Source organism: Chitinophaga nivalis (genome assembly GCF_025989125.1).
GTDB lineage: Bacteria > Bacteroidota > Bacteroidia > Chitinophagales > Chitinophagaceae > Chitinophaga > Chitinophaga nivalis.
Genome location: NZ_JAPDNR010000001.1, coordinates 173,015 through 230,685, shown reverse-complemented (window position 1 = coordinate 230,685; position 57,671 = coordinate 173,015). Strand labels below are relative to the sequence as shown.

Here is a 57,671-nt window from a genome sequence, read left to right as displayed (position 1 = left end):
GAAGCCATGGGACTGGCCGTGATGCTCGAAATTCCGTTACTGATCATTGATATTCAGCGTGGTGGCCCTTCTACGGGATTGCCTACCAAAACCGAACAATCGGATCTGTTACAGGCATATTATGGCCGTAACGGCGAATGCCCGATGCCGGTTATTTCGGCTTCCACCCCGGCAGATTGTTTCGAAGCGATCTTTGAAGCTTTCCGGATTTCAGTACAACATATGACACCGGTTATTTTCCTCAGCGACGGATATATTGCCAATGGTGCAGAACCATGGCGCTTCCCTAAAGCAGCTGATTTACCGGAAATTGCGGTGAAATTCAAAACGCAGCTGGATGAAGGAGAGGAAAACTTCCTGCCTTACCTGCGCGATGAAAACCTGGTACGGCCCTGGGCTATACCTGGCACACCCGGCCTGGAACACCGGATCGGTGGCCTGGAAAAACAGAATATCACCGGTAACGTGAGCTATGATCCGGAAAATCACCAGCTCATGGTGAAAATCCGTCAGGAGAAGGTAGATAAGATTGCGGATCATATTCCGGCACAGAAAATAGAACTCGGACCTGAAAAAGGAAAAGTACTGGTACTGGGATGGGGATCTACCTATGGTGCGATAAAAAGCGCTGTACTGGACCTGCTGAGTGAAGGACATGAGGTAGCACACGCACACCTCCGTCACCTGCGTCCTTTCCCGAAAAATCTCGGTGAAATACTGCATAGCTACGACAAGGTATTGATTCCGGAAATCAATAACGGACAACTGATTAAGATTATCCGCGACCAGTACCTGATTGATGCCCAGGGTTATCACAAGATAATGGGGGTACCTATTACCAAAGGTGAACTGATCACAAAAATCAAAGAAATGCTGGCTTAGGCTGCCTGATAAAATATTATTTTATTATTTGCTACAAAAATCCTGTCCGTCGTGACAGGATTTTTTGTATTTTCCCATAAGGGGACGATTACAGCTAAATCCCCTGCCCAAATCTTGTCAGTTTAAGCCAAATCATTTGTATGTCCAGTTTTTTCCGTGTATGCTCAACGCTCATCATCGCTGCTGTATTGTACCTGCCGTCGCAGGCACAAACGAATACCTTTGAAGTAAGGATTGCCAACCACGCTGTAGGTACCATTGAAGCCAGCCGTAAAATAAACGGCGCCGCCAAAAACATCGTTATCAAAACGCGTATTCAAACCATCCTGGCCAAAATTACCAGCGACATTAACAATGAATATCATAACAATGTACTGTCTGTGTCCAAATCCAGCCGTATTTCCGGCAAAAGCGGAGAAGACAAGCAAACCACTACGCATCGTAACGGTAAAGACTATACGATTGTTTTAAATGGTAATCGATCTGTTATCAGTGATGCTGTGATAGAAGAGTGTGTGGCCGATCTGTATTTTGCAGAACCAAAATCTGTCAGCCGTGTATTCTCGGAAGCGCAAGGCCGCTTTCTAGCATTAAAAGCCGTGGGGAACGGGCAATATGAACTGGTCATGCCGGAAGGAAAGAAGAATATTTATAAGTATGAAAACGGGACCCTCGTACAGGTAGAAGTGAATCATACTTTCGGGAAAGCCCTGTTTGTTAAAAACGACCGGTAGGTGCCGCTATAAAGGCAGAAGCGAAGCTGCCGCAGGAATAACCCGGCGTCATGCCCCGCTTCTATGTATCATCAGATCGTTTGTTCGATGATCCGGCCGGATTGTTTATCCTTCAGAATCAGCTTACGTGCCCCGAAGTGAGTGGTTTCTTCTTTTACAAGATAATATTGGTCGTCATAGTCTACCAGCGTTTGCGCTTTGGCTACGCCTTCCTGTCCGCGCCATATTTCCAGTTGCACCGGCTCCCATTGTTTGCTGGCAGCACTTTTATAGGCGGCATCGAGTATGGCATTCACCACATAGCCGTCATAGAAGGTTTCGCGGGGCGCCTGCCCGTTGTCCAGTGCATTGAACATATCGGTGAACATATGGTTATAACCCAGTTCATTCAATTCGTCGCCTACCGGGAAGAGCCAGCCGGAGTTGCTCTCCGCTTTTTCCGCTACATAGTCTGCGCCTTTGCCGGTGGTAAACATGTCAAAACCGGTACGCAGGAAATTATTGAGCCAGATAGTACCTTCCGTACCCATCACCTCATCCCGCAGATCGAGGCCGCCGCGGAAAGTCCAGCTTACTTCAAACTGTCCGATCGCACCGTTCTCATATTTCACCAGGCCAATGGCATGGTCTTCTGCATCAATGGGTTTTACCTGGGTATCTGCCCAGCACATCACTTCCACGGGTTTGATATCCTTGCCGATAAAGCTACGGCTGATTTCCACGCAGTGGCAGCCTAAATCGAGGATACAACCGCCGCCGGCCTGTTCTTTGTCCCAGAACCATTCACTGTGCGGGCCAGGGTGCGTTTCCCGGGACTTGGCCCACAGAATACGTCCGAGGGCGCCTTCCTGTACGCTTTGCAGCGCTTTGAGAAACTTGGGCGTGTATACCAAGTCTTCGAGGTAGCCGTGGAAAATGCCGGCCTTTTCAACTGCTTCCAGTATCCTTTTGGCCTCTGCGGCGTTGCGCCCCAGCGGTTTGGTACAGATCACCGCTTTTTTGTGCTGGCAGCACAGCAGTACGGCGCTTTCGTGGAGGTTGTTGGGTAGCGAAATACAAACTACTTCTACCTCCGGATGGGCAATGGCCGCTTCCATATCCAATGTCCAGTGAGGAACCTGATAATCTGCCGCAAATTTTTTAGCACTTTCTTCCCGACGGGAATAGATGCTGACAATCTTATCGCGGCTACGCTGCCCCTGCAGCGAATCTGCATAAAACCGCCCGATGAAGCCCGAGCCAAGCATTGCTATTTTTGCCATAGAAATTGTTTTGCTATCAGAAATACAAAGCAGGTAATCATCTTGCTATATACAGCCGGAAGAGATACGGGTAGTATATCTTCCGGCGTTATACTCAACCTTTGCTACCAGCTGGTTTGGAGGAATCTTTGAATAATAGCAGGAATAATACCAGTACTACGGCAGCGATGCCGGCTGGTATCAGCCAGATGCCCTGCCAGTTGTGGCCACCTGGAATTTTGCGGGCTTCCACAATAGGGCCCGAAATGAGAAAACCGAACAACATACCTACACCATAGGTAGCCAGTGTAACAAAGCCCTGAGCGGAACTTTTGAACTCTTCGCCAGCCATTTTATCGGTGTAGATCTGACCGGTTACAAAGAAGAAGTCATAGCAGATGCCATGTAACACAATACCGGCAATCAGCATCCAGTAATTGCTGTCGATGTTGCCATAGGCGAAACAGGCGTAGCGGATGACCCAGGCCAGCATACCCAGTGCCAGCATTTTTTTAACACCCAGTCTGGCGAAAAACAAGGGCATCACCAGCATGAACAGCAGCTCGGATATCTGTCCCATGGATTGTTTGCCGGCGGCGGCTTCCATCCCGATTTCATTCAGGAACGGATTGGTGAAATTGTAGTAAAATGCCAGCGGTACACAGATGGCAATGGAGGCAATGAAAAACAGGCGGTAAGACGAGTCTTTCAACATGCGGATGGCATCCAGTCCGAGGATTTCGCGGACAGATACTTTGGTGCCTTTTTTAGCCGGTGGTGTTTTGGGCAGGCTGAAACTGAACAGGCCTAACAGCAAAGACGCTGCCGCCGCCATTTTGAAGGTGGCGTCCAGGTGGTTTTGTTTCTCCCAGTTGAGCCATCCGATGAGCAGGCCGGCAATGATCCAGCCTACGGTACCGAATACACGAATAGAAGAAAATTCCTTGCTGGGATCTGTCATCTGGCGGAAGGAGATGGAGTTGACCAGCGCGAGGGTAGGCATGTACAGGATCATGTAGAGCAGCAGCAACGGATAAAAACTATCGAAGCTTTGCATGCCGGAGCAGATCCATAACAGGGCGGAGCCTACGATGTGGATAGCACCCAGAATCACCTGGGCCGAAATAAAACGGTCTGCAATGATGCCTACAATAAACGGGGCAATCACGGCGCCGATGGATTGTGTAAGAAAAGCTACGCTTACCTGTGTGGCATTGGTATCCTGCAGATTTTTGAGGACAAAAGTGCCCAGCGTAACAAACCATGCTCCCCATATAAAGAATTCGAGGAACATCATAAATGACAATTGTAACCTGACGGCTGATTTCATAACGTAGATGCTTTATTAATTTGGACCTTAAAAGACCCCTTAAGATAGCAAAAATTAATAATTGCCCGGAGAAATTAATGACAGAACAAAATAAACCACCAGCGTCTGCGAAGGGCGGGTGGTATGCGGTTTCCGGGCGCAGGCATACGACGCTGCCGGAGCAGGAAGCGTACAAAGAAGATACAGCAGGGAGGCGGTATTATTGCGCTTTGATCAGCTGGCCGTAATATTTGCAGGCAGGCCTGATACCACATTCCCCACATTTGGGGGTACGGGCCACACAGGTGTACCGGCCGTGCAGGATGAGCCAGTGATGGGCTACATGGACTTTTTCTTTCGGAATGTATTTCAGTAACTGCAACTCTGTTTGCAGGGGCGTTTTGGCGTTGGTAGTGAGGCCTATTCTGGCAGATACGCGGAATACATGGGTATCCACGGCCATATTGGGTTGCTGGTGTACCACGGAGGTGATTACATTGGCTGTTTTACGGCCTACCCCGGGAAGTTTAACCAGTTCCGCTACGGTGGCTGGTATTTCTCCGTTAAAGTCAGCTACCACCATCTGTGCCATCCCGATCAGGTGTTTGGTTTTATTGTTAGGATAGCTGATGCTGCGGATCAACGGAAACAAGTCATCGAAGGTGGCGTTGCTCAGGGCGTATACGTCCGGATACTGTGCAAATATGGCGGGCGTGGTCAAATTGACCCTTTTGTCGGTGCATTGGGCAGAGAGGATGACGGCTACCAGTAGCTGGTAAGGATTGTCGTAAATGAGTTCGGTCTCGGCATTGGGTGTATGTGTCTCGAAGTAATGGAGCACATATGCAAAACGCTCTTTTTTGGTCATGCCGTAAAGATAGGAAAAATGGAAAAGCAACTGCGTGCAGGAATACACAACAGCAGCGATAAAGGATTGACTATATACTATTTATGTTCCTGTTTGGCGGCAGCGTAGTCGAAGATCTGCTGCAGGGTGGCAGCCCGCGGAAAGTAACGGACCTGATTCAGGGCCGCTCTGGTATCTTCAAAAACGGCCTGTTCTTCTTCCGATAATGCTATTTCATCCATATCCATATGAGTGGTGAGGTCATTATTGGTAACAAGACACAGGTTAGAAAATACAGTTAGTGTAGAATTACTCATGCATTATTATTTTAATACCAAGAATAAGGTTCTATTTTATAACGACAAAAGCGCAGAATCTATTGTTAAATTAAGATAAATTTTTAAGACGGGCAAAGCTGTGCAGTCAACAGTCAGGGTTATGGCTTAGGGGCTGGTGCGATAATAAAGAGGTCTTCATTATCTTTTTTCATATAGTATTTTTCCCGGGCAAATTTTTCCAGTTTTTCCGGGCTGGAGAGCAGTTCCTGTTGTTCTTCCCGTGTGGATTTTATCTCGTTGATAAAGAATTCTTTTTGTCCTTCCAGCTTGTTCTCTTCTGATGTGAGTTGATAATTGTACATCAGGTTGGTCTTATCCAGAAAAGCGATCCATATAAAAAATGCAGCGGCAGCAATAAAGAATTTGTTCTTTAAGTATCGCGGTATTTTTATGGATTTCGGTAATGGCATATGCTGCAAATTACGAATTAGGAATTAAAAATTACGCATTGGCAGGAAGATATTCGCGAGGGTTTCCCCGGGCTGTTATCTGCTTACCAATGCGCAATTATTTAATACCAGTGGTATTATTTCAATCTGCTATTTTTTTACACTGATGGCGTTGGTAGGATAGATCGCTACTTCACCCAGTTCTTCTTCAATACGCAGGAGCTGATTGTATTTGGCCATACGGTCGGTGCGGGAAGCAGAACCGGTTTTAATCTGACCACAGTTCAGTGCTACGGCGAGATCCGCGATGGTAGTATCTTCTGTTTCGCCGGAACGGTGGCTCATGATAGAAGTATACCCTGCTTTATGCGCCATATTTACGGCATTGATGGTTTCAGTAATAGTACCGATCTGGTTTACTTTAACCAGGATGCTGTTACCGATTTGTTGATCAATACCTTGTTTCAGACGCAGTACGTTGGTAACGAACAGGTCATCACCCACCAGCTGTACGCGGCTGCCTACAGATTCGGTCAGTTTTTTCCAACCTGCCCAGTCATCTTCCGCCATACCATCTTCGATGGAAACGATCGGATATTTATTGCACCATTCTGTCCAGAAAGCCACCATTTCATCGCTGCTGATTACTTTCTGAGAGCTTTTGTAGAATTTGTAGGTGTTGTCTGCTTCGTTGTACATTTCGCTGCTGGCTGCATCCAGGGCAATCGCTACCTGTTCGCCCGGGGTGTAACCTGCTGCTTTGATAGCTTCCAGTACTGTTTCGATAGCTTCTTCATTGCTCTGGATTTCAGGAGCAAAACCGCCTTCGTCACCTACGTTGGTGCTGTAACCTTTCTTTTTCAGTACCGCTTTCAGGTGGTGGAAAATTTCCACGCCCCAGCGTAAACCTTCGGAGAAATTAGGCGCACCTACCGGAACGATCATAAATTCCTGGAAATCAATTTTATTATCCGCGTGTGCACCACCGTTGATGATGTTCATCAAAGGAATAGGCAGGGTAAATGCGTTTACACCGCCGAGGTAACGGTACAGTGGCTGGTTGCTTTCGTCTGCTGCTGCTTTTGCTACCGCCATGCTCACCGCCAGGGTAGCGTTAGCGCCCAGTTTGGCTTTATTGGGAGTACCATCAAGAGCAATCAGGTGTTTATCGATACCAGCCTGGTCTGTAACTTCCCAGCCGATCAGTTCTTCTGCAATGATTTCATTTACATTCTGAACGGCAGTCAGTACGCCTTTACCCATGTAAACACTTTTGTCATTATCCCGCAGTTCTACGGCTTCATGCTTACCGGTAGAAGCACCGGAGGGCACTGCAGCACGACCAAAATGACCATCTTCTGTGGTTACATCTACCTCAATCGTAGGATTACCGCGGCTATCGAGAATTTGCCTGGCATGAATTTCTGAAATGAGACTCATAATAAGAAAAGTTAAAATTGTTAGCTATTAGCTTATTAACTACCGGTGTTTAGCGCAAGGCTAACCACCAATGGCTTAGGAGCGTTTCGTCAGTTCCCGGAAAATGGTTTCCAGATTTTGTGAATTGCTTTGCAAAGAAAGTATGTTCCGGTTATTTATCAAAGCGAATTGTAACAGGTTTTTTCGCACATCGTCTACTTCGTTGGTAAACAATTGCCAGGACTGATCTTCCCGGGCTACTGCACGCGTTACACCAGGGATGGTCAACAGCTCGGATGCTGTAACGGTTTCGCCGAAGGTAACGGTTATCGTGCCGTTTTGTGTGTTATTTTTCTGTAAATGGGATAGCTTGTCATCCGCAATGATCTGCCCCTTATTGATGATAATAACCCGGCTACACAGTGCCTCTACTTCCTGCATGATGTGGGTAGAAAGGATCACGGTTTTGTCTCTGCCCAGTTCTTTGATCAGTTGCCGGATATCGGCCAGCTGATTGGGATCGAGCCCGGTAGTGGGCTCATCCAGGATCAGTACTTCCGGATTATGCAGTAATGCCTGCGCCAGCCCAACCCGTTGCCGGTAGCCGTTGGACAGGGCACTTATTTTTTTACCGGCCTCCGGCTGCAGTCCGGTCTGGCTGATAACTTCCGAAATCCTGGCGGAGGTAGATTTTCCCAGCTGATGGATGCCGGCCACAAACTCCAGGAACTCCCGGATATACATATCCTGGTATAAAGGATTGGATTCCGGCAGGTACCCTACACGCTTACGTACTTCCAGGGATTGTTCTACTATATCGAAACCACATACACTGGCCTTACCGCTGCTGGGCGGCAAAAATCCGGTAATCATTTTCATCGTGGTGGATTTTCCAGCCCCGTTGGGACCCAGGAAACCCGTGATTTCTCCTTTTTTCAGTTCAAAGGAAATCGCATCCACGGCCCGTTGTTCGCCATATACTTTACTGAGTTGTGATACCTGGATAGACATGAATGATGGTACATTTTGCGGAAGCTAAAGTAGGAATAAAAAATCAGGAATAATAATCAGGGGCAGCACCCGGGTACGGCAGCAATGGTGGCTGGCTGCCAGTACATGGAGGAACAGGCTATAGATATACAAACGTAAACGGATATACGAAAAATGAACCGGCCGCCGTTGACCGCAAAATCGTACCGGTGCTCATATATTTATTCAGTATATATTTATCGGAATGGCCGCGACATTTTATGGAACAATAGCTGTAGATTGGCTATCACGCTATGTTTATCATCCGGCGAAGCCGGGTAAAACGGATCTGCAGTATTGTTTACATCCGGAAAATACAGGGGAATGTCTGATAGGCGGTTTTCCCTACATTTGCATATTATGAAGAGAGTTATTGGTTTATTTTGCTTACTACCGCATTTGTTGCAGGCACAATCCATTCCTGAAAAAAATTATCCGCAAGGTTATTTCAGAAACCCGCTGGCTGTTCCTATTGAACTGGCAGGCAATTTTGGTGAACTAAGACCGAATCATTTTCATTCCGGCATGGATATTAAAACCCAGCAACGGGAGAACCTGGCCGTGCATGCAGCAGCAGAGGGTTATGTGAGCAGGATAGGGGTGTCGCATACCGGTTTCGGTAATGTGTTATATGTGACTCACCCTAATGGCTACACGACTGTATACGCCCACCTGAACAGCTTTTTCCCGGCATTGCAGCAATATGTGAAACAGCAGCAATATAAGGCGGAAAGCTGGGCCAGCGATCTGACGATTCCTGCTGGCATGTTTCCCGTGAAGAAAGGTGACTTCATTGCCTGGAGCGGTAACACGGGTGGTTCTGCGGGTCCTCACCTGCACTTCGAAATCAGAAATACCGCTACCGAAAAGCCGTTAAATCCGTTGCTTTTCGGCTTTAATATTGAGGATACCCGCGCTCCGGAAATCTTTCGCATTGCGATATATGACCGGGAGAAAAGTATCTATGAGCAACAGCCTTTAATGGTGCCGGTAAAAAAAATAGGGGAAAGCTATGTGACCACACAGCCGGTTATAAAGGTGAAAGCTGCTAAAGCCGGGCTGGGCCTGAATGCGATAGACCGCATGAACAATGTACCCAACACCTACGGCATATACGAAGTTACCCTGCTGAACAATGGTGTGCCGGATATTGACTTCCAGCTGGATAACATCGGGTATGAAGAAACCCGTTACCTGAACGCACATATTGACTATAAAGTAAAGAAAGGCGGTGGCCCTTACTTACAGCTGTTGTTTTCCGTACCCGGCAATGAACTGGACATCTACCGGGAGCTGAAAGGTGATGGTACCATTTATCTGGGCGATGGCGCCGTGCATGATGTAAAGCTGCTGGTAAAAGATGCCTACGGCAATACCTCAACGGTAAAACTGGCGCTGCAGCAGTCCGGTGAAGAACAGGGAGAGAAGGTATGTGCCAATACCATGTATCCGGCTTCCCGCAATATTTTTGAAAACAATCAGGTCGAATTTTTCCTGGATGAACAGGCCCTGTATGATAAGATCTGTTTTAATTACCAGGAGATTCCGGCTACCAGTGCTAAAGATTACTCTAATACGTATCGCCTGCATACCGCATTGATACCCGTGCATGATTATTTCTCCGTACGGCTGCGCGCCCTGCGTAATGTACCGGAATACCTGCAGTCTAAAATGGTGATGGTACGGGAAGGACAGGGGAGCAGTGTTTCCGGCACCACCCTGGAAAATGGCTGGTATAAAGGCACCTTCCGGGATTTCGGTAACTTCCACCTGGAAATTGATACCGTTGCGCCCAAAATAACACCAGTAGGCGTAAAGCCCGGTGCGAATCTGGCCAAGGCTACCAAATTATCTTTTGCCATCAATGATGCCAGTGGTATAAAAAGCTACCGCGCAGAGCTGGATGGTAAATGGTTGCTTTTCTCCCGCAGGGGTAACGTGCTGACCTATACGTTTGACGAAAATTGTCCGGCAGGTACACATTCCCTGGTGCTGAAAGCAAAAGATGCAGCGGGTAATGAAGGTGTATACCGGTTCTCTTTCAAGCGATAGAAATTATTCTCTTCACAAATTGACAATATCCATTATTCATATCTAAAAGTTATTATATGGCAGCATTAAAAGAAGGCGATAAAGCGCCGGTGTTCAAAGGGAAAGACCAGCATGGTAAAACCCTGTCATTAACCGATCTGAAAGGAAAACGGGTGATCCTGTATTTTTATCCTAAGGATATGACACCGGGATGTACTACCCAGGCCTGCAATCTGCGGGATAACTACACGGCATTGCTGAAAAAAGGATATGCAGTCGTAGGCGTGAGTACCGACAGCGAACAAAGTCACCAGAAGTTTATAGAGAAATACGAATTACCTTTTACCCTGCTGGCAGATGAAGATAAAACCATCGTGAACCAGTATGGTGTATTCGGAGAGAAACAAATGATGGGTAAGACGTATGATGGTATATTCCGTACTACTTTTCTGATTGATGAAAACGGCGTAATTGCCCACATCATTAAGAAACCGGATACCAAAAATCATACAGAAGAGATACTGGAGCGCTGGAAATAATGATGGTATTATCCATAAAAAAAATACCCCCTCACCATATGGCGAGGGGGTATTTTTTTATGGATAACTGATTATCGTTTTTGTCTTTGTTTCTTGAACAGGTTACCTGTTTTGAACTTGTTACCTTCAGGGCTACCTACACGGTCCATGGCGCAACGGAAACCTACGGTGTTGGTGGCCATGTCTTCCTGCATGTAACGGCGTGTACCCGGAGAAAGCCAGTAAGCACGGTCGTTCCAGCTACCACCTTTGATCACGTGTGATTTGTCGTTAATCAGGGTAGTGATGGCATAACCATATTCTACCTGCGACATCGAGTCACCATCCAGGTAGTTGATTACATCCCCTTTCTGGTAGTTCAGGCGGTTAGCACTTTCTTCGTCGGTCACATCACGCATTTTCAGACCACCCAGGCTGTCTTTTTCAAACTCCTTGTTTTCGTTCTGATAAACAGTCTGGAATTTGTTACCACGGAAGTAGTTGAAGTCTTCCCCGTCGATTGGGTTCAATGGTCTGTACACGTCGAGTACCCACTCAGAAACGTTACCGGACATATTATAGATACCGAATGTGTTCGGGAAGAAGGAGCGGATCGGACCCGGGATAGACGCACGGTCATTCAGACCACCGGCCACACCCATGTTATCACCGGAACCGCGTTTGAAGTTGGCGAGGAATTGTCCCTGCCAGTTACCTCTGCGGATATCACGTAAACCACTGGTGTTGGTACCCCAGGAGTATACCTGTTTGTTCATGATCAGCTCTTCCCCGTGTTTGCCTTCTTTTTTGGAAGGGCCCGGGTTCTGGCCTACATAGCCCAGTGCGGCATATTCCCACTCAGCTTCTGTTGGCAGGCGGTAAGCCGGTAACATGATACCATCTTCAAAGATGGCGTTACGAGGCGTTCCGTCGGCATTCTTAAACTGGTCTTTGGTGCCTTTGGACATTTTGCCAGGCGTACCTTCGTACAGGCCGGCAGAATAAGATTTGGTATCGAAAGTGTTGTCGTCTGACTGGTTGGTAACATCCGCTTTGGAAAGCAGACCTTTGTCCATCAGCAGTTTTTCGTTCACACGGTTAGAACGCCATTTACAATAGTCAGCAGCCTGTTTCCAGGTCACACCTACTACCGGATAGTCGTTATAGGCCGGGTGGCGGAAGTAATATTCTACCAGCGGTTCGTTGTACGCCAGTTCACTACGCCATACCAGGGTATCCGGTAAAGCATTGCGGTAAACATCAGGGAAGGACTCGTTGTAAACACGGGCCAGCCAGTAAAGATATTCCCGGTAATGTACGTTGGCAACTTCGGACTCGTCAATGTAGAAAGAGGATACTGTAATACGACGCGGAATGTTGTTCCAGTCGCCCATTACATCCTGCTCAGTGGCGCCCATGGCAAATGTACCACCTTGTACAAACACCAGGCCCGGACCGGTTTGTTGGTCTTTATTCTTGGCTACGCTGAAACCGCCCATCTTCGGGTCGTTATAGCTCCAGCCGGTAGCAGAAGATGCTTCTTTCTTTTTTCCGAAAAGTCCCCCGCCGCCCTTGTTACAGGCACTCATGGATAGCATTACGCTGGTACCTACGAGCAATGATAAAGAGGTTAATCTACGCATGCGATACAGCTTTAGTCGATTATATTTACAGTAAACGCAAATGTACTCTTTTTTATTTTATGGCGAAAAAAATTAATTTGTAATTTGCTGCCATTCGTGCGCGCAGCAGCCGTCGCTGCTACATTTGCGTTCGTGATAATCCGGGGGATTAAGATAATGAAACTCAATGGTATTTTCCTATTACCGCTATCCGTTTTTTTGCTGGTATACCATCTTACCTGCGCACAGACAGGCCAACGGTCCTATAAAGCACACTCCGTACTGGCAACCGGCAGCTGGCATAAGCTGGCGGTAAGTGCCGCCGGGATCTATAAAATAGATGTACCGCTGCTGCAGCAACTGGGTATCAATACCCGGGAGGTACCCGCTGCGCATATCCGGTTATTTGGAAGCGGTGGCCGGATGTTGCCGGAAGCAAATAGGTCTGACCGTTATGACGACCTGCCGGAAACGGCCTTGTATATTGCCGATGGCGGCGATGGCTACCTCGATGGCAACGACTATCTCTTATTTTACGCGCCTGGCGTAGACCACTGGGATTTCGACAACAGCTTCAAAACCTTCCATCACCAAAAACACCTGTATAGCGATACGGCCTGGTACTTTCTGAATACCGATGCCCCTGGCCTGCGGATAAAACAAGATACTGCCCGGATCGTACCCGGTACCCCGGTGCATACATTTGATTACCTCACCTTTTATGAGCGCGACAGCCTCAACTTCCTCAACAGCGGTAAACAATGGTGGGGGCCGGAGTTCGGCAAAGTGGCCGGGCTGCAGCAATCGTATGCTTTTACACTACCGGCGCCTCCGGCAGGCCCGGTAACCGTGCAATTCCGCGCCGCTGCCCGCGGTGGCTCCGGCAGCAATTTTAATATCTCTGTTAATGGTACGGCTGCCGGCGGCATTTATCTGTTACCGGTAACCGGTAATATATTTGAAGGCGTGGCCACAGCAGCTACGGGCGCAGGCTCCGTAGCCGTTGCCGGGCAGGCATTGCAGGTAACTGCTGCCTTTGAACCGGGAGATGTGAATGCCCGTGGATGGCTGGACTACCTGGAAATACAGGCCCGCTGCCGGCTTACCTTACCCGCTGCGGGGATGCTGCTGTTCCGGGACAGCCATTATACAACCGGTGCTTTGCCTGCTACCTATACACTGCATAACGTACAGGCACACACGCAGGTGTGGGAGGTAACCGATCCTTTACACCCGGTGGCGGTTCATTTTAAACAACAGGGCGACTCCCTGGTGTTCAATGGAAAACAGGATCAGCTGCGCGAATATGTGGCCTTTAACAGCAGCGCCGCACAATTGCCGGTAGTAGCCGGGCCGGTAGCTAACCAGGACCTGCATGGTACAGGCCCGGCTGATATGCTGATTGTTACAACCACCGCCTTGCAGGGACAGGCAGAAAGGCTGGCGGCCTGGCACCGCTCCCGCGAGCAACTGACAGTATTGGTGACCACAGTAGATAAGATCTATCAGGAGTTTGCCGCCGGTGCTCCGGATCCTGCAGCCATCCGCGATTATGTAAAAATGTTTTACGACCGGGGACCTGCTCCCCGTTACCTGCTGTTGTTGGGGGCCGCCTCCTACGATTATCGTCAGCGCACCCGGCAGCATAGCAATATGGTGCCTTCCTGGCAAAGTGAAGCCTCCCTGGATGCGATACGCTCCTATGTATCAGATGACTTTTTCGGGCTGCTGGACGACCAGGATGATATTACCCGTGTGGATATCCCTAATTTGCTGGACATCGGTATGGGCCGTATTCCGGCAAGGGATGTGGCAGAAGCTGCCCTGGCAGTGGATAAAATTATCCGGTACGGACAACCGGCAACTTTAGGCCCATGGCGGAATCAGGTAACCCTGGTGGCAGATGATGAAGATGATAATATACATTTTGATGCGGCAGAAGCCATGAGCCGGATTATTACGAAAAGCCGCTACCCCGCAGATATAGATAAGATTTACCTCGACGCCTATCCGCAAACAGCTACCAATGCAGGCAGCCGGGCGCCGGAAGTGAATAAGGCCATCGATACCCGGATCAATAAAGGTTCGCTGATATTCAACTATACCGGACATGGAAGTAATGCCCGGCTGGCGGAAGAAACCGTGCTGGATGCCGGCAATCTGCCGTACTGGCAAAATGAAAACAAATTACCGCTGTTTATTACGGCCACCTGCGATTTTGAACCGTTTGATGATCCAGGCATTACCTCCATCGGCCACAAGGTATTGCTGCAACATCGCGGCGGAGCTATTGCCCTGATGACCACCACCCGGGCGGTATTTTCCTATGCCAACCAGGTGATGAACAGCAACTATATGAAGGCCGCCTTTACACCACAGGCAGATGGTACTTTACCGGCGCTGGGCACTGCTGCGATGCTGGCGAAGAATATGACCTATAGCAGCTCCGGTGATATTATCAATAACCGGAAATTCCAGTTGCTCGGCGATCCGGCTTTAACGCTGGCTTTTCCGGCATACCGGGTAATTACAGATTCCATCAATGGTAAAGCTATAGCAGTGAGTCCGGATACCTTGCAGGGCCTGATGCATTATACCCTGAAAGGGCATCTGGCAGACGTACAGGGTAACCCCCTGCCGCGTTATGAAGGTACCCTGTATACCACGATCTTTGATAAACCGGCCACCTTACACACGCGGGGCAACGATCCCCGGAGTAAAGCTGCCGCCTATACGTTGCAGCAGCAGGTGCTGTTCCGGGGAACACAAACGATTACCGGCGGACAGTTTACCCTTGATTTTATAGCGCCGGCAGATCTGGCAGCTGGCAGCGGAAAAGGGAAAATCAGTTATTATGCTTCCGATGGACAGCGGGATGGCAATGGTTTTTTTGATCACTTTACAACCGGTGGTATGGCCGGGTATCCGCCGGCAGATATAACCGGGCCGGGCATCAGCGTATGGCTGGATAAATACAGTTTTCAAAATGGTGATATTGTTGGTAATGATCCGTTGCTGATAGTGGAACTGGCAGACAGCAGCGGCCTTAATATTTCCGGCAACAACCGGGAACATCTGATGGTGGCTATACTGGACGGGACAGAATATTTTGTGTTAAATGATTATTTTGAAGCATCTTTGAACAGCTATAGAAGAGGGGTGGTACGTTTTCCGTTACAGGGAATAGCTGCAGGAACACATAGTATTACTATTAAGGCATGGGACACCTACAATAATGCCGCCACGGTCACCGTTTACTTTAAGGTGGCAACACCCGGAGAGCTGGCAGTAGAGGAAGTAGGAAACTATCCTAATCCGTTTCATGATGGAACACGTTTTACTTTCCTGCACAACCAACAGGAAGCATCCTTGCAATTAACGTTGCAGATATTTACCTTAGAAGGACGCCAGGTAAAAATAATTCGTCACACAATAATATCAGCTTCCGGCCGTTTTGATGGCATGCCTTGGGATGGACGTGGTGACTCGGGAGCTAAAATGTCACCAGGATTATATATTTACAGACTAACGATAACGAATATTAGTAGTGGCAAAACGAGGGTAAAGGGCGGTAAATTGGTATTGTTTTGACCTATGCATGAAAGAAGTAGTGTGCCGTAATTTCCTATTAACCCCTTTCTGTTTTATATTGATAAATAAAATTATTTTTACATCCTTATCAAATCCGAATTCTGCATGATCCGAAAGTTAACAATGGGCCTTGTGTTCATTTACGGCACTTTCACCAGTTTTGAAACCTCAGCTCAGATAGACTCTCCTGGTCAGCTTGATGGCCGTACGAATACTATTAACACTGCAGTCCCTTTCCTGAGAATTACCCCGGATGCCCGCAGCGGCGCTATGGGAGATGTAGGGGTGGCCACCGCTCCGGATGCAAACTCCATCTACTGGAACCTGGCCAAACTACCTTTCGCAGATACAAAAACCAGGATTTCGGCTACCTATACGCCCTGGTTAAAAGAACTGGTGAATGATGTATTCCTGGCTACTGTAAGTGGTTACACACAGCTGGATGAATTCCAGGCAGTATCCGCATCATTGCGTTACTTCTCCCTGGGTACCATCAATTTTACGAATGTTACAGGTCAATCCATCGGAGATTTCCATCCGCGGGAGTTTGCCCTGGATGCAGGTTATTCCCGCAGACTGTCTGATCATTTTGCAGTAGGACTGACCGGCCGTTATATTTACTCCAACCTGGCCGGCGGACAATCTGTGAATAACGTAACAATAAAACCCGGTAAAGCTTTTGCCGCAGACATTTCTGCCTTCTATACCAAAGATTTTGAGAAAGATGATGGGCTGGCCAATAAACTGAACCTGGGCGTAGCCATCACCAATATTGGTACTAAAATTTCCTATACCAGTTCTGCACAGAACAAAGATTTTTTACCAACGAACCTTGGTCTGGGAGCAGCTTATACCATGGCGCTGGACGAGAATAATCAGCTCACCTTTGCCCTGGATGTCAATAAATTACTGGTACCTACGCCGGATAGTAACGGCACCTACAAAAACAAAAGTTCCCTGGAAGGTATGTTCTCTTCTTTCGGAGATGCCCCCGGTGGATTTAAAGAAGAATTACAGGAGCTGATGTATTCTGTAGGGATGGAATATTGGTATAGTCAGCTCTTCGCAGTGAGAGCCGGTTACTTCAATGAAAATAAAAATAAAGGCAATCGTAAATACTTTACAGCCGGTATCGGTGTAAAGTATGATATATACGGTCTGAACGTGTCTTACCTGGTGCCTTCGGGTTCAGGTATCCAACGGAATCCGTTGTCCAACACCCTTAGGTTTACCCTGACCTTCGACCTGGGTAGCAGAGACGAGAGCCGGACAGGCTGGTAAAAGATAATGCTGCCGGTTTGATATGGGCCTGGCGCTACCGTTGTAGTGATCAGGCAGCCCCTGGCCGGCTTACAAATAATACAACACCCCATCCCCCCCGCCATATAGCGGGGGGGATTTTTATATTTATTGGCTTACCTTGCGCATTGGCGAAATGATTAAACTTTTTTTATATGAGTAGGATACGTATTGGACAGGGGATAGATTTTCATCAGCTGGTAGAAGGACGTGATTTCTGGCTGGGAGGCGTACTGGTGCCTCATCATAAAGGAGCATTAGGACACAGTGATGCGGATGTATTACTGCATGCCGTTTGCGATGCCATGTTGGGCGCTTTGGCCCTGGGAGACATAGGCGTACACTTTCCGGATACCGACAATACCTATAAAAATATAGACAGTAAAATACTGCTGGCCCGCTGTGCCCAACTGATTGGCGAAAAAGGGTACCAGGTTGTGAATATCGATAGTACGCTTTGTTTACAGGCGCCGAAGATCAAGCCATATGTGCCGCAGATGCAGGCCATCATTGCCGGAATATTGCGGGTGACAGTGGAGGATGTATCCATCAAAGCTACCACTACAGAGCAAATGGGCTTTGTCGGACGGGAAGAAGGCGTGATGGCTTATGCCACTGTTTTACTGGAAAAAATGGCGCAGTAAAATAACGCGGTTACAGCGCAGGATTAAAAAGCTATACCCATGCCTTTCCGCAAGAGGTATAATTTTTAAATCTTAATTCGTAATTCATTATTTAAAATATCTTTGTCCAATGGCGGATATAATTGTGAAAATCATTAATAAGTCGGATAATGAATTGCCGGCTTATGCAACAGCAGATGCGGCAGGGATGGATTTGCGGGCACACCTGGAAACAGCGGTAACCCTGCAGCCACTGGAAAGGACATTGATACCCACCGGTTTGTTTATTGAGCTGCCGGCAGGTTACGAGGCGCAGATACGCCCACGTAGCGGATTAGCCATCAAACAGGGTATCACATTGCTGAATACGCCTGGCACGATAGATGCAGATTACAGAGGAGAAATTAAATTGATCGTGATTAACTTGTCCAACGAACCGCAAACCATACACCCGGCAGACCGGGTTGCACAAATGGTCATTGCTCCTTTTGTACAGGTAGTAATGGAGCCGGTAGCTGTATTGTCTGAGACAGTACGGGGCACCGGTGGTTTCGGACACACCGGTAAATCCTGATAAATGCGGATATACTTCACCGTTATAGGGCTGGCGGGATTTTTTTTGATGGGAGCATGCAGCGGTGCCAAACAAATTGCTTCGCAGAAAGGTACTACCATTAAAGATCCTGCTGTATTGGAACAGCGGGCAGACAGTCTTTTTTTCGCTGCGCAGCGTTCCAAAATGCTGGGCGATTATCGTACTGCTATCACCCAGTATTCCGACTATTTACGGCTGAACAGAAAAAATGCGACGGTTTATTATGAACTGGCGCGCCTGTTTATGGAGGTGCAAAGCCCTGGCAATGCCCTCATTTTTGCCCGTCGGGCAGTAGCTATAGATGCTGACAACCACTGGTTTCAGGTAACCCTCGCCGACGCTTATGCTGTAAATGAAAGATACGACAGCGCAGCGATGATATTTGAGGGATTAACCAACCGCTACCCCGATAACGAAGATTACCTGTACAACAAGGCCATATTATTGGGGAAGGCCAACAAACCTGCGTCTTCACTGGCGGCATTTGATCAGCTGGAAAGCAAAGCAGGTGTGGTGGAAGAACTCATCTACCAAAAACAGAAATTACTCCTGAAAATGAGTATGGTAGATGAAGCGGCTGCAGAAATACAGAAACTCATTGACCAGTCTCCCCGGGAAATACGCTATTATTATCTGCTGGCCGAAATATATGATGCCAACGACCGCATCAAAGACGCCGCAGCGGTGTATAATACCATCCTGCAGAAAGATCCGGATAATGCCCGGGCATTGATTGCACTGGCCTCTTATGCCCGGCAGCAAAAGGATATGGTTACCTATCGGAACTACCTGACCAGAGCTTTCGCCAATCCCTTGTACAGCATCGATGAAAAAGTAGCGTATGTATATCCATACCTGCAAATGATGGATGTGGATAAAACCAAGCTGGATGAAGGGCTGGAGCTGACAGATCTGATTATCAGGGCGCATCCGAAAGATGCCAAAGCATATGCCCTGCGGGGAGATATGTTTTCTCAGGCAGACATGCTGGATAGTGCGCGGCAAAGCTATACCCAGGCGCTCAGCCTCGATAGCAGCCGTTTTTCCGTATGGTATCAGCTGATGTGGATTTATTCTCGTAAGGAAGATCCCAACGCTTTACTCGCACTGAGCAATACCGTGACAGAAAAATTCCCGAAAGAATTTATGGGCTACTACTTTAAGGGAGTAGCTGCATTTCTGTTACAACAATATCCGGCCGCTATCGGTGCATTGAACAAAGCGATGGAAACGGGTAGCCCGGAGAAAAAATTTATGGGTGATATTTTTTCTCTTTTGGGAGATGCCTATCATGCCACCGGTCAGCATCAACAGTCGGACAGCAGTTATGAAAGGGCTTTGCTGCTGCGTCCGAAAGATGCGCTGGTACTGAATAATTACAGCTATTACCTGTCTTTGCGAGGCGAGAATCTTGATAGGGCAGCGGAAATGTCCAGGCGATCACTCGAGATTGAACCGGAAAGTCCAACCTACATGGATACCTATGCCTGGATTCTTTTCCGGCAGGATAAGTTCGAAGAAGCGCGGCAATGGATCGAGAAAGCCCTGCAATATCCGGCAGCCCAGCAAGACCCGAATGTGCTGGAACACTACGGAGATATACTGTTTAATCTGAAAGAAGTAGCAAAAGCGGTGGAGTACTGGCAACAGGCGAAAGATAAAGGAGCTTCCTCTGTTGACCTGGTTCGTAAGATCGCTGAAAAAAGATACATTCAATAGGCGTTTGGCTTTTTAGCCGCTGGTATCCTGAACATACCGGCTGCTGATGGTCTGAGCTGAATGCCCAACGCTAAAAGCTAACATGAAAAGAGTAATTGTAGTCACACTTTTAATATTTACCGTCAGTATGGCAATGGTGGCCTGCAGACACCCGAAGAAACTGGCACGTAACACCTTTCCTGCTGCAGATACAAGCAGAGGCGGCGTAATACGGGATACTTCCTCTGCGGAAGAACTGGCAAAGTTTACATCCGCCATGTTACAGGGAATAAAAAGTAACCATATTGCATTTAATACCTTCTCCGGCAGAGTGAGGCTGGGGTTTGAAGATGAAAAAAGAAGTCATAATAACCTGACGGCTACCATCCGGATGAAAAAAGACAGTATTATCTGGATATCTGTCAGCGCCCCTATTGTAGATGAAGTGATACGTGCCGTGATAACACCGGATAGCCTGAAACTATATAACCGCCTGGAAAAACAACTGATCCTGCGGAAGACGTCCGATGCAGAAGCCTTGCTGAATATTCCGTTTGACTTCAACACCTTACAGGAAATGTTGATTGGGAATCCGATATATCTGACGGATTCGATATACCAGGTCGTAAAAACGCCCAGCATTATCTCCTTTAGCTGTGATCATACCAAATTCGTTAGCTTATTCAATGTATTTGCAGATGACTTTGGCTTACAGCAAAGTAAAGTAATGGATAAAGATAATACGGGAAACCAACGCTCCTGCGAACTCACCTATGGCGACTATGCGAAGGCAGCCGGCCGTAAATTTCCGACCACCCGCCGTATTTTCATTGAAGAAAAAGGGGTGACCAAAGTAGCCCTGGACTTCACCAGATACGACTTTGATGTACCGCTTACTTTTCCGTTTAATACGCCTTCCAGCTATAAACGTATGTAACCCGGCATTTACACAAATGTCATCTTCATTAAACTAATAAACGTTGTATATTTAGCGTTTATAAACCGGAACCTGATATTTAACTTGCAGTTACTAAATATAGTCATGTTGTATTTGAAGAAGATTATCCCGTTCATGTTGATTGTATGGTTGATACCAACAATATTGGTGGCACAAAGTAGCCAGCAGCAACAGTCACGGGAAGAACTGGAGCGCAGGAAAAAGGAACTGCAAAAAGAAATAGAGGAGGCCAACGAACAGCTGAATCTTACCAAAAAATCGACCCGGGAGAGCCTGGGGCAATTACGCGCCCTGCGTGATAAGATCACGCTGCGTACCCGGCTTATCAACAACATCAATGAAGAAATTAACTTTATCAACGGAGATATCAATACCGCCTACCGCGATGTAAAAACCCTGCAGAAAGACCTGGATACCTTAAAGGCGCAATATGCACAACTGATTATCTACGCCTACAAGAACCGTTCTTCCTACGACATGCTGAATTTTGTTTTTTCTGCACAGAATTTTAATGATGCCGTAAAACGTTTTCAGTATCTAAAGCAATATCGGGAATACCGCCGCCGTCAGGCCGATAATATTATCAGCACACAGGATCAGCTGAACCAGAAAATCCAAAGCCTGGAATCACAGCGGGTAAGACGTTCCGACGCCCTGAAAACAGAGCAGGAGCAACGTGCCACACTGGAAGTAGATAAAAAGGAAAAGGACGAAGTGCTCTACAAACTAAAAGGAAGAGAGAAGGAACTGGTGACCGATATCAATCAGCGTAAGAAAGACGCCTTGAAAGTACAGGCGGCCATCCGTGCAGTAATCCGTCGGGAGATTGAAGAAGCCAGACGTAAGGCAATAGAGGAAGAAGCGGCACGTCGTAAAGCAGCAGAAGAAAAACGCAAGAGAGAAGAAGAGGCCCGGAAAGCTGCTGCCGCCGCTGCTGAAAAAGCAAGAGCCGCTGCTGCCGCTGCCAACAATGCCAATAATAACAATACACCTGCTCCACCACCGGAAAAACCAGCACCTGCTCCGGTAAAACCAACGCCTGCACCGGAACCGGAGAAACCCGTTACCCGCAGTGAAAACGTACTGGAAGCTACACCGGAAGCCCTGGCTTTATCTGAAAGCTTTGAGGCTAACCGTGGTAAACTGCCATGGCCTGTGGATGCCGGTAATATCATTGAACATTTTGGTATTCACCAGCATGCGGTAATGGAACATATCCAGGTACCTTCCGATGGTATTGTCATTGCCACCAACAAAGGCGGCGCGGTTAAATCCATTTTCGACGGAGAAGTGAAATCCGTTGTGGTAATGCCTGGCTCAGGATATGTGATCATTATACGCCATGGACAATACTTTACTACCTATGTACGTTTGCAGACTACCCGCGTGAAGAAAGGGGATAATGTGAAAACGGGCCAGGTAATTGGTACCGCCAGCGTCAACGATATTGAAAATACCGGAGAGGTGGAACTGCAGATCTGGAAAGGGGTTACCAAACAGAATCCTGAGCAGTGGATACGCAGAAGATAATTTTTATAAGGCCGTCATGATATACCGGCAGCTATTATGCCTGAACAACCGCCATTGTTAACATACCTGTTGTTCAGGCATAACAGCCATTACCCGGTAGCACCGTACCGGCCTTACGCTTACTAACCAAATGCATTTTTTTTGAGAAAGTTGATCCCTCTTTTGATGGCTCTCTGGCTATTGCCTGCGTTGTTATATGCACAACGAGGTAATAAACCATCGCGCGCGACACTGGAAAACCGCAAACAGCAGCTGTTGAAAGAGATTGAAGAAGCCAATAAATCCCTCCGCCAGGTACAACAATCTGCCCGTGTAAACATTGGTCTGCAACGGGAACTACAACAAAAAATCAGCACCCGCACGGCCCTGATCAGTAATATTAATCAGGAGATCAGCCAGATAGACGGAGATATTCACCATACTAACGATAACGTACAAACGCTGGAGCGGGAAGTGGATTCATTACGCGCCCGTTATGCCCAGCTGATTGTATACGCCTATAAAACGAAGGACGCCTATAGTGTACTGCACTTCTTTTTTTCAGCCACCAGCTTTAATGATGCCATCCGCCGGTACCAGTACTTACGTCAGTATCGGGAGAACCGCCGCCGTCAGGCAGAAAATCTGCTGTCTACCAAAGCGCTGCTGGGCGAGAAACTGGTAGTACTGCAGGAACAACGGGCACAGAAAGCAGGCGTACTGCAAACAGAAAAAAAGGAACAGGTATCTCTGCTGGCAGATAAAAAAGAAACCGATCAGACGATTGCCCAGCTGAAAGACCAGGAACAGGAATTACAGCAAAGCATCAATAAAAGCAAGGCAGAAGCCCGGCAGGTAGATAAGGCTATTCAGGATGCCATCCGGCGGGAAATCGCAGCTGCACAAAGAAAAGCAGCCGCTGAAGCGCTTGCCCGGAAAAAAGCCGCTGAACTGAAACGCCGCCAACTGGCCGAGGCGCGTAGAAGAGCGGCATTGGCTGCCGCTAAAAAAGCCAATAAACCTGTTCCCAAACCGAAGAAGGAAGTACCGGAAAAAGAAGAAGAGGAGCCGGAACCGGCAAAAACATCCAATGAAGATGTGCTGGTTGCTACGCCGGAAGCATTGTCGCTGTCGCGTGATTTTGAAGCCAATCGTGGCCGTTTACCATGGCCGGTAGATGCAGGGCGCATCACAGGGCACTTCGGCGCCGGAAGGGTAGGGAAAATTGAAGTAGATCACAACGGGGTAATCATTGCTACCGGTGAAGGCGCTGCTGTAAAAGCTATCTTCGAGGGAGAAGTAATTATGGTATTTATGGTACCAGGCGCAGGATATATGGTTACCCTGCGCCATGGAAAATATTTTACCAATTATGTGCGGCTCGTGGATGTTCGCGTAAGTAAAGGAATGTCTGTAAAACGTGGTCAGGTACTGGGTGCCGCGGCTTCCGGCGCGGGTAGTAATACCGGCGAGATAGAATTACAGATATACCGGAACATGACCAAACAGAATCCGGAAAGATGGATACGTGGTCGTTAAAGAATCGCGGCCTGTGCCTGTTTTTGTAATACTTCTTCGTACAACGCTTCGTATTGCGGAATGATATTATCAATATGGAAACGCAAGGCCTGAGCCAGCGCACCTTTACGTACTTTGGCCAGCAGGGCTTCATCTTCCAGCAGGGCAATGGCGTGTGCGGCCATACCATCTACATCTCCTACATCGCTCATATAACCGGTTTGCCCCTGGATATTGATTTCAGGTAAACCGCCGGCATTGGAGGAAATAACCGGTACCTGCGCAGCCATCGCTTCGAGTGCTGCCAGACCAAAGCTTTCATAATCTGATGGCAGCAGGAACAAATCGCTGATAGACATCACGTCTTCCAGCTGCTCCTGTTTACCCACAAAACGTACATCTTCACATAAATTCAGTTCCCGGCACAGGCACTCAATCATCGGACGATCTGGTCCATCGCCTACCAGCAACAGTTTTGCCGGCATTTTCTCCCGTACACGGGCAAATACTTTCACCACATCCGGCACCCGTTTTACTTTACGGAAGTTGGATACGTGCAGCAGTATTTTTTCTCCGTTGGGAGCAATGGCTTTTCTGAAATGAGGCAGTTCCTGGCGGCTGAAACGCTGGGTATCCACAAAGTTGTAGATAACAGAGATATCTTTTTCTATCTGAAAAGATTTATAGGTTTCGTCCCGCAGGTTTTCTGAAACCGCTGTAATCGCATCCGACTCATTGATAGAGAAGGTTACTACCGGTGCATAGGTTTTATCCTTGCCTACCAGGGTAATATCTGTACCGTGAAGGGTGGTAATAAAAGGTACGGTTCTGCCTTGTTTCTTAACGATCTGTTTGGCCATATAGGCTGTAGATGCGTGTGGGATGGCATAATGTACATGCAGGAGATCCAGTTTCTGATTAATGATCACATCTACCATCGTGCTGCTGAGGGCCGACTCATAAGGTGGAAAATCAAAAAGCGGGTAGGTCGGTACCTGTACCTCGTGATAATATATATTAGCGTGAAAAGCGTTCAGCCTTACCGGCTGTTGATAGGTGATGAAGTGTACCATGTGGCCTTTGTCTGCCAGGGCTTTCCCCAGCTCTGTTGCCAGTACGCCGCTACCACCGTAAGTAGGATAACATACTATTCCTATGCGCATGTGTTATTATTTAAACTTAAAAGCAACAGCAATCGGCAGAAGTGTCCGTAAGCGGGTATTACACCCTGCTTTTCAGGGTTGCTTTCGGTAAGCGCGTGGTGCCATCCGGCTGTTTTGCATCAACAAAGGTAACTTTTTCAGGCATATGGCAACCAACCCCCGAACCAGTTGCGCCGGGGTGTGACGGTACCGGTTTTCGCAGGCTGGGGTGGCCGGGACTTTTACTTTCCGATTATTTTTTTGTTATTTGTAACGCGACTGCCAATTAATTAGTTTTATTCAACATAAACCTGCTGCATGAAAAAACATTTGTTGCCAATTTTATTTGCCTGTTCGCTGCCGGCGGCAGTTACAGCGCAACAACAGGATTCGCTGGTACTCCGGCGGATTGCTGATGAAGTATTGACCCACAGTACCGCCTACGAAAACCTTAGAATACTGACGAAAACAATCGGAGGCCGCCTGGCCGGCTCCCCGCAGATGGTAAAAGCAGAACAATGGGGTGTAAAAGCATTGCAGGCAGCGGGTGCAGACACCGTATACCTGCAGGAATGTAAAGTACCTCACTGGGTACGGGGAGAACGGGAAGAAGCCCGTATTATCTCCAACCGCCGGGATGCTGTACCGCCTTTGAATGTACTGGCGCTGGGCAACTCGGTAGGTACCGGCAAAGCGGGTATTACCGCCCCCGTACTGGAAGTGGCCTCCTTTGAAGACCTGGAAGCTAAAAAAGACCAGGTAAAAGGAAAGATCGTTTTCTATAACTATCATTTCAAACCTACTTTCATAAAAACCTTTTACTCTTATGGCGATGCCGTGAAATACCGGGGCCAGGGAGCGAGCAAAGCGGCCAGATATGGAGCAGTGGCGGTTATCGTACGCTCTATGTCGCATGCGGCAGATAATCACCCGCATACCGGGGCTATGGGCTACGACCCGGCTTATCCGAAAATTCCGGCAGTAGCCATCGGACTGGAAGATGCGGACCGGCTGAGTCATCGCGTAAAAGACGATGCCAGCGCCAAAGTATTTCTGCGCACCAATTGCCAGATGCTGGCAGATACCATCGGGCATAACGTGATTGCGGAGCTGCGCGGCAGCAAATATCCTGATCAGTACCTGACCGTAGGCGGCCACCTGGACTCCTGGGATATCAATGAAGGGGCACATGACGACGGCGCCGGCTGCGTGCAGTCTATTGAGGTGCTGCGGGCTTTTAAAGCGGCAGGTATTAAACCAACGCGTACCTTGCGGGTAGTGTTGTTTGCGAATGAAGAAAATGGTACCCGTGGTGGCCGCAAGTATGCGGAAGAAGCAAAGGCACGCAAAGAGAAACACATCATGGCACTGGAAAGCGATGCAGGTGGTTTTACACCCCGTGGGTTTACCACTACCATGGATGATGCGAAGAAAGCTCTCCTGTACAGTTGGAAACCACTGTTTGCCCCTTATGGCATCTATGATTTTGAAGAAGAAGGTGGTGGGGTAGATGTAGGACAGCTGGCGGCACTGTTAGGTACGCCGATTGCTGAACTTTCTCCTGACTCTCAACGTTATTTTGATATTCATCACGCGGCAAGTGATGTATTCGAATCTGTTAACAAGCGGGAACTGGAACTGGGTGCTTTTGGCATGGCCGGCTTTATTTACCTGACAGATCTGTACTTTTGATCTTCAATCATTAAATATTATTTATGGGCCGGTTTCTTTTTATCGTGATCACCATTATCCTGTTGGCATTAGGCGGGTTTTTCTTTTATAAGTATTACTTCGTTTTCGGACAGGGTGTAAAGGCTGGAGAGCTGAATTACTTTGTGGAGAAGGGATATGTGTTTAAAACCTATGAAGGAAAATTGATTCAGTCGGGCTATAAAGGCCGGGTGACGGGCACGATACAATCCAATGAGTTTCAGTTTTCTGTTGCCAATGAAAAGGTGGCGCAGCAGCTGATGACTGCCAGCGGTAAATTTGTGGAACTGCATTACAAAGAATACCTCGGGGCTATTCCCTGGAGAGGCTATAGTCCTTTTATTGTAGATAGTATTATCACCATTACGGACCTGAATAAGCGGGATCAGTAAACAAGATAACCCGGAAAAAGAAGGGCCGCCTGTAAATGAATCGCAGTATTCATTGGATAGGCGGCCTTTCTTTTTTTATTGTCTTGATCTGCTGTAATACTTATGTGATAAGGGTTTTGTGTAAATGCGGTTATTCGCAATTATTGTGTAATTTGCCCCGCAGTAGCCCTTTATTTATGCGTCACCTGTATCTATTTATCCTGCTCAGTCACTGTACACTTTTTGCTGTTGCGCAGCAAACCCAGGACAGCACCATTACATCCCCAGGGCACCATGCCTTAGCGCGTAAAGACAGCCTTGTGAAGCAGGTAGAGAAACTGCCGGCCAAATACCTGTCTGAAGTCAACAGCAAAACCCGGCAATTGAATAAACAGCTGGACAAGCGTTCGCAAAAAGCCCTGGCGCGTTTTGTGGCACAGGAAAAACGGATGCAGCAAAAAATGTTGAAAATTGATTCCCTGGCGGCTAAGAATATCTTTACCCGATCTATCGACTCGCTGGGCAATATGAAAGCCCGGATGAAAGGCAAGCTGGCTAAAGTACCGTTAGTAGGTGGCGGTGGCTACAACGGCTACATCGATTCTTTACAGCAATCCCTCTCTTTTCTGAAAGGTTCCAACGACCTGCTGGGGCAGGCAAAGGGGATGAAAGATAAACTGGGAGGAGCTACCAAACAGGTGCAGGCGCTGCAGGATAAGTTGAAGGAGGCAGAGATGATTAAAGCGTATATCCGTGAACGTAAGCAACAGCTGAAAGAACAACTGAGTCAGTTTTCCGGATTCGGCAAAGATCTGCAGAAGATGAACAAAGAGGCCTACTATTATGCCCAGCAGGTAAAAGAATACAAAGAGGTATTCAAAGACCGGAAGAAGGCCGAAAAGAAGGCGATGGAGATATTGAAAAAAGTGCCGGCCTATAATGATTTTATCCAAAAGAACTCACAGATAGCCAGCCTGTTTAACCTGCAGGGAGGTGGCTCCGCATCGCCGGAAAGCCTGGAAGGACTACAGACCCGTTCTCAGGTAGAACAGCTGATTCAGCAACGGCTGGGCGGTGGTGGTCCCAATGCCGGATCGGGTGTCAGTCAGCAGATGGCAGCTGCCCGCAGTAAGTTTGAAGAGTTGAAAAGTAAATTCCCGGACCTGGATAATGCAGCAGATATGCCCAATTTCAAACCCAACGACATGAAAACCAAAAGTTTTCTGCAACGGCTGGAGTTTGGCAGCAATATACAGTTTCAGCGCAGCAATAAATTTTTCCCCAGCACCAGCGATCTGGCTGGTCAGGTGGCCTATAAGTTCCATAAAAACGGGAGTGTGGGTGTAGGCATGAGTTACAAGCTGGGCATGGGTACCGGGTTTGATAATATCCGGTTTACCAGTCAGGGCATGGGTATCCGGTCTTTTGTAGACTGGAAGCTGAAAGGCACCTTCTTCCTCAGTGGCGGATACGAACAGAACTACCAGCCCAACTATGCGACTTTAGCCGACGGCGCCGGGCAGCCCTGGACACAGAGCGCCTTACTGGGAATCAGCAAGAAATACAAGATTAGCAGCAAGATGAAAGGCAACATGATGGTGCTGTTCGACTTCCTGTACAATCAGCATGTACCGAGAACAGATCCGGTAAAGGTGCGGATGGGATATAATTTCTAACCGGCGTACAGCAGGAAGATCGCTGGTCGCTTATGCAGTTCCGGCAATGCTTTCCGCCATTCCTTGACACTTCTGGTTTTGATATATTCAGTCGGTGCGGTAATGTCGGCGGCAATGCAAAGCTGCGTATGGTCTTTACAGTTATCCAGGATATCTTTCAGCAATTGGTTATTGCGGTAAGGTGTTTCGATGAACAACTGGGTTTGTTGCTTTTGCTGCGATTGCTGTTCCAACTCTTTGATGAACCGGATTCTTTCCGGTGGTTTGATGGGCAGGTAGCCGACAAACTGAAAGTTTTGTCCGTTCATGCCGGAAGCCATCAGGGCCAGCAACATGGAATTGGGGCCTATCATGGGAATAACAGGGGCATCGATGCTGTGTGCCGCCTGTACTATCAGGTGACCCGGATCTGCGATGGCAGGGCATCCTGCTTCACTCAGGATACCGATATCCTTTCCTTCTTTTAATAGCTTTTTTGCCAGGGTTACATCCGGTGGCTGATTCTCATTCATCAGCAACAACTGGAGGGCATCTATATTAATATTTCTGTCCAGTGCTTTCAGATAGCGCCGGGCAGTACGTTCATTTTCTACATAAAAAACCGTAAGCTGCTGTACAATGGCAGTCACATATGCCGGGATGCTAAACAGGGCATCGGGGCTTAACACAGTAGGAACAAGGTACACTTTGCCGATAGCACTCATTACATCAGTCTTTTGTTTTGTAAATCAATTGTAGCCGCAATCACCGCATAAGACGGTGCCAGCATCCAGCCCAGTATGGGGATCAGCATAAATAAGTAAAACACCATGCCATTGCCGATGGCCATACCCCGGTGCTGCCGGATAAACTGGATACTCTCTTTCATACTTAACCTGTGGCGTTCGCAGCTATAATCCATCATAGAGCAGCCATAGAAGTAAGATTCAATAAAGAAGCCGATCATGGGGGTAATCCACCCTACGATAGGTATAAAGGATACCACCAGTAATACCAGGATTGCGCCTGTCTGATAAATAATATTGCGGAAAGACATCTTAATGCCGCGTATAATATCCTGTGCCAGTTGTGACCAGCTGAAAGGAAACTCCCTTCTTTCCAGAATAGCTTCGGTTTTTTCAGACAGATAAGAGAATACCGGAGAGGCTAATATGAGAAACAGGTATTTGAAATAGGAAAAGTACCAGAATACAAAAATGATCCGGACGGAAAAGGCGACCAGCAGGAATAAAAAGCTTACCCAGCTGCTTTCCAGTTCCTGTACCCATTCAGTGATATGCAGTAACCGGGTGAAATATTCCACAAAGTCACCGGAGTATCCCCATACGAAATAGAAGCCTGCAAAAAACAACAGGCAGTAGATAATACCGGGTATCAGTATCCATTTCCACAACTGGTGTTGCATAATGAACTGGTGTGCTTTCCGGTACGACTGAATGGCCGACAGTACCTCTCTGAATGAAAACAATGCCTGAATAGTTTTAGTGTAACAGAATTAGTTTTAGCTCCTGGTTATAGTAGGAAGAACGAAACTAAGGCAAAAATATTTTAAAATGAATCCTGATGAGCGGATTATCCGTTTTTCCCCGTTCCGGCTTAAAAATATCCCTGACAAATGGATATAAAAAAAACGTTCAGTTTAATACATGAACGTTTTTTGAAGCTTTTTCTTTTGTGCGTGCAGTAAATTTTGTGCCGGCGTTTAGAAACGCGGACAAAGTGTTTTATACTTATTGTTGACGTTGCGTGTGTGAATGTAGATCAGTGATAATTCAAGACCTCCGCGGTAATTGGAAGCCGGCTTCAGGGTAGATACGTTGGTATCGTAGGTGAGGCCTACCTGAAACCCTTTTATTTCCAGGCCTACATAAGGAATGAAGGCATCTTTCAGCCGGTACCAGCTACCCAGGTAAAAGGTAGTCGGGTTGTCGTCCATATCGCTGAGGGCAAAGCCATAGGCGCCGCCGAAAGTAAATTCGGATGCCGTACTTTGTTTCATGTAAAGAATACTGGTGTGGAAACGATCTTTACCATTTACCGGAACAGATCCGCCACCGTGTATGGTCCAGCGGGAACTGAGCCTGTTCTGGGTTTCGTTCATGAAAGATTCCACCGGCTGGGTGATATGATAATAGGAAGCTCCCAGGTAAATATTCGCAGATTCACCGATTAATCCGTTATACAGCAGCCCGATATTGGGATCAAAATAAGAGATCTTCGGATTAATCAGCGTTTCGTTGCTGGGAATCAGTGGATTATATCCGTTGTTGTCAATCTGGTTTTCAAATCGCAGTTTACTGTTATCTATCCGTTTCTGTACCAGGGTTCCCTGTAAACCAATGGCCAGGGTATGATTCCCTTCGGGATCCAGCCCTTTGTGGTAGGCGGTACTGAAAGAGAGATAGGTAGACGTTAATGCGCCTCCGCCACTACGGTCATACATCGCCATAAATCCTACGCCCCAGATATCCGTGTACGAAATTGTATTCTTCAGGATACCGAAGTCCATAGCGGCTGTACCGGTAACAAAGGGCGTAGAAATGCTGCGCCATTGGGAACGGTAGTTGCCGGATAAACGGAAGTCGCCGGAGAATAAACCTGTAAAAGCCGGATTGAGCGTAAGCGGTGAGGCAAAGAATTGCGAAAAGTGCGGATCCTGTGCCCGAAGCGGATTAAAATAAAGGAGTATGGTCAAGAATAGTAAAGCTCTTTTCATATACATAAAGCTTAAAGCATAGGGTTTATGCATTAGTGGTGAAGGTACACCAATTTAATCATATCACAAATTAAAACTATGTATAATAAAAATATGGTACAAAAAAAACGAACGACAACGGCCTGATTCATTCAAAAAAAGCCCGTTGCCGTTCGTTAAACGATAAAAAGGTGTCTATTGTTGTAATTTATTTCCAAAGGCCAGGTCACCGGCATCTCCGAGTCCCGGAACGATGTACCCTTTTGCGGTGAGTTCATCATCAATGTCTCCTGCCCAAATGGTGAGATTGGCTTTGGTATTACGCAACACATATTCGATACCTACTGTGCAGGCAATAGCCACCACGAGGTGAATATGACTTGGTTTACCGATTTCCTCCAGGTGTTCGATGGTTTTTACCAGGGAAGAACCGGTGGCCAGCATGGGATCTGAAAGGATCAGTACCTGTCCTTCAATGGAAGGGCTGCTCACATACTCCAGGCTGATATCGAAAGAACCGTCGTGGTTGTGCTTACGGTAGGCTGAGATAAAAGCGTGATCTGCTTTATCAAAATAGTGGAGCAGACCCTGGTGCAATGCCAGGCCGGCGCGTAAAATAGTAGCCAGTACCGGCTGTGCCTTTAAAACGCGGCAGGTAGCAATGCCCATCGGCGTTGTTATTTCCTTGTCTTCGTACTCCAGCGTTTTACTGATTTCATATGCTGCTATTTCGCCCAACCGTTCCATATTACGCCGGAAGCGCATACGGTCCTGCTGAACATCCACATTCCTTATCTCGCTTAGCCATTCTCCTACCAGCGAATTAGTTTCACTTAAATTGATAATCATGAGCTTTCCTCTTTGAGCCGGCAAATTACCAAAATTAGTTGAACTACTCCTTATCCAGCAGGGCTGCTTTTTTCACCAACTGCAGGAATTCTGCCCGATAACCTTCCGGATCGTCGCCCCGGGCCGTGCCAGCCCAGTTCAATACATCGCTGTAGGTGGCGGTGCCTTTGAAGGGAGACTGGCGCAATAACTGTCCGAAAGCAGCAGCTGCAGCGGCCATCCGGAAATCGGCCGGCATTTGTGTAATCACCTGATGGCGATAGGGCAATACCTGTTGCAGCAACCGGCTGCTGGTTTCGCCTGGCAATTTGTAACGCATTTTTACTGTGAGTACTTCGGTTGTATTCCCAATAGGCTTACCCTGCTGGTATTTCAACGGATCTACCCAGCTGACCGCCGGTGTTCCCTTACCGGTAGGAATAATCTCATACAAGGCTGTTACCGTATGGCCAACGCCCATATCTCCGGCATCTTTCTGATCGTTATTGAAATCTTCATTTTGTAATACCCGGTTTTCATAACCTACTAACCGGTAAGCCTGTACGAAAGTGGGGTTAAATTCTACCTGTAATTTCACATCTCCGGCCACGGTAAAGAGTGTACCGCCAAATGCGGTCACAAAGGTTCTGCGGGCTTCTTCGAAGTTATCGATATAGGCATAATTACCATTGCCTTTATCTGCCAGCAGTTCCAGTTTATTATCCTTGTAGTTGCCCATGCCAAATCCCAGTACAGAGAGTTGAATGCCTTGCTGTCTTTCACGGGTAATGAGTTTTTCCAGTTCACCATCGCTGGAGGCGCCTACATTGAAGTCGCCATCTGTTGCCAGTATTACCCGGTTGTTACTGTTTTTCTGTTTGTTTTCGCCGGCAATACGATAGGCCAGCCGGATACCTTCACCACCGGCTGTAGAGCCGCCGGCCTGCAGGTTATCCAATGCTTCCAGGATCTTACTTTTTTCCGCACCGCTGGTAGCTGGTAACACGGTGCCGGCTGCACCGGCATAGACTACAATGGCCACCTTGTCCTGCGGGCGCAATTGATCTGCCAGTACCTTGAATGCCCGTTTTACCAATGGCAGCTTATTGGGAGCGTCCATAGAGCCGGATACATCAATCAGAAAAACCAGGTTGGCAGGTGGGAGGTCTTTCGTATCCACCTCTTTGCTTTTCAGGGCAATGCGTACCAGCTGATGTTTGGTATCCCAGGGGCATACCGCCATGTCGGTATAAAAAGCCACCGGATCTTTGCCGGTAGGTGGCTGGTAGCGATAATCAAAATAGTTGATCAGCTCTTCCACCCTGACAGCATCGGCTGGTGGCAGCTCTCCGTTATTGAGAAAGCGGCGCATATTGCTGTAGGAGGCCCGGTCCACATCAATACTGAAGGTGCTCAAGGGTTGGTCTGTAGCGGTATGGAAAATATTTTCATTGATAGGACTATAGTCTTCGGTGTTATAAACCGGCGTATGCGGATAGGGCGACGGGCTCATTTTTTTGGTCATCATCAGCGCACCGTTGGAGATGGCCCGGCTCCCATATACTTGCGAATCCTGGCTGGCTTCCATCACTATCCGGTTTTGTTCCCGTTCTTTTAACAGGGGTTGCAGCATCCTTAATTGAAAATGTACTGTTGTTTGCTGGCTGCTGATACCGATGGTCTGGCCGGTATAACCGGCCCGGTTGGCCTCCAGCAGCTGTTTGCCGCCAGGCACCTGCAACCGGAAGTGGCCCTGTGCATTGGTGGCCGTGAGTATATCGCTGCCTTTTACCCGTACTACCGCATTGGGAATGCCGTTATGGGTAAGGGAGTCCTGCACGGTACCGGTAATATACCGTAGCTGCCCGGCCGCATGCAGCACCATCAGGCAGGAGAGCAGTAGTAAAGAAATATATTTTTGCATAATCTTGTAGTTTTCTGCGGGTATGATGAATCCTGACCGGTGATTTCCATAAGTCGGAAAAAAAATATTTTACAACTACCTTTGTTAAAATTTTTTGTAGATGGTATACAATGTGATAGGCACTATGTCCGGCAGTTCTTTAGATGGACTGGATATCGTTTTTGCAGAACTGACTGAGGTCCGCGGAAAATGGACCTATGCTATCAAAGCGGCGGAGAGCCTGCCATATGAACCGGAATGGGTAGATAAACTGGCTACAGCTACTACACTGCCAGCCAGGGAATACCTGTTGCTGCACACTGCTTACGGACACTATACTGGTGAACGGATTTTGGCTTTTATTGCAAATAATCAATTAGAACATAAAGTACATTTTATTGCTTCTCACGGACACACCACTTTTCATCTGCCGGCTGGTAAGATGACTGCTCAGCTGGGCGATGGCGCTGCTATTACGGCCGTAACCGGATTGCCGGTGATCACCGATCTGCGTGCCGTAGATGTGGCATTGGGAGGTCAGGGAGCACCGATTGTACCAATTGGCGAAAAATACCTGCTGCCGGATTATCAATATTGGCTGAATCTGGGCGGTATTGCCAATATTTCTGCACAGTTACCGGAGCAGTTTGCCGCATTTGATATTTGTCCGGCTAACCGGGTACTCAACACGCTGGCAAACGCTTTGCAAAAGCCTTATGACGAAGGTGGGGCGCTGGCTGCCGGCGGTGTGGCGGATGAAGCTTTGCTGCAACAGTTAAACGCATTGCCTTATTATACGCAGGCCTGGCCCAAATCACTGGCCAATGATTTTGGTACAGATACGATATTACCGATGATTGCGCCTTTACGTATATCCGTACAGGGTAAGCTGCGTACCTATACAGAACACATTGCAATCCAAATCGCTCAGGCAGTAGCAGCCCTGAAAGCCCGTATGCCGGAAGGCCCCGTGAGTATGCTGATTACGGGTGGTGGTGCCTTTAATACCTTCCTGGTCAACAGGATTCAGGAGCAGCTGGCGCCGCTTGATATAACAGTCACTGTGCCGGATGAACAAACGGTTAACTTTAAAGAAGCCCTGGTCATGGCGCTGATAGGTGCTTTACGCTGGAGACAGGAAGAAAATATCATGTCGTCTGTTACTGGTGCCAGCCGCGATTCCATTAATGGCGCGCTCTGGATCAGCCACTGATCATCATCATATGAATAGATAAAAAAATAAGGAGCAGCTACCCGCTGCTCCTTATTTTTTTATTCTCGTGAGTTTTTTAATGACTGGTTGTCAGTTCAAACTTATCGCCATCAAATAATCCCAGGTCACTGAGCTTCAGGTGAGGAATCACCAGCAGCGCCATAAATGACAGGGTCATGAAAGGAGAGTTTAACTGTGAACCCAATGCTTTTGCTGCCTGATCCAGCGCACTGTATTGCGTTGCAATCGTATATCCGTCGAGGTTACTCATTAAACCGGCTACCGGTAACGGTAATACCTGTACTTCTTTTCCATTGGCCACACTGATACCTCCCTGTGCAGTGATGATGGCATTAATAGCTGCACATAAACTTTCATCATCCGTACCAACAGCTATAATGTTATGACTATCGTGTGCTACAGAAGAGGCAATAGCGCCGTGCTGCAGGTGGAAGCCACGAATAAATGCCAGTGCCGGCGGCGCTTCCCGGTAACGGTTAACGACTACCAGTTTCAGGGTATCCTGTGATACATCACTGTGCAGGGTACCGTTGACAACAGGTAGGGTAGCAGTAGTGCTACCGGTGATCAGTTGACCATCGGTGGCAGTAATCACTTTTACAGTAGCAGTAGTAGCGGTACTATCTGTAACGGTTATACGAAGATCGGTGACTGTTTTCGCATGGCAAACGAAGTTGTTTACCGGAACGGCAGGCACCGGTGCTATCAGTGTTTGCCCGTTTTCTGCTACTTTGGTACCGTTGATATAGGTGGCTTGTATGTTGAAGTGCTGTAAGTCATCGATCACAATAAAATCAGCGGCATCACCAGCGCGGAGCAATCCATTACTGAGTTTATAATGCAATACCGGGTTAACGCAGGCGGCGCGCAATACTTTAAAAAGCTCCACACCATGTGCCAGTGCACGTTTTACCAGCAGATTAATATGTCCCTCTACCAGGTTGTCGGGGTGTTTATCGTCGCTGCAGAACATGATTTTTTCCGGATAGTCGTGCAGCAATGGAATGAGTGCTTCAAAGTTTTTGGCGGCACTGCCTTCCCGGATGAGGATGTGCATACCGTATTGCAGTTTATCCAGTGCTTCTTCCAGGGTGAAACATTCATGATCGGTACTGATACCGGCTGCAATATAATTGCGGGCATCTTCTCCGCGGAGGCCTGGTGCATGGCCATCGACAGGTTTGTTTACTTTCTGTGCCGCTGCAATTTTAGCCAGTACTTCCGGATCTTTATGCAATACGCCGGGGAAGTTCATCATCTCCGTCAGGTAAAGAATGTCATCCCGTTGCAGCAACGCTTCAATATCGGCTACACTCACAGTGGCGCCTGCTGTTTCAAAAACAGTAGCGGGTACACAGGAGGGCGCACCGAAGTTAAATTTAAAGGGTACCTGTTTCCCGTTTTCCAGCATAAACTCCACGCCTTTTACGCCCATTACATTGGCTATTTCATGCGGATCGCTGATGGTGGCAATGGTACCGTGTACAACGGCCAGCCGCGCAAACTCCGAAGGGATGAGCATGGAACTTTCCACATGTACATGGGCATCAGTAAATCCTGGTAGTATGTAATGCGTATACACCTCGTTATTACGCGCAATGTGGCGGATAACACCGTTCTCTATATGCAGGGTAGCCGGATATATTTCCTGTTGGAGGATATCTACCAGGTTACCGGAAATCTGGAATGTATTCATACCGCAAAACTAAGGAATAGCAGGCAGTTTGAATACCGGCAGTTTTTTTGAAAGAAAGAGTGGAGCGATGTTTTTTGGTTATCTTTATTCGATCACTAAAATTCATACAAAACATCTTTTATGAAAGGCATGAAGGTTTTAACATGGGCTGTTGCTTTTTTAATGGCCGGTATCAGTACATACGCACAATCACTCGAGGAGATAGTCGATAAAAATATTGCCGCAATGGGTGGTGCCAATAAATTCAAAACAGTGCAAACGCAGTATGTGGAAGGGAAAATGGAAGTGCAAGGCATGGAAGTACCCTTGAAAAGGTGGGTAAAGCAGGATGAAGGAATGCGGCTGGAATTCAATGTACAGGGCACTACCAATATACAGGTGGTCACCAGTACCGCAGGCTGGAGCCTGATGCCGGTGATGATGCAAACCACTCCGCAGGATATGGATGCAGCTACATTTAAACTGATGAAAACACAGCTGGATCTGAAAGGTGATTTTTATGATTACAAAGCAAGAGGTAAACAACTCTCTTTGCTGGGGAAAGAGGACGTGAATGGTGCGCCGGCATATAAGTTGAAAATAGTATCAGCAGATGGTACAGAAGGCCTGGCATTTGTAGATGCCGCCAATTTTTACCTGGTAAAAGCTGTGAATAAAGTAGAGATACAAGGCCAATCCGTGGAACTGGTTACGTTGATGTCTGATTACCGGAAAACTCCGGAGGGATTTGCTTATCCGGCGGTAACAGAACAGCAGCCTTCCGGCGTGAAAATCAACATCGAAAAAGTAGTCACTAATCAGCCAGTGGAGAGTAGTTTATTTGAAAAGCCTGCGAAATAAGCTGATCACAGTATTATAAATCGTTATTCCGGGAAGATATCCGTGCGCTGTTGGCCGGTATATCTTCCCGGAACTGTTTACCGCCTTATTTTCCTTTGTATAGTGCTGTCATGGCGCTGGCTTCTGTGGCCAGTTTTTCTGCGAGGTGAGCGGGTTGCAATACTTTCACGTTGGCGCCGTAACTGAGCAGGGTCATGATGAGTTCGGGATTAATGACCACCTGGAGGGATATACGGCATTCCTTGCTGTTATCTTCCAGTATTTCCTGTGAAGCGTGAATCGGCTGCGATTTCACATATTTTCCCTGCCGTGGGGTAAAGCGCAGGATGACCTGTTCCGGCTCTCCGTCGTGTACGGTAATACCTACTGCATGCTGGAAGTAACTGGCTTCGTCGAAGTTTTTTTCATCGAAATGTTTATTGGTCGGCCATATGTTAACAACCCTGTCGAGGGCAAAAGTAATGACGGCGCCGCCCCGTGTTTTCTGACTTTTGCCGATCAGGTAAAAGCGGTGCTGGTATTCGCGCAGGTGAAAAGGTTCTACCCAGTGTTCCTTGGGTTCATCGCGGTCGAAACTCTGGTAGGAAATACGGATTACTTCCAGGTTTTTGATGGCATCCACGATTTCAGGAATATGCTCGGCGCCTTTGTACTGGGAGGTACGGGTAAATTTAATCAACCCCTTGTGTTGCAGGGCTTCCCGGTTCATTTTCAGGCTGGCAGCAATTTTCAGAATCGCGTCTTCAAACTGTTGTACTACCGGCAGGCTTCTGAATTGTTCCAGTATGCCAATGGCTATTTCCAGGCCTTGCAGGTCTGCTTCTTCAATGGGAATATTGCTGATGGAAAAATTATCGTCTGCATAGCGGTAAGTACCGCTGCTGCGATCATATACAATAGGCGCCATATAGTTCAGCTCCGGGTCCTGGCGCATATCCTGTATGTCCTTCTGAATAGTACGTGTAGAGATGTCTGTATCCATTTTTTCGGATACGTATTCAATAAGGTGTTCCAGTGTAGGTTTGGGCAGGCGTTTGTTACGCAGCCTTTCATCAATCCAGCGGTAACGTGATACCGCATCCTTATTCTTTGGCACAAGATAAAGTTTAGAAAATAAAAATAAGGAATTCTCCTTTTTGCGACCTCTATTTAAAATTTTATAACAGGATGTTCACTACGCAAATTCTATGCGCGCAGGAAGGGTAGCTTTGTATTGTTATTAAAACCTGATAGTTATGAACAAGGTACATACAACTACAGCCATTACCAACATACAGGCCATTTCAATCGGACAGATTATCATGGATGACTCCAACTACCTGACATTATGGGGGCATGTGCAACTGGAAGAGGTGTGGCATCTGTGCGACTTTGTAACAACCTATGAGGTGATGAACACCATGTTGCGTTACGGTCATGATAAGCATGATGCGGTGCAGATGACAATTGTGAAGAAATTGGAAAACATGCGGCGTATACCGGAAATCATCGACCTGGAAACCGAACTGGGGGCAGCCGTGGTATTTGATAATATGACCTTCTGCCTGCAGAAACCCTCGTTGCAGCCGGAAAATAACTGGGAGCCTTACTCTGATGAAGAGTGTTATTATATAGAGAAAGTAGTAGCATTGCCGCCTATGCCTGCTTTACCCGATCTGCCGCCGGCCGCCCTTGCTGGCAGCAGGAATAGTCTGACCGAGTGCATCAGCACTTTTCAGCATTATTATGCCCTATACCTTGGATTTATTGAACTGGAGCTGGAAGAGGAAGCAGCCCGGATGGAAGCCGGCCTGGCAGATGATCATCTGTTCAGTATGGCCTATCACGCCTGGCAGCTTCCTGCTTCAGGTCAATAAGCAACTTTTGTAAATTTTGTAAAGCCATATTTTGTCCGTTTGATTAACCCCCTTTTTATCCATTTAACCCTTTTTATCCAGTTGATTTAACCCTGATTTGACCCAGTTTGTTACCCTGTTTGTTAGCCCCAATTACCCCATTTTAAAAAAAATAAAATAAAAAAATGAAAAAACTCCCTTAAAGTCTATAAATTTTGTAGGAAAATCCTATTTTTGAACAAGTAAATCGTAGAACTATGAGTTTAAGACTGGGGGACATCGCACCCAATTTCAAAGCCAATACCACATTAGGGGAAATAGACTTTTACGATTATCTCGGCGATAGCTGGGGCGTAATATTCTCCCATCCCGCAGATTTTACACCAGTATGTACAACTGAATTAGGTAGAACCGCTTTATTAAAAGATGAGTTTGCCAAAAGAGATGTTAAAGTACTGGCTATCAGTGTAGACCCATTAGATAAACACCTTAGCTGGATAGGAGATATTAACGAAACACAACAATGTGACGTAACTTTCCCTATTATTGCAGACCAGGATAAAACAGTGGCCAACTTGTATGATATGATTCATCCAAACGCTTCTGAAACGTTTACCGTTAGATCCTTGTTTATCATCGGTCCTGATAAGAAAATAAAACTGACGATCACCTATCCGGCTTCTACCGGCAGGAATTTTCACGAAGTTTTACGCGTTATCGACTCCCTGCAGCTGACTGCTAAATACAGTGTAGCTACGCCAGCAAACTGGCAGGATGGCGAAGACGTAATCGTTACAGCGGCTGTTCCGACTGCAGATATTCCGGAACGTTTTCCGAAAGGCCACAAAATTATCAAGCCTTATCTGAGAACAACACCGCAGCCGAACAAGTAATTGATAGCTATAGTGCTGTTTATTAATAACCAGATAACAGTACTTCCTAATAAGAATTTTTAATGGTTGGTTTTTGATTTTTACGAAACGGGGATTTTTCCCCGTTTTTTTATTTTATCCCCTTACCAACGCGGCTTGCCACGAAAGTTACCTGCATAAAAAAAGCCCACCGGCGATAAATTGCCAATGGGCCAGTGTTAAACCAAAACTATGTTAACTGCGATGTTTTCTCAGTTGATTCAGCAAGGCACTCATATCTTTCGGTAACGGCGCCTCTACTACGTAAGGCTGGCCATTCGGTCCTTTAAACTCCAGCATGGCGGCATGTAAGGCCAGGCGGCTCAGTATCGGACGTTCTTCTTCTGTATGTTTACCCAGTTTAAACTTCTTTTTAATGGCAGATAACAACACGGGTTCCGGGCTGCCATACAATTCATCCACGGCAATCGGATGCCCCAGGAATTTCATGTGTACCCTGATCTGGTGTGTACGACCGGTATGAATACGCATTCTCACCAGGCTATACAAGCCAAATTCTTCCAGCACTTCATAATCCGTTAAGGAAGCTTTTCCCTTGCGGTTGGTTACCATCTTTCCTTTTTGCACCGGGTGCTCCATAATGCCTTCATTCACACTGCCTTGTTTGACAGCCGGCTGACCGCTGACGAGGCCCAGGTAATATTTTTTTACATCCCGGCCTTCAAAAAGCTGAGAGAAGTATTTATGGGCAGCTTCGTTGCGGGCAAACAGGATAATGCCACTGGTGTCGCGATCGAGCCGGTGTACCACGAATATTTCCCCATATGCCTTTTTCATAATGGCATTCAGGGAAATCAGTTCGTTGTCATGCCGGTCGGGCAGCGTCAGCACGCCGGAAGGTTTATTAACGATAACAAAATCCGGCGTCTCTAATAAAATATGATCTTCTAATCGCATCAGCTATCGCCGGTTATTTTTTAAAATGTTTCAGCAGGATCACTTCTTTTTCCGTGAGGAAACGCCATTGTCCGCGGTTCAGTGTTTTTTTGGTAAGGCCGGCATACATCACACGATCCAGTTTTTCCACTGAATAGCCCAGGTGTTCGAAGATACGGCGTACAATACGGTTTTTACCGCTATGGATTTCAATACCGATCTGTTTTTTATCCTTGGGATCTACGTAACCCAGGGCATCCACCAGCGCTACACCATCTTCCAGGGTAACACCATCGATGATTTTTTCGAAATCACCTTTAGTCAGTGGTTTCTCCAGTTCTACCTGGTATATTTTTTTGATGTTGTGTTTCGGATGTGCCAGGCGCTGAGCGAGTTCTCCATCGTTGGTCAGTAACAACAGGCCGGAAGTATTCCGGTCAAGTCTTCCCACCGGGTAAACCCTTTCATTTTCAGCAGCTTCCTGTACCAGGTCCATCACGGTTTTCCGTCCTTCCGGATCGTCGGTAGTGGTAATATATCCTTTAGGTTTGTTGAGGAGGATGTACACCAGGTTTTTAGTCAGATGCACTTTCTTATCCTGCATGGTAACGGTATCGCTGGCGGTAACTTTGGTAGCTGGTTCGGTGATGACTTTACCATTTACCGTTACTTTCCCTTCCTTGATGAAGTCTACCGCTTTGCGGCGGGAGCAAAGCCCGCAGTGTGCGATATATTTATTCAGGGGCATTTCACCAGGGCCAAAGGAACTTTCTTTGGATGCTTTGGTGGGATTTTTCGTGTGCTCGTTATCGTTAGTGGTCCTTTTTTTAGATCCTTTGCTTCTTTCCTGTTTGTCAGCAAAACGATCATTGGTCCGGTCAAAGAATTTTTTACGGTTAAAGCCGCTGGGGGTTTCTTTCCGGTCGCCTTTTTTGCCTTTGCCACTGTCGCCATGGAAGTGGAAAACGCTGTCGTCGCTGGATTTCTTAGGCTCGTAGGTTTTTCTGCCAGTTGCCTTTTTATCGCTGCCGAAGCTGCGTTTCCGGGCGGGTTTATCTGATCCGCCGGCCGCCTCTCCGAAGCCTGATTTTTGATCTGTGTTTATATCATCCTTTTTGAAGGAAGTGTAGATGCGTTTCCGCGCTGGTTTGTCGTCGCTTTTTTTGTCGGTATCAAAGCTGCGTTTCCGTTCTGGTTTAGGGCCATCAAAACTGCGTTTACGGAAAGAAGGTTTGTCACCATCGGTTTTATCGCCGTCAAAGCTGCGTTTACGGAAAGAAGGTTTGTCATCACCGGTTTTATCGCCGTCAAAGCTGCGTTTGCGGAAAGCGGGTTTATCGTCACCGGTTTTATCGCCGTCAAAACTGCGTTTACGGAAAGCAGGTTTATCGTCACCGGTTTTATCGCCGTCAAAACTGCGTTTACGGAAAGCGGGTTTATCACCACTGGTTTTATCTCCGTCGAAACTACGTTTACGGAAAGAAGGTTTGTCAGCACTGGTTTTATCTCCGTCAAAGCTGCGTTTGCGGAAAGGTTTATCATCACTGCTGCTGTTATCTTTTGCAGATGCTCTTCCTGGCCTTTCACCATCAGCGGAGGAGCGGTTGCGGTTGCCTGCTGGTTTATCGTATTTATCGGATCGCTTGTCTTTAAAAGTTCCCGACCCTTTTTTAGCAGGTTGTTGTTTCTTCATAAACTATTATTGATTGGTGATCCTTCCTATGCAGGAAGGACCAATGGAAATTTTGTTTTAGTGATATCAGCCTTTGTTGGCCAGTTGTCCGCAGGCAGCGTCAATATCTTTACCACGGCTGCGGCGTAGTCTCGCATTCACCCGGTTCTTGCCAAGATATGCCATGAATTCCTCTGCGGTCTGGGCTTCCGGTTTCTGGAAGCGGGCATTATCAATTGGGTTATATTCGATGATGTTTACCAGGTCGGCAGGTACCTGCCGGTAAATTTTAATCAGTTCATCTGCATCTGCTTTTGAATCATTAAAGTCCTTGAAGAGGATATATTCAAAAGAGATTTCATTCTCGGTGGCTTTATAAAAATAGTTCAATGCCTCTATCAGTTCCTTCAGGCTGTTGGAATCGTTGATAGGCATGATTTCGCTACGTTTTTTATCATTGGCGGCATGTAAAGACAAGGCCAGGTTAAAACGTACTTTATCGTCGCCCAGCTGCCGGATCATTTTGGCCACACCGGCGGTAGATACGGTAATACGTTTGGGCGACATGCCGAGACCGTCCGGAGCGGTGATCCGTTCGATGGCCTGTAACACGTTTTTGTAGTTGAGCAGGGGTTCTCCCATACCCATAAATACAATATTGCTTAGCTTTTTACCATAGTGCTCCAGGGCCTGTTGGTTAATCAGCGCTACTTCATCATAAATTTCATCGTAATCCAGGTTACGTTTACGGTCCATATAGCCTGTAGCACAGAACTTACAGCTCAGGCTACAACCAACCTGTGATGATACACAGGCCGTCTGGCGCGTATCTGTAGGAATAAGCACGCCTTCCACCAGGTGGTTGTCGTGCAGGCGGAACCGGCTTTTAATGGTACCATCTGTACTCTTCTGTACAGTATCTACTGTTACTGCCGGAAGGGTAAAATGTGTTTCCAGTTTGTGACGTAAATCTTTGGAGAGATTGGTCATGGCGTCAAAGCTATTGGCGTGACGCAACCATACCCATTCGTATACTTGTTTAGCACGGAAAGGCTTTTCGCCTATAGATCCGAAATATTCCTGTAATGCCGGTAAACTTAAATGCCGGATGTTTTTGTTGTCAGACTTCATTATTGACCATTAATTGAGCAAATGCCTGCCTTACGGCAGTCGGAAAGCATCTGCAAAGATACTGAATATTGGCGTACTGCCGGAATGTCTTGCTAAATACAATACCACGGCCATTCCCCTGTTCCCGGGCCCGGTTTGGAGAGCTATATTGCAGCCGTAAAAGGCCCTGAAAAGCGGTATTTTGCCGAAAAGGAGAGGGTTTGATGTAAGTGGCTGAATGTCAGTTTGTAAGGCGCTTTTTGATGCCAGAGATGCACAATACCAGCCAACAGCACACCGGAGGTTTTATTGGCTGAGTTAGTGGGATGTCTTTTATTTGCATATCACCTAAAATCTATACACCAAAATGCAAGTTGCTTATATAGTAGATGCAGTACGTACCCCAATAGGCCGCTATGGCGGAGCTTTAAGTACCATCCGCCCGGACGATATGCTGGCACATGTAATAAAAGGGTTGTTAAAAAGAAATCCCACAATAGATCCTGCTGTCATTGAAGATGTGATTGCCGGCGCTGCCAACCAGGCCGGAGAAGATAACCGCGATGTAGCCCGTATGGCGGCTTTGCTGGCAGGACTGCCGGTAACGGTAGCCGGCAACACCGTTAATCGTTTATGCGCTTCCGGTATGCAGGCTATCATGGATGCTGCCCGGGCAGTAATGTGCGGAGAAGGAGATGTATATGTAGCCGGCGGCGTGGAAAGCATGACCCGGGCCCCTTTTGTCATGGCCAAAGCAGACGGACCTTTCAGCCGTAAGGCCGAAATATATGATACCACCATTGGCTGGCGCTTTACCAATAAAGCCCTGGCAGATATGTATCATCCCTATTCGATGGGAGAAACGGCAGAAAATGTTGCCCGCCAATGGAATATAGGCCGGGAAGAACAGGATATTTTTGCCCTGCGCAGCCAGCAGCAATATAAACAAGCCCTGGAAGCAGGTAAGTGGAACGATGAAATTATTCCGGTAACGATTACTCCCAATAAAGGAGAAGCCATTATTTTTTCAACAGATGAACAACCCCGCGACACCTCGCTGGAAAAACTGGCGGGCCTACGTCCTGCTTTTGCGAAAGATGGTTCTGTTACGGCAGGTAATTCTTCCGGGATCAATGATGGGGCAGCAGCGGTATTGATCGTATCTGAAAAAGCATTGAAACAATTCAACCTGCAGCCATTAGCGCAGATCAAATCTATGGCAGTGGCAGGGGTAGACCCGTCGGTGATGGGGATTGGTCCGGTACCGGCTACTCAGAAAGCCTTGCAGCGGGCAGGTTTGCAAATACATCAACTGGATCTGGCAGAACTGAATGAAGCTTTTGCCGCTCAGTCACTGGCCTGTATGAAGGATCTGGGCATCAACCCGGATATTGTGAATGTCAACGGAGGGGCTATCGCCATCGGACATCCGCTGGGATGCAGCGGTTCCAGAATTACAGCTACTTTATTACACGAAATGAAACGGCGCGACGGCGCCAGATATGGCCTTGCTACGATGTGTGTCGGAGTAGGGCAGGGCGTTGCCATCATATACGAACGGCTTTGATCAATAGAATAAACTATGCCAACTAAACCGAAGAAGTCCTTTTACTGGGGCTTTACCATGGTGCTATTAAGCGCCGTGTGTTTTTCCATGAAAGCTATTTTCATTAAGCTGATTTACAGGGCAGCGCCGGTAGATGCCATTACGGTGCTGGCGCTGCGGATGTTGTTTGCCTTGCCTTTTTATGTGCTGACAGCGTTGGTGCTGTGGCGGCAGGAAGGTAATCAGCAACTCAGTGGCCGTCAATGGCTGACCATTGGCATACTGGGTGTCTTGGGGTATTACCTGAGTGGTATCCTGGACTTTATGGGTTTACAGTATATCACGGCCGGTATGGAGCGGCTGATCCTTTTCCTGTATCCTACTTTTGCGTTGCTGATGTCGGCCATGTTTTTCGGGAAACGTATTACCACGATTCAATGGCAGGCATTGCTGCTGGCATACATTGGTATCGTGATCGCTTTTGTGGGAGATATTGGTCACCTGAATACAGGCGCACATCTGGTGCTGGGATGTTTGCTGGTGGCCGGATGTGCCGTGGCGTATGCATTTTACATGGTGGGAGGCGCGGAAATCATTTTGCAGGTGGGTGCCATGAAATTTACGGCCTATGCGCTCATTTTTTCTACATTGGGTGTATTCACACATTATCTGTTGCAATATGGTTTTCAGCCCCGGCATTTTTCTTCCTACACGATCAGTATGAGTGTATGCCTGGCCGTTATTTCTACGGTGCTGCCTACGTTTTTGTTATCGGCAGGTATGAAGTATGTAGGGGCGGGAAATGCCGCCATTATTGGCATTGTAGGGCCGGTAGCTACGATTTTGCTGGCGATGTTTTTTTTACAGGAGTCTGTCAGCTGGCCGCAGTTGCTGGGAACGGTGCTGGTATTGGCGGGTGTGTGGCTGATCGGAAAGAAGAAAACGGCCACGGAAAGGTCCTAAAATAGCGAGCGGTCGGACATTACATCCGGCCGCTCGTTGCTGGCAAGCAAAAAAAGGGTCGTTCACAGACAAATTTGCTTCTCCGTCATCATTTTACGGAGATTGATCAGACCATACCGCATCCGACCCAGTGCAGTATTGATACTCACTTGCGTGAGATCCGCAATTTCTTTGAAGCTCAGTTCTGCATAGTGCCGCAGAATAATCACTTCCCGTTGTTCTTCCGGCAGCATATCCAGCATACGCCGGACACGGTCGTGGCTTTGACGGGTCATGATTTTATCTTCAGCACAGCTGTCGCTGAATCCCAGTACATCAAAAATATCTTTGTCGTCGCCGGTTTTAATCATCGGCGTACGCTTGATCTTTCTGAAATGATCCACACACAGGTTATGTGCAATACGCATCGCCCAAGGTAAAAACTTACCCTTTTCGGTATAGCGTTCTGCACGTATCGTGTCTATGATTTTGATGAAAGTGTCCTGGAATATATCTTCTGCTAAAAAGTAGTCCTTTACCAATAGCAGTATGGAAGTAAATACTTTTTCCCGGTGGCGGTGCACCAGTTCCTCCAATGCGGAAGAATGTCCCTTTTTGAAGAGGGTAATTAACTGCTCATCGCACAATTTGTACATTATTTGCATAAACTTCTACAACTAGGCGGGTTAGTAAATAATTACAGCCTTTACAGCCAGTTTGGTTGTTTAAATTAGGTAGAGTTTAAGCGATAATGAGTAGTTTTAGTGTTAAGAGATAATGAAATCCTGTTACAGGTTTATAAAACAGGGCTATTGCAAATATAAAAGATTACTTCAATAAAACAAATAATAATTAGCTGTAAAAATCCCCCTTTAGCCTTTGTCCATTAGCTTTTCACGTGTAATGTGGTGGCACTTTTCAAGCTAACACATTCAAAGCTAATCGCTAAAACGAGACACCTTACCTAACATCTTTTCCCTTAAATTTGTTCTGTCATGGCAACAAAAGTTAAAAAACAGGAGACCGCAATCGTTCCTCAGGAAGTTAGCCCGCAGGATCAGATTTTCATAAAAGGTGCACGGGTACACAATCTCAAGAATGTCAGTGTAGCTATTCCGCGTAATAAACTGGTCGTAGTAACGGGCGTGTCCGGATCAGGTAAGTCCTCCCTTACCATGGATACCTTGTACGCAGAAGGACAACGTCGTTATGCAGAGAGCCTGAGTGCCTACGCCCGGCAGTTCCTCATGCGTATGAACAAGCCGGATGTGGATTATATCAAAGGGATTTGTCCTGCAATCGCAATAGAACAAAAGGTCATCACCCGTACACCCAGGTCTACCGTGGGTTCAATGACGGAGATCTACGATTACCTGCGGTTATTGTTTGGCCGGGTAGGGAAAACCTATTCGCCTGTATCCGGGCAGCTGGTAAAGAAACATGAAGTCAGTGATGTGGTAGATTACATCATAAAGCTGAAACACGGGAGCAAAGTATTGTTGCTCGCGCCTTTCCGCCGCCACGCCAAAAGAGACGTGAAAGAGGAACTGAACATCCTGATGCAGAAAGGTTTTTCCCGGTTGTATTCACCTGCCGGAGAAGGTAATGGTCTGCTACGGCTGGAGGAACTGCTGGAGCAGAAAAAACCGGCAGTACCGGAAGATGCCTGGGTATTGATAGACAGGCTGGTAGTGAAGGATTTTGAGGAAGATGATAAACATCGTATAGCCGACAGCGTTCAAACCGCTTTTTATGAGAGCGAAGGAGACTGTTATGTAGAAGTCGACGGCAGCAAAATGGAACATTTTGCCAACCGTTTTGAACTGGATGGTTTACAATTTGAAGAACCGGTACCTAACCTGTTCTCGTTTAATAATCCCTATGGTGCGTGTCCTACCTGCGAAGGATTCGGACAGGTGCTGGGTATTGATACCGATCTGGTGATTCCGGATAAACGCCTGAGTGTTTTTGAAGGAGCGGTAGCACCGTGGAGAGGTGAAAAAATGGGAGAATACAAAGAAGCATTGATCAAAGCTTCCCGTAAATTCGGATTTCCGATACACAAGCCCATTGCAGATCTTACAGATGAACAGGTAAAACTGTTGTGGACCGGAAATGAACATTTCTATGGGCTGAACGAATTCTTTAAGATGGTAGAGCAGAATCTCTACAAGGTACAGTATCGCGTATTACAGGCCCGTTATCGTGGCCGTACGGTTTGTCCGGATTGTGGAGGCGGCCGTTTACGTAAAGAAGCGCTGTATATCAAAGTGGGAGGCTGCAACATTGCCGCACTGGTAGAAATGCCGGTGGAAAACCTGAAAGTCTGGTTTGATGAACTGGAGTTGAATGAGTATGATCAACAGGTTGCCAAAAGAATTCTCATCGAAATTAATCATCGCCTGAAAACATTACTGGATGTAGGTTTGGGATATCTTACCCTGAATCGTGTGGCCAATACCCTGAGTGGTGGGGAAAGTCAGCGTATACAGCTCACCCGCACCCTGGGAAGTAACCTCACCAATTCCATGTATATACTGGATGAGCCGAGTATCGGGCTGCATGCAAGAGATACCCATCGCCTGATCCGGGTACTGAAAGAACTGCGCGACCTGGGTAACACCGTAGTAGTTGTAGAGCATGATGAACAGATGATGGAAGAAGCAGACTATATCATCGATATGGGACCGCTGGCCAGCCACCTGGGAGGAGAAGTAATTTTTGCCGGCACTTACGAACAGATACTGAAAGACGGCAAAAGCCTGACGGGTAAATATCTCAGCGGTAATTATACCATTGATCCACCGGAAAAATTACGTAAATGGAAAAAAGCCATTACGCTGGAAGGCTGCCGGCAGCACAACCTGAAAGATATCAGTGTTGATTTTCCATTACAGGTCCTGACAGTGGTGACAGGAGTGAGTGGTTCCGGAAAAACCACGCTGGTAAAACAGATCCTGTATCCGGCATTAATGAAACTGAAGGGTGAATTTGCGGAAAGGGTAGGATTCCATAAAGCCCTGAAAGGTGCGGTGGATGATATCACGCAGATAGAAATGATTGATCAGAATCCTATTGGTAAATCATCCCGTTCCAACCCGGTTACCTATATCAAAGCATATGATGAAATCCGCGATCTGTATTCCAAACAACCTTTGAGTAAGATGCGTGGTTTCCAGCCCAAACATTTTTCTTTCAATGTGGATGGCGGCCGTTGTGATTCCTGTAAGGGAGAAGGAGAAGTGGTAGTGGAAATGCAGTTCCTGGCAGATGTGCATCTGACTTGCGAAAGCTGTGGTGGTAAAAGGTTTAAGGATGAAGTGCTGGAGGTAACCTACAAGGGTAAAAATATTTACGAAATACTGGAACTGGGCGTGGATGAAGCACTGGAGTTCTTCCAGGATGAAAAAGACGTTTGCAACAAAATACGTCCGCTCAGCAGCGTAGGACTGGGTTACGTAAAGCTGGGACAAAGCAGCGATACATTGAGTGGCGGGGAGGCGCAACGGGTGAAGCTGGCGTCTTTCCTGGGTAAGGGCAAAGCACAGGGCCACATCCTGTTTATCTTTGATGAACCTACCACGGGTCTTCATTTTCATGATATTAAAAAGCTATTGGACTCTTTTAATGCCCTGATTGACCAGGGACATACCGTATTGGTGATAGAACACAACCTGGATGTGATCCGGAGTGCAGACTGGGTGATAGACCTGGGACCTGAAGGAGGTGCTGGTGGTGGTAATCTGCTGTATACCGGCGTGCCGGAAGGGTTGAAAAAGGTGAAGAATAGCTATACAGGGAAATTCCTGTAGATGATAAACCTAAAATGGACAAATGCCCATTATGTTTTCGCTTGTAAACGAAAATATAATGGGCATTTTTATGAAGAAATAATTTACTGCTGTACTTCATAAACGGTAAAATCGTAATTTAGCAAAAGGCATAGGTTGGCTTTCTTATTTAAAAATTACCTGTAATTCACTAAGCTGATACATAGGTGGTAGCGTACCAATGATGTACTGACTGGCTGTTCAATCCCCCATACTTTTATCTCTCATTTTAAACTACTAATTGTTATGTATTCCTTATCCTGACTGCATGGTCAGTAAAATCGTAATTTAGCAAAAGACATAGATTGGCTTTCTTTTTTAAAATTCACCTGTAATTCCCTAACCTGATGAAAAGGTCGTAGGGTGCGAATGATTTATTGGCTGGCTGTTCAATACCCCAAATTTTATCTCTCAATTTTAAACCATTAATGTTATGGATTCCTTATCCTGCATGCACGCGCAGTGGGATGCTCTATCCCGGAACAGAAATGAGTGGAACAACATTGTCGGGGCCTTACTAAGTCCCATTGGCACCCGGATGATAGCGCTACTGCAACTTAAAGATCAGTCGTTTGTTTTGGATGTAGGAACGGGTACAGGAGAACCCGGCTTAACCATCGCAGAAAAATTTCCCGGCAGTCATGTGACGGGCATTGATCTTTCCGAAAAAATGCTGGAAATAGCCCGGCAAAATGCTGCCAGACGGGATATTACCAATTTTGTTACCCATTGCTGCAATGCCATGGAGCTGCCTTTTGAAACAGATAGCTTCGATGCCGTATTATGCCGGAATGGCGTCATGTTTTTTACTGATACAGCAGCCGGTTTACAGGAAATGCAACGGGTACTCCGCCCGGGATGCAGGATGGCTGTTTCTGCCTGGGGACTATTGGATAAAAATCTGTGGATTGCCATGGTGCTGGATGCCGTGCGGGAGGTAACCAAACGCTATCGGTATAATAAGCATGTTCCCGGCATGTTTTATTGTATGGAACCTGGTTTTATGACAGACTGGTTTGAAGAAATCAATATGCAGGAAATTCAGGAAGAAGAACTGACGGGGATTATTGAATTCAGCTCAGCAGATGAACACTGGAATTATGTTACGAATGTAAGTGCTGCGGTCGTAAATGCTTTGTCCGGAATGGATGAAATGCAGCAGGAGCAGGTGCGGGAGCTGGTTCGTAAAAAAATCGATACCCATATTATCCGGGAAAAACTGTATTTCCAGTGGACCGCCAGAATAACGAGCGGGGTTAAATAATCAATATTTTTTTACCGGACCGGAGGCAGTTCCCGGTCCGGTAAAATATAAAACGTTACGGTAATCAGCGAAGTCTGTCCAGTGACTTGATCAGCTTCTCATCTTTATAGATACCTCTCGCCGCCAGAAACAGGAAGATGATGATCAGTATCGGTAAAAAAGAAGCAGGCAGATACGAGGCACTGGCAATGGTAGTGCCACCCGTACTTAATTTATTGGCAGTTTCCTGTACAATGTAATACTGGTAAGCGATAGCGCCGGTAGTGAACAGGATGTTGAAGATCGTTAAGCGGAACTGTAACTTCCTCTTTTTGAAGAGAAAAATACAGATCAGGGCTACCAGAATAATAATCGTGTAAAGCACAAACAGGAGGTAGTTGCTGGAGGCATTTACATATGTTTCCGTGCCATTGCTGAGTTTGGCTTTCCACAAATTGTAAAATAAAGCAGCGGTGCCACCACCGGCAGCCAATAGCAGGTAAAGACTCTGTATGCGTTGTATCATGATATTTGTGAATGTTTAACACCGTAAAAGTAAGTAAATTTAACGGTTGAAATACGCATTATCTCCCGGAGGTAAAACGAATTTGCTGATATGGCTTACCGCAATACTTTGTATATTGCACGCCCATTAACAATCTTTATATTTATATGGCAAGAAAACTGAATAAGCAGGATGCATTGGATTACCATGCAATGGGCAGGCCGGGTAAAATTGAAGTAATACCTACGAAGAACACGAAAACGCAGTGGGACCTCTCTTTAGCCTACTCTCCAGGCGTAGCAGAACCTTGTAAAGAAATTTTCAACGACGAAGAAAACGTTTACAAATACACCGCCAAGGGCAACCTGGTGGGGGTCATCAGTAACGGTTCCGCCGTACTGGGCCTGGGTAATATTGGCCCCGCAGCCAGCAAACCGGTAATGGAAGGTAAAGCTGTATTATTCAAAATATTTGCGGATATAGATGTATTTGACATCGAACTGAATGCCAGCGATCCTGATAGTTTTGTGGCGGCAGTAAAGGCTTTGGAACCTACCTTCGGCGGCATCAACCTCGAAGATATCAAAAGCCCGGAGTGTTTTGAAATTGAAGAAAGACTCCGTAAAGAGCTGAAAATACCTATCATGCACGATGACCAGCACGGTACCGCCATTATTTCCGGCGCCGCCCTGCTGAACGCATTGGAGCTGGTGAAAAAGAAAATAGAGAAAGTAAAACTGGTGGTAAATGGTGCTGGTGCCGCTGCTATGGCCTGCGTAAAGCTGTACGTAGCATTGGGTGCCAAACCGGAAAACTTCATCCTGTTTGATAAAGATGGCGTGGTAAACAAAGACCGTAAAGATCTTTCCGCCATGCACATGCAATTTGCCACCACTTCCAAGGTAAAACTGCTGGAAGAAGCCATGAAAGGTGCAGACGTATTCCTGGGCCTCTCCGTAGGAAACGTGGTTACCCAGGCGATGATAAAAAGCATGGCAAAAAATCCGATCGTATTCGCCATGGCGAACCCTGATCCGGAAATTGCCTACGATACCGCCATTGCCGCCCGTCCGGACATCATTATGGCTACCGGCCGTTCTGATTATCCTAACCAGGTGAATAACGTACTGGGTTTCCCTTATATCTTCCGGGGCGCCCTGGACGTAAGAGCTACCCAGATCAACGAAGCCATGAAACTGGCCGCCGTTAGAGCCCTGGCAGAACTGGCAAAGTCACCGGTGCCAGACATCGTGAACCTGGCTTACAATGAAAGAAATATCTTCTTCGGACCTAAATATATCATTCCTAAACCACTGGATCCGCGGCTGTTAAGTACAGTGGCGCCGGCGGTAGCCAAAGCGGCCATGGAAAGTGGCGTAGCCCAGCATCCTATTACCGATTGGGAAGCTTATAAACAGGAACTGAACGGCCGTTTAGGACTGGACAACCAGCTCTTCAGAGTCATTGGTACCAAAGCCCGTCGTGATCCAAGGAAAGTGGTATTTGCAGAAGCAGATAATATCAAGATCCTGAAAGCGGCCCAGGTGGTGAACGATGAAGGTATTGCCTTCCCGATCCTGCTGGGTAACGAAGCACGTATTCGCTCCCTCATGCTGGAAAACGCCATCGAAATCGATGACGCCGTGATCATTGATCCGAAGAGCGATGAAATGCAGGATAAACGTCATGAATTCGGAGACCTGTTCTTTGAAAAACGTAAACGTAAAGGATTTAACCTGTATGAAGCCAGGAAAATCATGCGTGAACGTAACTACTTCGGTTGTATGATGGTGGAAACAGGAGAAGCTGATGCGCTGATCTCCGGTCTTACCCGTAAGTATCCGGATACGATCCGTCCTGCCCTGCAGGTGATTGGTATGGAAGAAGGGGTACAGCGTGTAGCCGGTATGTATATCATCCAAACCAAACGTGGACCGCTGTTCCTGGCTGATACCACGGTGAACTTTAATCCTACTGCAGAAGAACTGGCGGATATTACCCTGATGGTGGCAAAAGAAGTGAAACACTTCAACATTACCCCACGCATTGCCATGGTATCCTATTCCAACTTCGGCTCCAGTCAGACACCGGAAGCACAGCTGGTAAGCAAAGCCCGTGAAATTGTAAAACAACGGGAACCTTCGCTCATCGTAGATGGTGAAATCCAGGCAGCGATGGCCTTTAACAAGGAAATCCTGAAAGATAACTATCCGTTTACAGAGCTGATCGGAGAAGAAGTGAATACCCTCATTTTCCCGAACCTCACAGCTGGTAACGTGGCTTATAACCTCCTGCAGGAAGTAGCTGGTTTTGATGCCATCGGTCCGGTATTGCTGGGTATGAAAAAGCCGGTACACATCCTGCAGTTGGGTAGTACGGTAAGACAGATCGTAAACATGGTGAACATCGCCGTAGTAGACGCGCAGGAAAAATGCTGCAGAGAGAAGGAGTTGGCAGCAGGCAAGAAAAAGAAGAAATAGTTTTATAAAGCAGCCGGACTAAACCGGGAGGCGTTGTAACAAAGGAAAAACGGGGATAGATTAATCCTGTTTCTCCTTCGTTATAACGCCTTTCTGCTTTATATTTATAGTATGCAAATTATTTCCCGGAAAAAGATTTTCTTCCCGATTAATACCGCTTTCCGCAATTACCTGAAAATGTATGAACGGGAGGTGAAACTACCGATAACGTACGAAGAGCTGCGTTATTATGATCATGCTATATCTGTGTATGATAAGGAAGGAAAGGATACACTGTGGGAAACAGTCTTTTATCCGCAAAGTATGATGGCGCCTATTCATGCGGGGCTGAAACGGATCTACTCTATCCTGAAAGCCGGTGGTAACCAGGCGGCGGAAGAACACCTGCATATTGAAAGGATCGATTATTGCACATTTGGTAACTCTTATCCTTTCCGTATCAAAATTGTAAATAACTACAACGAAGTATATGATTACTTCTATATCAAAATAGCGGATGCTTCCCGCATTTATGGCCTCGAGCTGGAACACATCCTGTCGCCCTACTGGATGAACTTCCTGGTAGATGGGAATACCCTGGTGGAAGAACATATTGCCGGTGTGCCGGGCGATCAGTTTATACTGCATTATCTCAACAGGCTTGATTTTAACCCGAAACGTATTGCCAAGGAATTTGTAAAATTCAATGAACGCTGCTTTGTACGCCTGCTGGGAGATATGCGTTCCTATAACTTTATCTTTGATATTACCCCCGACTTCGATGATGTGCAGTTTCGCATCCGGGCAATAGATTTTGATCAGCAGTTTTATGAAGGCCGCCGGACGCTATACATGCCCCAGTTTTTTAAAGAGAACCGGGTGTTTGTGGAACTCGCCATGAAACACCTGAATGCAGAAGTAGTGAAACAGTATCAGCAAGAGGAGCGTGCATTGATTGCGCGTCGTATCAAAGCGCAGCGGCACCGCATCAAAGATCTGCGCGATGTAATCATGACAGACCGGGTATCTTTTCCTGAAAAAATACAGCAGTTGGGAAATGAACTGGCGGAATATTATCATGATACCGTTTTTTCCCGTTGTAAAACAATGGGAGAAATAATTGAGCGGAGTTTGAAGCGGGTACTGGTAAGTGGTTTAAAGTAAATGGGGTATTAAATCTTAAATTAGGATTTGATTGCCAAAATCCTTCCTATCTTTGATCAGTTATGGAGTTCAAATTCTTCTATCATTTCGGAAACTTCCTGATTATGTTGAAAGGCATGTTTTCCCGCCCGGAAAACATGAAGATGTACTGGAAGGAATTTATGAAACAATGCGTGGACATTGGCGTAGGGTCGTTTGGGATAGTATTCATTATCTCACTGTTTATGGGAGGGGTAACTACCCTGCAAACAGCCTATCAGCTGGTGAGTCCTATTATTCCCAAAAGCACCATCGCACAGGTGGTGCGGGATACGATCATACTGGAGTTTGCGCCCACACTGACCTGTATTGTACTGGCAGGGGTAGTCGGCTCCAAAATCGCTTCTGAATTGGGCAACATGCGGATCTCCGAGCAGATTGACGCCCTCGAAATTATGGGGATCAATACCAAAGGATATCTGATTTTACCTAAAATAGCGGCGGGGGTATTAATGATTCCTGTGTTGGTAGCCATTGCCGGTTTCCTGGGTATCTGGGGCGGCAAGGAAGCAGGGGTGTTATCAGGTATTATCTCTCATGAGCAGTTCCTGCAGGGGCTCCGACAGGAGTTTAAGGCCTATAACGTATTTTTTGCGATGGCCAAATCATACACGTTCGGATTTATCATTGCCAGCGTATCTGCGTATTACGGTTATAATGTAAGCGGCGGCGCACTGGAAATCGGTAAAGCCAGTACTACATCCGTAGTGGTGAGCTGTGTATTGATATTATTCATGGACTACGCATTAACGGCAATATTACTGTAAATCATGATTGAACTGCAAAACATAAAAAAAGGCTTTGGTGATAAGGAGATTCTGAAAGGCGTATCAGCAGTAATGGAGTCCGGTAAGGTAAACCTGATCATCGGTGCCAGCGGCAGCGGAAAAACCGTGATGATGAAATGTATTGTGGGCCTGATTAAAGTGGATAGCGGCGCTATCCGCTATGATAACCAGGATTTCACAGCAATGGATGACCGGGAGAAAAAAGAAATCCGGCAGCAGATAGGCATGCTGTTTCAGGGCTCTGCCCTGTTCGACAGTATGACCGTAGAACAGAATGTGATGTTTCCACTGGAGATGTTTGGAACCGGTACACTAAAGGAAAAAAAGAAACGTGTGGAAGAGTGCCTGGAAAGAGTGCAGCTGAAAGATGCCGCTAAAAAATTTCCGGCTGAAATCAGTGGTGGGATGAAAAAACGGGTAGGTATCGCGCGGGCTATTGTGCTGAATCCAAGATACCTGTTTTGTGATGAACCTAACTCTGGTCT

The 57,671-nt window shown here is 47.0% G+C and carries 48 protein-coding genes (2 of these 48 running past the window's edge); 27 read left to right on the top strand and 21 right to left on the bottom strand.

What is annotated here, in order from left to right; all coding sequences use genetic code 11:
• Positions 1-882 carry the 3' portion of a 2-oxoacid:acceptor oxidoreductase subunit alpha gene (locus OL444_RS00910; RefSeq protein WP_264735130.1) on the top strand. Its footprint begins 969 nt before the window's first position, so the window shows 882 of its 1,851 coding nt (coding positions 970-1,851); its start codon lies beyond the left edge, outside the window; the stop codon is at positions 880-882.
• A 140-nt stretch (positions 883-1,022) separates the two neighbouring features.
• Positions 1,023-1,616 (top strand): DUF6134 family protein, encoded by a 594-nt coding sequence (locus tag OL444_RS00905; RefSeq protein ID WP_264735131.1) that lies wholly within the window; start codon positions 1,023-1,025, stop codon positions 1,614-1,616.
• A gap of 71 nt (positions 1,617-1,687) precedes the next feature.
• Here OL444_RS00905 and OL444_RS00900 read toward each other — a convergent pair whose 3' ends face one another.
• The 7 genes from OL444_RS00900 to gldA all read right to left on the bottom strand — a co-directional run bounded on the left by OL444_RS00900 (position 1,688) and on the right by gldA (position 8,170).
• Positions 1,688-2,878, bottom strand: coding sequence for a Gfo/Idh/MocA family protein (locus OL444_RS00900; protein ID WP_264735132.1), 1,191 nt, complete (start codon positions 2,876-2,878; stop codon positions 1,688-1,690).
• Between the two features lie 94 nt (positions 2,879-2,972).
• On the bottom strand, positions 2,973-4,187 hold the full coding sequence (locus tag OL444_RS00895; RefSeq protein WP_264735133.1) for an MFS transporter: 1,215 nt from the start codon (positions 4,185-4,187) through the stop codon (positions 2,973-2,975).
• Positions 4,188-4,386: 199 nt separating this feature from the next.
• A complete protein-coding gene (gene nth, locus OL444_RS00890) occupies positions 4,387-5,034 on the bottom strand; it encodes an endonuclease III (protein WP_264735134.1) in 648 nt (215 codons plus the stop codon).
• Positions 5,035-5,111: 77 nt separating this feature from the next.
• A complete protein-coding gene (locus tag OL444_RS00885) occupies positions 5,112-5,330 on the bottom strand; it encodes a hypothetical protein (RefSeq protein WP_264735135.1) in 219 nt (72 codons plus the stop codon).
• A gap of 119 nt (positions 5,331-5,449) precedes the next feature.
• Complete coding sequence (locus tag OL444_RS00880) at positions 5,450-5,761, bottom strand: FtsB family cell division protein (protein ID WP_264735136.1); 312 nt, start codon at positions 5,759-5,761, stop codon at positions 5,450-5,452.
• Positions 5,762-5,890: 129 nt separating this feature from the next.
• The gene (gene eno, locus OL444_RS00875) at positions 5,891-7,180 is read right to left on the bottom strand and encodes a phosphopyruvate hydratase (RefSeq protein WP_264735137.1); all 1,290 of its coding nucleotides are present in this window, start codon (positions 7,178-7,180) and stop codon (positions 5,891-5,893) included.
• A 75-nt stretch (positions 7,181-7,255) separates the two neighbouring features.
• The gene (gldA, locus tag OL444_RS00870) at positions 7,256-8,170 is read right to left on the bottom strand and encodes a gliding motility-associated ABC transporter ATP-binding subunit GldA (protein ID WP_264735138.1); all 915 of its coding nucleotides are present in this window, start codon (positions 8,168-8,170) and stop codon (positions 7,256-7,258) included.
• A 378-nt stretch (positions 8,171-8,548) separates the two neighbouring features.
• Here gldA and OL444_RS00865 point away from each other — a divergent pair, with 378 nt between their 5' ends.
• Together OL444_RS00865 and bcp are read left to right on the top strand one after the other, a co-directional pair.
• The gene (locus tag OL444_RS00865) at positions 8,549-10,240 is read left to right on the top strand and encodes a M23 family metallopeptidase (RefSeq protein WP_264735139.1); all 1,692 of its coding nucleotides are present in this window, start codon (positions 8,549-8,551) and stop codon (positions 10,238-10,240) included.
• A 56-nt stretch (positions 10,241-10,296) separates the two neighbouring features.
• A complete protein-coding gene (bcp, locus tag OL444_RS00860) occupies positions 10,297-10,758 on the top strand; it encodes a thioredoxin-dependent thiol peroxidase (RefSeq protein ID WP_264735140.1) in 462 nt (153 codons plus the stop codon).
• Positions 10,759-10,829: 71 nt separating this feature from the next.
• Here bcp and OL444_RS00855 read toward each other — a convergent pair whose 3' ends face one another.
• Positions 10,830-12,380, bottom strand: coding sequence for an SUMF1/EgtB/PvdO family nonheme iron enzyme (locus tag OL444_RS00855; RefSeq protein WP_264735141.1), 1,551 nt, complete (start codon positions 12,378-12,380; stop codon positions 10,830-10,832).
• 156 nt (positions 12,381-12,536) lie between these two features.
• Here OL444_RS00855 and porU point away from each other — a divergent pair, with 156 nt between their 5' ends.
• The 8 genes from porU to OL444_RS00815 all read left to right on the top strand — a co-directional run bounded on the left by porU (position 12,537) and on the right by OL444_RS00815 (position 24,171).
• Positions 12,537-15,950: a type IX secretion system sortase PorU gene (gene porU, locus OL444_RS00850; RefSeq protein ID WP_264735142.1), complete on the top strand. Its 3,414-nt coding sequence runs from the start codon at positions 12,537-12,539 to the stop codon at positions 15,948-15,950.
• Between the two features lie 105 nt (positions 15,951-16,055).
• Positions 16,056-17,231, top strand: a complete 1,176-nt coding sequence (porV, locus tag OL444_RS00845; protein ID WP_264735143.1) for a type IX secretion system outer membrane channel protein PorV — start codon at positions 16,056-16,058, stop codon at positions 17,229-17,231.
• A gap of 173 nt (positions 17,232-17,404) precedes the next feature.
• Positions 17,405-17,893 (top strand): 2-C-methyl-D-erythritol 2,4-cyclodiphosphate synthase, encoded by a 489-nt coding sequence (ispF, locus tag OL444_RS00840; protein WP_264735144.1) that lies wholly within the window; start codon positions 17,405-17,407, stop codon positions 17,891-17,893.
• A 109-nt stretch (positions 17,894-18,002) separates the two neighbouring features.
• Positions 18,003-18,446 (top strand): dUTP diphosphatase, encoded by a 444-nt coding sequence (gene dut / locus OL444_RS00835; protein ID WP_264735145.1) that lies wholly within the window; start codon positions 18,003-18,005, stop codon positions 18,444-18,446.
• Positions 18,447-18,449: 3 nt separating this feature from the next.
• A complete protein-coding gene (locus OL444_RS00830; RefSeq protein WP_264735146.1) occupies positions 18,450-20,186 on the top strand; it encodes a tetratricopeptide repeat protein in 1,737 nt (578 codons plus the stop codon).
• Positions 20,187-20,268: 82 nt separating this feature from the next.
• A complete protein-coding gene (gene lolB1, locus OL444_RS00825) occupies positions 20,269-21,102 on the top strand; it encodes a lipoprotein insertase outer membrane protein LolB1 (protein ID WP_264735147.1) in 834 nt (277 codons plus the stop codon).
• A 114-nt stretch (positions 21,103-21,216) separates the two neighbouring features.
• Positions 21,217-22,653 carry a murein hydrolase activator EnvC family protein gene (locus OL444_RS00820; RefSeq protein WP_264735148.1) on the top strand — a complete coding sequence of 479 codons (1,437 nt, stop codon included), beginning with the start codon at positions 21,217-21,219 and terminating at the stop codon, positions 22,651-22,653.
• Positions 22,654-22,818: 165 nt separating this feature from the next.
• Positions 22,819-24,171, top strand: coding sequence for a murein hydrolase activator EnvC family protein (locus tag OL444_RS00815; protein WP_264751998.1), 1,353 nt, complete (start codon positions 22,819-22,821; stop codon positions 24,169-24,171).
• Here the strand turns inward: OL444_RS00815 and bshA are convergent.
• Positions 24,168-25,313: an N-acetyl-alpha-D-glucosaminyl L-malate synthase BshA gene (gene bshA / locus OL444_RS00810; RefSeq protein ID WP_264735150.1), complete on the bottom strand. Its 1,146-nt coding sequence runs from the start codon at positions 25,311-25,313 to the stop codon at positions 24,168-24,170. The genes OL444_RS00815 and bshA overlap by 4 nt on opposite strands.
• 297 nt (positions 25,314-25,610) lie before the next feature.
• Between bshA and OL444_RS00805 the strand changes: the two genes are divergently transcribed.
• The 3 genes from OL444_RS00805 to OL444_RS00795 all read left to right on the top strand — a co-directional run bounded on the left by OL444_RS00805 (position 25,611) and on the right by OL444_RS00795 (position 29,049).
• The gene (locus tag OL444_RS00805) at positions 25,611-26,984 is read left to right on the top strand and encodes a M20/M25/M40 family metallo-hydrolase (RefSeq protein ID WP_264735151.1); all 1,374 of its coding nucleotides are present in this window, start codon (positions 25,611-25,613) and stop codon (positions 26,982-26,984) included.
• A 23-nt stretch (positions 26,985-27,007) separates the two neighbouring features.
• A complete protein-coding gene (locus OL444_RS00800; RefSeq protein ID WP_264735152.1) occupies positions 27,008-27,394 on the top strand; it encodes a hypothetical protein in 387 nt (128 codons plus the stop codon).
• Positions 27,395-27,693: 299 nt separating this feature from the next.
• Positions 27,694-29,049, top strand: coding sequence for a hypothetical protein (locus tag OL444_RS00795; protein WP_264735153.1), 1,356 nt, complete (start codon positions 27,694-27,696; stop codon positions 29,047-29,049).
• On the opposite strand, the gene OL444_RS00790 is transcribed toward OL444_RS00795, so the two are convergent.
• From OL444_RS00790 to OL444_RS00770, 5 genes are all read right to left on the bottom strand, one after another.
• The gene (locus tag OL444_RS00790) at positions 29,046-29,753 is read right to left on the bottom strand and encodes an SAM-dependent methyltransferase (protein WP_264735154.1); all 708 of its coding nucleotides are present in this window, start codon (positions 29,751-29,753) and stop codon (positions 29,046-29,048) included. The two genes, OL444_RS00795 and OL444_RS00790, sit on opposite strands and share 4 nt — an antisense overlap.
• Positions 29,753-30,517, bottom strand: a complete 765-nt coding sequence (locus OL444_RS00785) for an EI24 domain-containing protein (RefSeq protein ID WP_264735155.1) — start codon at positions 30,515-30,517, stop codon at positions 29,753-29,755. Before OL444_RS00785 ends, OL444_RS00790 begins: the two co-directional genes overlap by 1 nt.
• A gap of 234 nt (positions 30,518-30,751) precedes the next feature.
• On the bottom strand, positions 30,752-31,765 hold the full coding sequence (locus OL444_RS00780; protein WP_264735156.1) for a PorP/SprF family type IX secretion system membrane protein: 1,014 nt from the start codon (positions 31,763-31,765) through the stop codon (positions 30,752-30,754).
• Positions 31,766-31,939: 174 nt separating this feature from the next.
• Complete coding sequence (upp, locus tag OL444_RS00775) at positions 31,940-32,593, bottom strand: uracil phosphoribosyltransferase (protein ID WP_264735157.1); 654 nt, start codon at positions 32,591-32,593, stop codon at positions 31,940-31,942.
• A 43-nt stretch (positions 32,594-32,636) separates the two neighbouring features.
• Complete coding sequence (locus tag OL444_RS00770) at positions 32,637-34,496, bottom strand: YfbK domain-containing protein (protein ID WP_264735158.1); 1,860 nt, start codon at positions 34,494-34,496, stop codon at positions 32,637-32,639.
• Positions 34,497-34,596: 100 nt separating this feature from the next.
• Between OL444_RS00770 and OL444_RS00765 the strand changes: the two genes are divergently transcribed.
• On the top strand, positions 34,597-35,688 hold the full coding sequence (locus OL444_RS00765; RefSeq protein WP_264735159.1) for an anhydro-N-acetylmuramic acid kinase: 1,092 nt from the start codon (positions 34,597-34,599) through the stop codon (positions 35,686-35,688).
• Positions 35,689-35,764: 76 nt separating this feature from the next.
• Here OL444_RS00765 and ade read toward each other — a convergent pair whose 3' ends face one another.
• On the bottom strand, positions 35,765-37,405 hold the full coding sequence (ade, locus tag OL444_RS00760) for an adenine deaminase (RefSeq protein ID WP_264735160.1): 1,641 nt from the start codon (positions 37,403-37,405) through the stop codon (positions 35,765-35,767).
• A gap of 120 nt (positions 37,406-37,525) precedes the next feature.
• On the opposite strand from ade, the gene OL444_RS00755 reads away from it, so the two are divergent.
• Complete coding sequence (locus tag OL444_RS00755; RefSeq protein ID WP_264735161.1) at positions 37,526-38,245, top strand: hypothetical protein; 720 nt, start codon at positions 37,526-37,528, stop codon at positions 38,243-38,245.
• Positions 38,246-38,330: 85 nt separating this feature from the next.
• Here OL444_RS00755 and OL444_RS31880 read toward each other — a convergent pair whose 3' ends face one another.
• Positions 38,331-39,341, bottom strand: coding sequence for a helix-turn-helix transcriptional regulator (locus OL444_RS31880; RefSeq protein WP_264735162.1), 1,011 nt, complete (start codon positions 39,339-39,341; stop codon positions 38,331-38,333).
• A 139-nt stretch (positions 39,342-39,480) separates the two neighbouring features.
• Here OL444_RS31880 and OL444_RS00745 point away from each other — a divergent pair, with 139 nt between their 5' ends.
• Together OL444_RS00745 and OL444_RS00740 are read left to right on the top strand one after the other, a co-directional pair.
• The gene (locus OL444_RS00745; protein WP_264735163.1) at positions 39,481-40,101 is read left to right on the top strand and encodes a hypothetical protein; all 621 of its coding nucleotides are present in this window, start codon (positions 39,481-39,483) and stop codon (positions 40,099-40,101) included.
• A gap of 236 nt (positions 40,102-40,337) precedes the next feature.
• Positions 40,338-40,973, top strand: coding sequence for a peroxiredoxin (locus OL444_RS00740; protein ID WP_264735164.1), 636 nt, complete (start codon positions 40,338-40,340; stop codon positions 40,971-40,973).
• Between the two features lie 213 nt (positions 40,974-41,186).
• Here the strand turns inward: OL444_RS00740 and OL444_RS00735 are convergent, their stop codons facing one another.
• From OL444_RS00735 to rlmN, 3 genes are all read right to left on the bottom strand, one after another.
• The gene (locus OL444_RS00735) at positions 41,187-41,909 is read right to left on the bottom strand and encodes an RluA family pseudouridine synthase (protein WP_264735165.1); all 723 of its coding nucleotides are present in this window, start codon (positions 41,907-41,909) and stop codon (positions 41,187-41,189) included.
• Between the two features lie 13 nt (positions 41,910-41,922).
• Positions 41,923-43,581 (bottom strand): pseudouridine synthase, encoded by a 1,659-nt coding sequence (locus tag OL444_RS00730; RefSeq protein ID WP_264735166.1) that lies wholly within the window; start codon positions 43,579-43,581, stop codon positions 41,923-41,925.
• 66 nt (positions 43,582-43,647) lie between these two features.
• The gene (rlmN, locus tag OL444_RS00725) at positions 43,648-44,691 is read right to left on the bottom strand and encodes a dual-specificity RNA methyltransferase RlmN (RefSeq protein WP_264735167.1); all 1,044 of its coding nucleotides are present in this window, start codon (positions 44,689-44,691) and stop codon (positions 43,648-43,650) included.
• Positions 44,692-45,037: 346 nt separating this feature from the next.
• Between rlmN and OL444_RS00720 the strand changes: the two genes are divergently transcribed.
• Together OL444_RS00720 and OL444_RS00715 are read left to right on the top strand one after the other, a co-directional pair.
• Positions 45,038-46,237: a thiolase family protein gene (locus OL444_RS00720; protein ID WP_264735168.1), complete on the top strand. Its 1,200-nt coding sequence runs from the start codon at positions 45,038-45,040 to the stop codon at positions 46,235-46,237.
• 15 nt (positions 46,238-46,252) lie between these two features.
• The gene (locus OL444_RS00715) at positions 46,253-47,179 is read left to right on the top strand and encodes a DMT family transporter (protein WP_264735169.1); all 927 of its coding nucleotides are present in this window, start codon (positions 46,253-46,255) and stop codon (positions 47,177-47,179) included.
• Positions 47,180-47,241: 62 nt separating this feature from the next.
• Here OL444_RS00715 and OL444_RS00710 read toward each other — a convergent pair whose 3' ends face one another.
• A complete protein-coding gene (locus tag OL444_RS00710) occupies positions 47,242-47,814 on the bottom strand; it encodes an RNA polymerase sigma factor (RefSeq protein WP_264735170.1) in 573 nt (190 codons plus the stop codon).
• Between the two features lie 339 nt (positions 47,815-48,153).
• Between OL444_RS00710 and uvrA the strand changes: the two genes are divergently transcribed.
• Both uvrA and OL444_RS00700 read left to right on the top strand, forming a co-directional pair.
• Positions 48,154-50,970, top strand: a complete 2,817-nt coding sequence (gene uvrA, locus OL444_RS00705) for an excinuclease ABC subunit UvrA (RefSeq protein WP_264735171.1) — start codon at positions 48,154-48,156, stop codon at positions 50,968-50,970.
• Between the two features lie 451 nt (positions 50,971-51,421).
• Positions 51,422-52,252 (top strand): class I SAM-dependent methyltransferase, encoded by an 831-nt coding sequence (locus tag OL444_RS00700; RefSeq protein ID WP_264735172.1) that lies wholly within the window; start codon positions 51,422-51,424, stop codon positions 52,250-52,252.
• Between the two features lie 64 nt (positions 52,253-52,316).
• Here OL444_RS00700 and OL444_RS00695 read toward each other — a convergent pair whose 3' ends face one another.
• Positions 52,317-52,757: a DUF4293 domain-containing protein gene (locus OL444_RS00695; RefSeq protein WP_264735173.1), complete on the bottom strand. Its 441-nt coding sequence runs from the start codon at positions 52,755-52,757 to the stop codon at positions 52,317-52,319.
• Between the two features lie 146 nt (positions 52,758-52,903).
• Here OL444_RS00695 and OL444_RS32080 point away from each other — a divergent pair, with 146 nt between their 5' ends.
• The 4 genes from OL444_RS32080 to OL444_RS00675 form a co-directional block, all read left to right on the top strand.
• Positions 52,904-55,216 carry an NADP-dependent malic enzyme gene (locus OL444_RS32080; protein ID WP_264735174.1) on the top strand — a complete coding sequence of 771 codons (2,313 nt, stop codon included), beginning with the start codon at positions 52,904-52,906 and terminating at the stop codon, positions 55,214-55,216.
• 111 nt (positions 55,217-55,327) lie between these two features.
• Entirely contained in the window at positions 55,328-56,359 is a 1,032-nt protein-coding gene (locus tag OL444_RS00685) for a hypothetical protein (RefSeq protein WP_264735175.1), read from the top strand.
• A 62-nt stretch (positions 56,360-56,421) separates the two neighbouring features.
• The gene (locus tag OL444_RS00680) at positions 56,422-57,165 is read left to right on the top strand and encodes an MlaE family ABC transporter permease (RefSeq protein ID WP_264735176.1); all 744 of its coding nucleotides are present in this window, start codon (positions 56,422-56,424) and stop codon (positions 57,163-57,165) included.
• Positions 57,166-57,168: 3 nt separating this feature from the next.
• Positions 57,169-57,671 carry the 5' portion of an ABC transporter ATP-binding protein gene (locus OL444_RS00675; protein WP_264735177.1) on the top strand. The gene runs 310 nt beyond the window's last position, so the window shows 503 of its 813 coding nt (coding positions 1-503); it begins with the start codon at positions 57,169-57,171; its stop codon lies beyond the right edge, outside the window.

What these genes read in the sequence shown, in the direction of transcription:
- OL444_RS00905 (WP_264735131.1), top strand. Translation starts at nt 1,023, where the DNA reads ATGTCCAGTTTTTTCCGTGTATGCTCAACGCTCATCATCGCTGCTGTA.
- OL444_RS00900 (WP_264735132.1), bottom strand. Translation starts at nt 2,878, where the DNA reads ATGGCAAAAATAGCAATGCTTGGCTCGGGCTTCATCGGGCGGTTTTAT.
- OL444_RS00895 (WP_264735133.1), bottom strand. Translation starts at nt 4,187, where the DNA reads ATGAAATCAGCCGTCAGGTTACAATTGTCATTTATGATGTTCCTCGAA.
- nth (WP_264735134.1), bottom strand. Translation starts at nt 5,034, where the DNA reads ATGACCAAAAAAGAGCGTTTTGCATATGTGCTCCATTACTTCGAGACA.
- OL444_RS00885 (WP_264735135.1), bottom strand. Translation starts at nt 5,330, where the DNA reads ATGAGTAATTCTACACTAACTGTATTTTCTAACCTGTGTCTTGTTACC.
- OL444_RS00880 (WP_264735136.1), bottom strand. Translation starts at nt 5,761, where the DNA reads ATGCCATTACCGAAATCCATAAAAATACCGCGATACTTAAAGAACAAA.
- eno (WP_264735137.1), bottom strand. Translation starts at nt 7,180, where the DNA reads ATGAGTCTCATTTCAGAAATTCATGCCAGGCAAATTCTCGATAGCCGC.
- gldA (WP_264735138.1), bottom strand. Translation starts at nt 8,170, where the DNA reads ATGTCTATCCAGGTATCACAACTCAGTAAAGTATATGGCGAACAACGG.
- OL444_RS00865 (WP_264735139.1), top strand. Translation starts at nt 8,549, where the DNA reads ATGAAGAGAGTTATTGGTTTATTTTGCTTACTACCGCATTTGTTGCAG.
- bcp (WP_264735140.1), top strand. Translation starts at nt 10,297, where the DNA reads ATGGCAGCATTAAAAGAAGGCGATAAAGCGCCGGTGTTCAAAGGGAAA.
- OL444_RS00855 (WP_264735141.1), bottom strand. Translation starts at nt 12,380, where the DNA reads ATGCGTAGATTAACCTCTTTATCATTGCTCGTAGGTACCAGCGTAATG.
- porU (WP_264735142.1), top strand. Translation starts at nt 12,537, where the DNA reads ATGAAACTCAATGGTATTTTCCTATTACCGCTATCCGTTTTTTTGCTG.
- porV (WP_264735143.1), top strand. Translation starts at nt 16,056, where the DNA reads ATGATCCGAAAGTTAACAATGGGCCTTGTGTTCATTTACGGCACTTTC.
- ispF (WP_264735144.1), top strand. Translation starts at nt 17,405, where the DNA reads ATGAGTAGGATACGTATTGGACAGGGGATAGATTTTCATCAGCTGGTA.
- dut (WP_264735145.1), top strand. Translation starts at nt 18,003, where the DNA reads ATGGCGGATATAATTGTGAAAATCATTAATAAGTCGGATAATGAATTG.
- OL444_RS00830 (WP_264735146.1), top strand. Translation starts at nt 18,450, where the DNA reads ATGCGGATATACTTCACCGTTATAGGGCTGGCGGGATTTTTTTTGATG.
- lolB1 (WP_264735147.1), top strand. Translation starts at nt 20,269, where the DNA reads ATGAAAAGAGTAATTGTAGTCACACTTTTAATATTTACCGTCAGTATG.
- OL444_RS00815 (WP_264751998.1), top strand. Translation starts at nt 22,819, where the DNA reads ATGGCTCTCTGGCTATTGCCTGCGTTGTTATATGCACAACGAGGTAAT.
- bshA (WP_264735150.1), bottom strand. Translation starts at nt 25,313, where the DNA reads ATGCGCATAGGAATAGTATGTTATCCTACTTACGGTGGTAGCGGCGTA.
- OL444_RS00805 (WP_264735151.1), top strand. Translation starts at nt 25,611, where the DNA reads ATGAAAAAACATTTGTTGCCAATTTTATTTGCCTGTTCGCTGCCGGCG.
- OL444_RS00800 (WP_264735152.1), top strand. Translation starts at nt 27,008, where the DNA reads ATGGGCCGGTTTCTTTTTATCGTGATCACCATTATCCTGTTGGCATTA.
- OL444_RS00790 (WP_264735154.1), bottom strand. Translation starts at nt 29,753, where the DNA reads ATGAGTGCTATCGGCAAAGTGTACCTTGTTCCTACTGTGTTAAGCCCC.
- OL444_RS00780 (WP_264735156.1), bottom strand. Translation starts at nt 31,765, where the DNA reads ATGAAAAGAGCTTTACTATTCTTGACCATACTCCTTTATTTTAATCCG.
- upp (WP_264735157.1), bottom strand. Translation starts at nt 32,593, where the DNA reads ATGATTATCAATTTAAGTGAAACTAATTCGCTGGTAGGAGAATGGCTA.
- OL444_RS00770 (WP_264735158.1), bottom strand. Translation starts at nt 34,496, where the DNA reads ATGCAAAAATATATTTCTTTACTACTGCTCTCCTGCCTGATGGTGCTG.
- OL444_RS00765 (WP_264735159.1), top strand. Translation starts at nt 34,597, where the DNA reads ATGGTATACAATGTGATAGGCACTATGTCCGGCAGTTCTTTAGATGGA.
- ade (WP_264735160.1), bottom strand. Translation starts at nt 37,405, where the DNA reads ATGAATACATTCCAGATTTCCGGTAACCTGGTAGATATCCTCCAACAG.
- OL444_RS00755 (WP_264735161.1), top strand. Translation starts at nt 37,526, where the DNA reads ATGAAAGGCATGAAGGTTTTAACATGGGCTGTTGCTTTTTTAATGGCC.
- OL444_RS00745 (WP_264735163.1), top strand. Translation starts at nt 39,481, where the DNA reads ATGAACAAGGTACATACAACTACAGCCATTACCAACATACAGGCCATT.
- OL444_RS00740 (WP_264735164.1), top strand. Translation starts at nt 40,338, where the DNA reads ATGAGTTTAAGACTGGGGGACATCGCACCCAATTTCAAAGCCAATACC.
- OL444_RS00735 (WP_264735165.1), bottom strand. Translation starts at nt 41,909, where the DNA reads ATGCGATTAGAAGATCATATTTTATTAGAGACGCCGGATTTTGTTATC.
- OL444_RS00730 (WP_264735166.1), bottom strand. Translation starts at nt 43,581, where the DNA reads ATGAAGAAACAACAACCTGCTAAAAAAGGGTCGGGAACTTTTAAAGAC.
- rlmN (WP_264735167.1), bottom strand. Translation starts at nt 44,691, where the DNA reads ATGAAGTCTGACAACAAAAACATCCGGCATTTAAGTTTACCGGCATTA.
- OL444_RS00720 (WP_264735168.1), top strand. Translation starts at nt 45,038, where the DNA reads ATGCAAGTTGCTTATATAGTAGATGCAGTACGTACCCCAATAGGCCGC.
- OL444_RS00715 (WP_264735169.1), top strand. Translation starts at nt 46,253, where the DNA reads ATGCCAACTAAACCGAAGAAGTCCTTTTACTGGGGCTTTACCATGGTG.
- OL444_RS00710 (WP_264735170.1), bottom strand. Translation starts at nt 47,814, where the DNA reads ATGTACAAATTGTGCGATGAGCAGTTAATTACCCTCTTCAAAAAGGGA.
- uvrA (WP_264735171.1), top strand. Translation starts at nt 48,154, where the DNA reads ATGGCAACAAAAGTTAAAAAACAGGAGACCGCAATCGTTCCTCAGGAA.
- OL444_RS00700 (WP_264735172.1), top strand. Translation starts at nt 51,422, where the DNA reads ATGGATTCCTTATCCTGCATGCACGCGCAGTGGGATGCTCTATCCCGG.
- OL444_RS00695 (WP_264735173.1), bottom strand. Translation starts at nt 52,757, where the DNA reads ATGATACAACGCATACAGAGTCTTTACCTGCTATTGGCTGCCGGTGGT.
- OL444_RS32080 (WP_264735174.1), top strand. Translation starts at nt 52,904, where the DNA reads ATGGCAAGAAAACTGAATAAGCAGGATGCATTGGATTACCATGCAATG.
- OL444_RS00685 (WP_264735175.1), top strand. Translation starts at nt 55,328, where the DNA reads ATGCAAATTATTTCCCGGAAAAAGATTTTCTTCCCGATTAATACCGCT.
- OL444_RS00680 (WP_264735176.1), top strand. Translation starts at nt 56,422, where the DNA reads ATGGAGTTCAAATTCTTCTATCATTTCGGAAACTTCCTGATTATGTTG.